General features: G+C 35.9%; 44 protein-coding genes and 1 rRNA gene (1 of these 45 running past the window's edge). 19 read left to right on the plus strand and 26 right to left on the minus strand.

Annotated features, from left to right (window positions below):
• Nucleotides 1-79: ribosomal RNA gene (rrf, locus tag DZ858_RS15415) — 5S ribosomal RNA — on the plus strand; the annotation flags it as partial.
• A gap of 185 nt (nt 80-264) precedes the next feature.
• Here rrf and DZ858_RS10310 read toward each other — a convergent pair.
• The 10 genes from DZ858_RS10310 to DZ858_RS10355 form a co-directional block, all read right to left on the minus strand.
• Nucleotides 265-711 carry a hypothetical protein gene (locus tag DZ858_RS10310; protein ID WP_117159586.1) on the minus strand — a complete coding sequence of 149 codons (447 nt, stop codon included), beginning with the start codon at nt 709-711 and terminating at the stop codon, nt 265-267.
• A gap of 244 nt (nt 712-955) precedes the next feature.
• Nucleotides 956-4,879: a hybrid sensor histidine kinase/response regulator transcription factor gene (locus DZ858_RS10315; protein ID WP_117159587.1), complete on the minus strand. Its 3,924-nt coding sequence runs from the start codon at nt 4,877-4,879 to the stop codon at nt 956-958.
• 94 nt (nt 4,880-4,973) lie between these two features.
• Nucleotides 4,974-5,219: a DUF6095 family protein gene (locus DZ858_RS10320; protein ID WP_117159588.1), complete on the minus strand. Its 246-nt coding sequence runs from the start codon at nt 5,217-5,219 to the stop codon at nt 4,974-4,976.
• Nucleotides 5,216-6,028, minus strand: coding sequence for an N-acetylmuramic acid 6-phosphate etherase (gene murQ / locus DZ858_RS10325; protein WP_117159589.1), 813 nt, complete (start codon nt 6,026-6,028; stop codon nt 5,216-5,218). Before murQ ends, DZ858_RS10320 begins: the two co-directional genes overlap by 4 nt.
• 37 nt (nt 6,029-6,065) lie before the next feature.
• Nucleotides 6,066-6,872, minus strand: a complete 807-nt coding sequence (locus DZ858_RS10330) for a DUF4249 domain-containing protein (RefSeq protein WP_117159590.1) — start codon at nt 6,870-6,872, stop codon at nt 6,066-6,068.
• A gap of 3 nt (nt 6,873-6,875) precedes the next feature.
• Nucleotides 6,876-9,236: a TonB-dependent receptor gene (locus DZ858_RS10335; protein ID WP_117159591.1), complete on the minus strand. Its 2,361-nt coding sequence runs from the start codon at nt 9,234-9,236 to the stop codon at nt 6,876-6,878.
• A 76-nt stretch (nt 9,237-9,312) separates the two neighbouring features.
• Nucleotides 9,313-11,541 (minus strand): NADP-dependent isocitrate dehydrogenase, encoded by a 2,229-nt coding sequence (locus tag DZ858_RS10340; protein ID WP_117159592.1) that lies wholly within the window; start codon nt 11,539-11,541, stop codon nt 9,313-9,315.
• A 154-nt stretch (nt 11,542-11,695) separates the two neighbouring features.
• Nucleotides 11,696-12,049 (minus strand): carboxymuconolactone decarboxylase family protein, encoded by a 354-nt coding sequence (locus DZ858_RS10345; RefSeq protein ID WP_117159593.1) that lies wholly within the window; start codon nt 12,047-12,049, stop codon nt 11,696-11,698.
• Nucleotides 12,039-12,878 (minus strand): twin-arginine translocase subunit TatC, encoded by an 840-nt coding sequence (gene tatC, locus DZ858_RS10350; protein WP_117159594.1) that lies wholly within the window; start codon nt 12,876-12,878, stop codon nt 12,039-12,041. The genes DZ858_RS10345 and tatC overlap by 11 nt, the downstream gene beginning before the upstream one ends.
• Nucleotides 12,878-13,843 (minus strand): KpsF/GutQ family sugar-phosphate isomerase, encoded by a 966-nt coding sequence (locus tag DZ858_RS10355; RefSeq protein WP_117159595.1) that lies wholly within the window; start codon nt 13,841-13,843, stop codon nt 12,878-12,880. The genes tatC and DZ858_RS10355 overlap by 1 nt, the downstream gene beginning before the upstream one ends.
• Before the next feature lie 192 nt (nt 13,844-14,035).
• Between DZ858_RS10355 and recQ the strand changes: the two genes are divergently transcribed.
• Both recQ and DZ858_RS10365 read left to right on the plus strand, forming a co-directional pair.
• Nucleotides 14,036-16,228, plus strand: a complete 2,193-nt coding sequence (recQ, locus tag DZ858_RS10360; RefSeq protein WP_117159596.1) for a DNA helicase RecQ — start codon at nt 14,036-14,038, stop codon at nt 16,226-16,228.
• 16 nt (nt 16,229-16,244) lie between these two features.
• Nucleotides 16,245-16,688, plus strand: a complete 444-nt coding sequence (locus DZ858_RS10365; protein WP_117159597.1) for a GNAT family N-acetyltransferase — start codon at nt 16,245-16,247, stop codon at nt 16,686-16,688.
• A 10-nt stretch (nt 16,689-16,698) separates the two neighbouring features.
• On the opposite strand, the gene DZ858_RS10370 is transcribed toward DZ858_RS10365, so the two are convergent.
• Complete coding sequence (locus DZ858_RS10370; protein WP_117159598.1) at nt 16,699-17,139, minus strand: type I restriction enzyme HsdR N-terminal domain-containing protein; 441 nt, start codon at nt 17,137-17,139, stop codon at nt 16,699-16,701.
• Nucleotides 17,140-17,230: 91 nt separating this feature from the next.
• Here DZ858_RS10370 and holA point away from each other — a divergent pair, with 91 nt between their 5' ends.
• On the plus strand, nt 17,231-18,235 hold the full coding sequence (gene holA / locus DZ858_RS10375) for a DNA polymerase III subunit delta (RefSeq protein WP_117160417.1): 1,005 nt from the start codon (nt 17,231-17,233) through the stop codon (nt 18,233-18,235).
• An 18-nt stretch (nt 18,236-18,253) separates the two neighbouring features.
• Here holA and DZ858_RS10380 read toward each other — a convergent pair whose 3' ends face one another.
• Nucleotides 18,254-18,625, minus strand: a complete 372-nt coding sequence (locus tag DZ858_RS10380) for a DoxX family protein (protein ID WP_117159599.1) — start codon at nt 18,623-18,625, stop codon at nt 18,254-18,256.
• A 204-nt stretch (nt 18,626-18,829) separates the two neighbouring features.
• On the opposite strand from DZ858_RS10380, the gene DZ858_RS10385 reads away from it, so the two are divergent.
• From DZ858_RS10385 to DZ858_RS10420, 8 genes are all read left to right on the plus strand, one after another.
• Nucleotides 18,830-21,586 (plus strand): choice-of-anchor I family protein, encoded by a 2,757-nt coding sequence (locus tag DZ858_RS10385; protein ID WP_117159600.1) that lies wholly within the window; start codon nt 18,830-18,832, stop codon nt 21,584-21,586.
• A gap of 95 nt (nt 21,587-21,681) precedes the next feature.
• Complete coding sequence (gene menA, locus DZ858_RS10390) at nt 21,682-22,584, plus strand: 1,4-dihydroxy-2-naphthoate octaprenyltransferase (protein ID WP_117159601.1); 903 nt, start codon at nt 21,682-21,684, stop codon at nt 22,582-22,584.
• Between the two features lie 68 nt (nt 22,585-22,652).
• A complete protein-coding gene (locus DZ858_RS10395; protein WP_117159602.1) occupies nt 22,653-23,333 on the plus strand; it encodes a metal-dependent hydrolase in 681 nt (226 codons plus the stop codon).
• A 42-nt stretch (nt 23,334-23,375) separates the two neighbouring features.
• The gene (locus tag DZ858_RS10400; RefSeq protein WP_117159603.1) at nt 23,376-23,726 is read left to right on the plus strand and encodes a four helix bundle protein; all 351 of its coding nucleotides are present in this window, start codon (nt 23,376-23,378) and stop codon (nt 23,724-23,726) included.
• A gap of 38 nt (nt 23,727-23,764) precedes the next feature.
• On the plus strand, nt 23,765-24,808 hold the full coding sequence (locus DZ858_RS10405; protein ID WP_117159604.1) for an o-succinylbenzoate synthase: 1,044 nt from the start codon (nt 23,765-23,767) through the stop codon (nt 24,806-24,808).
• 45 nt (nt 24,809-24,853) lie between these two features.
• Nucleotides 24,854-25,828 carry a CPBP family intramembrane glutamic endopeptidase gene (locus tag DZ858_RS10410; RefSeq protein WP_117159605.1) on the plus strand — a complete coding sequence of 325 codons (975 nt, stop codon included), beginning with the start codon at nt 24,854-24,856 and terminating at the stop codon, nt 25,826-25,828.
• A 12-nt stretch (nt 25,829-25,840) separates the two neighbouring features.
• The gene (locus tag DZ858_RS10415) at nt 25,841-26,908 is read left to right on the plus strand and encodes an AMP-binding protein (protein ID WP_117159606.1); all 1,068 of its coding nucleotides are present in this window, start codon (nt 25,841-25,843) and stop codon (nt 26,906-26,908) included.
• 101 nt (nt 26,909-27,009) lie between these two features.
• Nucleotides 27,010-28,806, plus strand: coding sequence for a vWA domain-containing protein (locus DZ858_RS10420; RefSeq protein WP_117159607.1), 1,797 nt, complete (start codon nt 27,010-27,012; stop codon nt 28,804-28,806).
• 79 nt (nt 28,807-28,885) lie between these two features.
• On the opposite strand, the gene DZ858_RS10425 is transcribed toward DZ858_RS10420, so the two are convergent.
• Nucleotides 28,886-30,529, minus strand: coding sequence for an acyl-CoA carboxylase subunit beta (locus tag DZ858_RS10425; RefSeq protein ID WP_117159608.1), 1,644 nt, complete (start codon nt 30,527-30,529; stop codon nt 28,886-28,888).
• A 177-nt stretch (nt 30,530-30,706) separates the two neighbouring features.
• Between DZ858_RS10425 and DZ858_RS15130 the strand changes: the two genes are divergently transcribed.
• The 3 genes from DZ858_RS15130 to ettA all read left to right on the plus strand — a co-directional run bounded on the left by DZ858_RS15130 (nt 30,707) and on the right by ettA (nt 33,196).
• Nucleotides 30,707-30,883, plus strand: a complete 177-nt coding sequence (locus DZ858_RS15130; RefSeq protein WP_239990798.1) for a CAL67264 family membrane protein — start codon at nt 30,707-30,709, stop codon at nt 30,881-30,883.
• 15 nt (nt 30,884-30,898) lie between these two features.
• Nucleotides 30,899-31,369, plus strand: coding sequence for a DinB family protein (locus tag DZ858_RS10430; RefSeq protein WP_117159609.1), 471 nt, complete (start codon nt 30,899-30,901; stop codon nt 31,367-31,369).
• A 135-nt stretch (nt 31,370-31,504) separates the two neighbouring features.
• On the plus strand, nt 31,505-33,196 hold the full coding sequence (gene ettA, locus DZ858_RS10435) for an energy-dependent translational throttle protein EttA (RefSeq protein ID WP_117159610.1): 1,692 nt from the start codon (nt 31,505-31,507) through the stop codon (nt 33,194-33,196).
• A 219-nt stretch (nt 33,197-33,415) separates the two neighbouring features.
• Here ettA and DZ858_RS10440 read toward each other — a convergent pair whose 3' ends face one another.
• A complete protein-coding gene (locus DZ858_RS10440; protein WP_117159611.1) occupies nt 33,416-35,959 on the minus strand; it encodes a T9SS type A sorting domain-containing protein in 2,544 nt (847 codons plus the stop codon).
• A gap of 124 nt (nt 35,960-36,083) precedes the next feature.
• On the opposite strand from DZ858_RS10440, the gene DZ858_RS10445 reads away from it, so the two are divergent.
• Nucleotides 36,084-36,509, plus strand: a complete 426-nt coding sequence (locus DZ858_RS10445) for a hypothetical protein (protein ID WP_117159612.1) — start codon at nt 36,084-36,086, stop codon at nt 36,507-36,509.
• A gap of 278 nt (nt 36,510-36,787) precedes the next feature.
• Nucleotides 36,788-38,347 (plus strand): NAD(P)/FAD-dependent oxidoreductase, encoded by a 1,560-nt coding sequence (locus tag DZ858_RS10450; protein ID WP_117159613.1) that lies wholly within the window; start codon nt 36,788-36,790, stop codon nt 38,345-38,347.
• A gap of 6 nt (nt 38,348-38,353) precedes the next feature.
• On the opposite strand, the gene DZ858_RS10455 is transcribed toward DZ858_RS10450, so the two are convergent.
• From DZ858_RS10455 to DZ858_RS10505, 11 genes are all read right to left on the minus strand, one after another.
• Nucleotides 38,354-38,719 (minus strand): DUF2200 domain-containing protein, encoded by a 366-nt coding sequence (locus tag DZ858_RS10455; RefSeq protein WP_117159614.1) that lies wholly within the window; start codon nt 38,717-38,719, stop codon nt 38,354-38,356.
• A gap of 1 nt (nt 38,720) precedes the next feature.
• Complete coding sequence (locus DZ858_RS10460; RefSeq protein WP_117159615.1) at nt 38,721-39,113, minus strand: DUF1801 domain-containing protein; 393 nt, start codon at nt 39,111-39,113, stop codon at nt 38,721-38,723.
• Between the two features lie 36 nt (nt 39,114-39,149).
• Nucleotides 39,150-39,740 (minus strand): HD domain-containing protein, encoded by a 591-nt coding sequence (locus DZ858_RS10465; protein ID WP_117159616.1) that lies wholly within the window; start codon nt 39,738-39,740, stop codon nt 39,150-39,152.
• Between the two features lie 41 nt (nt 39,741-39,781).
• Nucleotides 39,782-40,000, minus strand: coding sequence for a hypothetical protein (locus DZ858_RS10470; RefSeq protein ID WP_117159617.1), 219 nt, complete (start codon nt 39,998-40,000; stop codon nt 39,782-39,784).
• A gap of 163 nt (nt 40,001-40,163) precedes the next feature.
• Nucleotides 40,164-41,672: a S41 family peptidase gene (locus DZ858_RS10475; protein ID WP_239990770.1), complete on the minus strand. Its 1,509-nt coding sequence runs from the start codon at nt 41,670-41,672 to the stop codon at nt 40,164-40,166.
• Nucleotides 41,673-41,839: 167 nt separating this feature from the next.
• Nucleotides 41,840-45,526, minus strand: coding sequence for a YobI family P-loop NTPase (locus DZ858_RS10480; RefSeq protein WP_117159618.1), 3,687 nt, complete (start codon nt 45,524-45,526; stop codon nt 41,840-41,842).
• A 231-nt stretch (nt 45,527-45,757) separates the two neighbouring features.
• Nucleotides 45,758-46,390 carry a hypothetical protein gene (locus tag DZ858_RS10485; protein WP_117159619.1) on the minus strand — a complete coding sequence of 211 codons (633 nt, stop codon included), beginning with the start codon at nt 46,388-46,390 and terminating at the stop codon, nt 45,758-45,760.
• Nucleotides 46,391-46,998: 608 nt separating this feature from the next.
• The gene (locus tag DZ858_RS10490) at nt 46,999-47,547 is read right to left on the minus strand and encodes a hypothetical protein (protein ID WP_117159620.1); all 549 of its coding nucleotides are present in this window, start codon (nt 47,545-47,547) and stop codon (nt 46,999-47,001) included.
• 116 nt (nt 47,548-47,663) lie between these two features.
• The gene (locus DZ858_RS10495; protein ID WP_117159621.1) at nt 47,664-48,203 is read right to left on the minus strand and encodes a helix-turn-helix domain-containing protein; all 540 of its coding nucleotides are present in this window, start codon (nt 48,201-48,203) and stop codon (nt 47,664-47,666) included.
• A gap of 60 nt (nt 48,204-48,263) precedes the next feature.
• Complete coding sequence (locus DZ858_RS10500; RefSeq protein ID WP_117159622.1) at nt 48,264-49,067, minus strand: MBL fold metallo-hydrolase; 804 nt, start codon at nt 49,065-49,067, stop codon at nt 48,264-48,266.
• A gap of 437 nt (nt 49,068-49,504) precedes the next feature.
• A complete protein-coding gene (locus DZ858_RS10505) occupies nt 49,505-51,994 on the minus strand; it encodes a M14 family zinc carboxypeptidase (protein ID WP_117159623.1) in 2,490 nt (829 codons plus the stop codon).
• Nucleotides 51,995-52,471: 477 nt separating this feature from the next.
• On the opposite strand from DZ858_RS10505, the gene DZ858_RS10515 reads away from it, so the two are divergent.
• The gene (locus tag DZ858_RS10515) at nt 52,472-53,113 is read left to right on the plus strand and encodes a protein-L-isoaspartate(D-aspartate) O-methyltransferase (protein ID WP_117159625.1); all 642 of its coding nucleotides are present in this window, start codon (nt 52,472-52,474) and stop codon (nt 53,111-53,113) included.
• 117 nt (nt 53,114-53,230) lie between these two features.
• Nucleotides 53,231-56,173 (plus strand): T9SS type A sorting domain-containing protein, encoded by a 2,943-nt coding sequence (locus tag DZ858_RS10520; protein ID WP_117159626.1) that lies wholly within the window; start codon nt 53,231-53,233, stop codon nt 56,171-56,173.
• 82 nt (nt 56,174-56,255) lie between these two features.
• On the opposite strand, the gene DZ858_RS10525 is transcribed toward DZ858_RS10520, so the two are convergent.
• Nucleotides 56,256-57,671, minus strand: partial view of a DUF5686 and carboxypeptidase regulatory-like domain-containing protein gene (locus tag DZ858_RS10525; protein ID WP_117159627.1) — the 3' portion only. Its footprint extends 1,062 nt past the window's final position; 1,416 of the gene's 2,478 nt are visible here — the last part of the coding sequence; its start codon lies beyond the right edge, outside the window; its stop codon occupies nt 56,256-56,258.

The raw sequence follows: 57,671 nt of genomic DNA on the forward strand, positions 1-57,671 counted from the left end.
TCTTACCATTCCGAACAGAGTAGTTAAGCCCGTTTGCGCCGATGGTACTACACCGTGGGAGAGTAGGTCGCCGCCTTCTTATAAACCCCCTCATCATACCGATGAGGGGGTTTTTTTATGCATAAAATTTAAACAATCATAGCTAATTAGTTTTATAATTCAAAGTGAAACGTAGTAACTAGCATTTTCGTACCCCAATAAATATCGTTTCTTCATGTGCATTATAGATTCTTTAGTCATATCTACAACGGAATAATCCATAAATTAATTTGTAAATGTTCCTTTTGTAATCAAACCAATGAGCGGTACAATGCTATTTGGTGGGTCGGGACCTTCAAATTTTATTGAAATGGTATCTTTTTCAGAAATTATCTGTAACGAACCTATAGATCCATCATCACAGCCCGGACAGCCATTTATTTTAGGTAAAACCCTTATAGAATCTAATATAAATGACTGGTTTATCTGTTGCCAATCGGTTTTTGTAAGCTTGATGGTATCTTTTTTTATCTTTAGCTCGGGACTAGGAATCGCTTTTCCTGGTGTTTGGATAACTTTCTTGAAATTTTTATTTATAATAAACGTGTAGTCACAATATCCCTTGCACATCGCTGAGCTGTATTGTAATTTAATTTTGGTAATTGCTTCTTGTTTCTGTTGGCAAGAAGTGCTCCCATAAACCAATACAAAAAGGATTAATAGTGCTTTCATACTCTTCAAATTTAAATAGGTTCGTTTATTAGTAGCTTCTTTAATTTTTTTAATTACTAGTTACTTTCTTATGAAAATTTCAGCAAATACATACCCGATGCAATTCACCTTACATCAATTTTATTACTTTCAATATTCAAGTATTTTAAAACGTGTTATAAAATTAATGTATTAGTGTACTTTGAGGTTGTAGATATGTGCCAAAGGCTACTACAAATGTTCCAAGAACGAGGGATTAATTTAGTTATGAGTTTTTTGAAATATAATCAGTTGGTGTGCACCCATATACTTCTTTAAAGCACCGAGTAAAATAGGATGGAGAATTAAAACCGGTTTGATAGGCAATTTCCGAAGAACTATTATCCGATTCTTTTAACATACGGCAAGCTAGTTTCAACCGTTGTGAACGGATAAATGCTGTTGTGCTCATACCGACAATGGAGGTCAGTTTTCGATGCAGTTGGGTACGACTCATATGCATGAGTTTTGAAAATTTTTCGCTGGTAAGTTCAGGGTCTGTAATGTGCTCGTCCAAGACCACCTGCATGCGGTTTAAAAAGTCTGTTTCGGTAGAAGTAATGGCGAGCTCTGGGTTTAGCTCGAATGTTTTGCCGAAATGTTCTTTCAGTTTTTGCCTGCTTTCAATCAGTTTTTCAACTCTTATTTTTAATTTTTCAATACTGAAGGGCTTAGTTATGTAGGCATCGGCTCCCGTTTTAAAACCTTCAATTTCATTTTCTTCACCGACTTTTGCGGTTAATAAGATGATGGGAATATGACTGGTCAGTTTGTCATTTTTCAGGGTGTGACACAGCTCTATTCCGTTGGTTAAGGGCATCATTATATCGCTGATAATCAAATCAGGTAGTTTTTTTTTGGCTTTGTTAATTCCTTTTTCTCCGTTTTCCGCAGTAAAAACTTTATAAACTTTACTTAGGTTGGAAGCAATATAATCTTGAATTTCAAGGTTATCTTCAACGACCAATACAGAATAAGTAGGAGTGTCTTTTTTAAGTGTTTTAATCTGAGTTGCTTCGGTTTCGATACTGCTTTTATCTTTTTTGTAGATTTCACTTTCCGTAAAAGCATTTTTGGTTATGGGTAAGGTGACGCTAAAAGTTATCTCATTAACATCATTTTCAGCAACCGATATAGTGCCTCTATGTAGAGCAACTAACTCTTTTACAAGTGCAAGTCCAACTCCCATCCCTTCTGAAGATGAGTCATTTTGATGAAAACGTTCAAACAGTTGTTTTAAATCGGTTTTTTTAGAATCACTTTTCACGTTACTAACTGAAAGCCATACATTCCCTCCCTTTTCAAAAGCATTAAACTGAATATTCGTATTAGCAGGAGCATACTTTATGGCATTAGACAAAAGGTTTGAAACCGTTTTTTCTATTATATCAGCATCAAACCAAGCTTCTTTTATTTCTTGAATATTAATTTCTATACTTTTTTCTTTACTATTTGCTGTATATTGAAATGCTGCTGTTATTTGATGTAAAAGAACTGAAAGGTCTGCTTTTTTAACGGTTAATTTTACTTCGCCTGAATCGATCAACGATAAATCCAACATTTGGTTTACCAAGCGCATCAACCGGTTGGAATTTTGTTGTATTAAATCAAGATCTTTTTTGTCCTCTGGTCTCAATTTTTGTTTCTTCAATTGGTTTTCCACTGGACCAGAAATCAAGGTTAATGGTGTTCGTATTTCGTGCGAAATATTGGTGTATAGTTTTGTTTTAAACTCGTCCAATTTTTTAAGCCGTTTGGTTTCTTCATGCTCCAACCGTAATTGAGCCTGTACATGCCAACGCCATTTTAAATAAGCATACAGAGCGTACATAAGCAATAAGGCTAAAAGAAAATATATCACCTTGGCAAGGTTTGTAGCATACCAAGGCTTTAAAATAGTAAAGGAATAGGAGGCCGGGTTGTTATTCCAGACTCCATCGTAATTACTTGATATTACTTGAAAAGTATAATCTTCTGGTGGTAGATTGGTGTAATGCGCAGTATTGTTGTTGCCAGATGCAATCCAATCTTCATCATTATTAATAAGTCTGTATTTATATTGATTGCGTTCGGGTTGTGAATAATGCAACGAAGAAAAGTTAAAGGTTAAGGTGTTTTTATTATAAGGTAGTTTTTGGTTAGGAATCATTTTTCTTTCCTCATTAAAAACCTCTAAACCAGTAATAACAGTTTTTGGTTTTTTGGGATTAAAGGTCAACTGGCTGGGTTGAAACCAATTAATGCCTTCCAATCCGCCAAAATAAAGTGTGCCTTTTTCATCTCTGTAATAGGCTCCTGTATTATATTCTAAAGCCTGCAACCCATCATAATTACTGTAGTTTTCAATCGTGGGTCGGTAATTTGCATCGGTATTTATTTTTGTTAATCCTTGGTTGGTGCTCAGCCAAAGATTGTTTTGACCATCTGGCAAAATACCATAGATAACATTATTAGGGAGCCCATCTTTTTTGGTATACGTTTGGACGTTTTTTTCGGCTATGTTATACAATTTCAGACCGTTTCCATTGGTGCCCACCCAAAGCAAGTTTTTGGAATAGTACAAACATTTAATGTTATCTGGGACCGAATTAATTTTAGAAATGGAGTCTTTTGAAATATTCAACCTGTACAATCCATCGTTTTCTGTACCAATCCAGAGTGTGTTGTTGTCACCTTGAGCTACAGTACGAATATTGTTGGTCTGTAAACTTGAATTGGTTACATCATATTTTTTTACAACTCCTTCCGTTTTATCATAAACAACAAGGCCTTGATTGCGGGTGCAAAGCCAAAAGGTGGCTTTATCGCGTTTCAGTATTTTCCAAATGGTAAGATTTTCAGTGCCTTTACAGGTTGTAATTGTATCATCTTCATGTAAGGTTTGTAAACCATTATTTTGATGACCAATTAAAACATTACCGTCGTTCATATAAAGACTCATAACCCTATCGCCGGCTAAATTTGAGTTCTCTTGTGTAAAGGTTTTAAATTTTTTACCGGATAAAGATGCTTTGGTCAAACCTTTTCCTGATGTACCCATCCATATTGTGTTGTTATCCACAACAATCGAACGAATTACATCCACGTGAATATTAGGAGGAGTTTGGTTGTTAGTGAGTACATTGAACTTGACCAAATTTTCATCATAAAAACTTAAGCCTGCTCCGTCTGTACCCAGCCAAACGGTTTGAGTAAAATCTTTATAGAGGCATAGCACATCATTGTAATGAAGTGCGTAAGGGTCGGTTTTGTTTGCTATAAAATGTTGAATATATTTCTTTTTAAAGTCAATTAAATAGGCGCCATATCCGTAGGTTGCTACCCAAAGACGTTGTTGATTATCTAATAATAAATCTTGAATGTTTAAGTCTATGGGGAAGGAATAATTCTCAAACCCAGAGAAGTGTGAAAATGTTTTTTCCTTTATTTTTTTGATAAATAGGCCTTTCCCATAGCTTCCAGTAAATAATGTAGTTTTATCATCTATTGACAAGGCACTGAGAGCTGTATTCTGAAATAATTCCCTTTCAAGAAAACCATAGTTATCATCTTTAATTTGCAACAGCCCTTTTGAAGTAGAAACAAGGATGGTTCCTTGCCATTCTATAATATCATAGCTGTTAAGTGAAAGATGCTCCTTTTTAAGAAGTTGTATCGTGTCTTTTGTAGCTGGATTAATTTTATACAAACCATTTCCGTAGGTACCTAAATAATATTCTTTTTTATCATCCTGAAAAAATACACTTGCACTTTTAATGCCTGAAGCAACTTTAAACGAGTCTTCTTCTTCTAGATAAACTTCCAAAATCCCTGTATTGGAGATAATCCATAGTTCTCCTTCTTTGTCCACATAAATTTTACCCAGTTTACTAAAATTAGGTCTTGTAATATCTTCAAACTGTCTGTCGTAATGCGTAAACTTTTTACCGTTGTACTTATTAAGCCCATCCTGCGTAGCAAACCACATAAATCCGGTGCTATCTTGAGCAATACTCACTACACTGTTTTGTGATAAGCCTTGTTTTACTGTCAATTCACGAAAAGAAACTTGCTTTTGGACCACTTCATTTTGTTGCGATAAAGTTTCTTTTACACAAAATAGAGTCAATATAAGACTAAGAATATATGTATATGTGAGATTACTTTTCATACCTAACTGATATATAAAGGTATAAAAGTATTTTTATAACATACGAAATTGAAGCTTTTCAGTTTTGTTTAGCAACTGAAGAAAATTCTCTCTATTATTTATTTTCACCGAAAAGAGCCTTAAGCATCCACTTTATTCCGTTAAAAAGAAGGTAGATGGTAGCGGCCATGCCAAGAATAGCGAGGGGTAAAAGATAGTATAATGGGATTGTCTCTTTATTTAAAAACGCAAACGTAAAAAGATAGGTAGTTAAGACCAATAATGGTAACGCAATGGCCAATCGTTTTAGGCCTTTAACAAGAAACTGTTTGTTGGTATATTTTTGGTTGGTGTCTTTCAATTTTTGTAATTGTTTACTGCCTTACGTACATTTCCGTGTTGTTGTAGTAGTTTTAATGCTTCTTCTGAAGAAATATTCAATTCGCTCATAATCATTCTAGTGCCGCGATCAACTAATTTATTATTGCTCAATTGCATATCGACCATTTTATTGCCCTTTACACGGCCTAATTGAACCATCGCAGCGGTGGAAATCATGTTGAGTACTAATTTTTGAGCCGTTCCAGCTTTCATTCTCGAACTTCCTGTTACAAACTCAGGGCCGACGGTCACCACAACAGGAAATTGGGCTGTAGTAGCCAACGGACTTCCTTCATTACAGGTAATGCAACCAGTGGCAATATTAGTTTCATTACATTTTTTTAAAGCTCCAATTACATAAGGGGTAGTCCCTGAAGCAGCAATACCGATAACGATATCTTTTTCTGAAATATCGTAACTTTTAAGATCGTCCCAACCTTGGTTTTCGGAATCTTCGGCAAACTCCACTGCATCCCGAATGGCTTTATCACCACCGGCAATCAGGCCGATTACCATTCCGTGGGGCACACCAAAAGTAGGTGGGCATTCACTAGCGTCTACTATTCCTAATCGGCCACTAGTACCAGCACCAATATAAAATAAGCGACCTCCATTTTTTAATTTTTCTGAAACTATTTCAGAAAGAAGGGTGATCTCAGGAAGTGCTTTCTCAACAGCTAGGGGGACGGTTTTATCTTCTTTATTAATGTTATGTAGCAGTTCAGAAACACTCATCTTTTCTAGATGATCGTAATGAGAATCTGCTTCGGTTGTTTTTTTGAAAGCCATACTGCAAATTTACAATACTTAAGAGAACTAATGTTTTTTATTGCACTGTATAATTTAAAATAGATGTTTCAGAAATGCGAAAATAACCTAACGGAAAATTATCAGGGTTTGTTTCATTTACAAGATTACCACGAACGGTAGCCGGTTGGGTCTCAAATGGACCGCCGCTACTATCACTTCCTTGTTGCAGTAGAATAAACATAAAATTATAAAATTGCTCATTTGCCCCATGTAAGTAAAAAGCTACTTCGTCTCCAGTTTCTAAATCGTCAACTACATAGAAACCGAAAATGGAATTCCCATCAAAAAACTCATCATCAAAAACATCATACACGTCTCCTCTTTGAGAGAGACCTTCAAAAAAGTAATAATTTTCTGTGTTAGCAGGATCGGTAAAGAAGGCTTTTAGTTCAATGCTTTCTCCGTCAAAACCGCCATCGTTTCGTTGTTCTACAAATTCTAATGGAACAACCGTTTGCAATTGTTCAGTAGCGGAATAGACTTCATCATTATAAACTACTTCAAGTGTGTAATCAGTATTCGATTGCGGATTAAAATCTTGATACTCATATAACCCATCCGATGTGTTTTCAATAGTATAAATAGTTCCATTTTCAGCTGTGATGGTTACCGTTGCATTATTTACAGTATTAATTTCATTGTCGAAAAAAGGAATGGTCGTACTTAATTTAACACGTGCAACTGAAGAATCATTCTGGATGTTTTTGGTAATTTCAGCATCAATAACTAGCTTCGGTTTTCCTTCGTTTAAATCTATATCGACCACTTCTTCACACGAAGCGAATATTCCGAAGCAAATAATACTTATTAAAAATTTCTTCATCACCTAAAATTTAAAATTATATGTTACAGCGGGAATAATACCAAAAATTGACAATCGCACTGCTTCGTTGCGTCCAATATCAGTATTTTCACTAAACGAAATAGAAGCGGCATTCATTCTATTGTACACATTATAAATACTAAAAACCCATTCGCCTTTCCATCTTTTTTGTGAATTAGGCTTCGGTGTCCATGTTGCCGAGAGATCTAAATGATGGAAACTACTTAAACGACTGCTATTTCTAGCTTCATAAACAGGTATTGTTAAATTATTAAATTCGTACTGTCCGTTAGGAAATGTAGTAGGTTGCCCTGTTTGAAAGATAAAATTAGCCCCAAAAGACCATTTATTAGATAGCTCGTATTGTGCGGTAATGGAAATATCGTGCGTTTTATCCCAAGGCGAATTGTACCATTGGCCGTTGTTAATGCCAATTTCTGCAGGTGTTCTTCCGGGTGTACGTTGTTCACTTTTTGATAACGTATAAGCAATCCAACCTTGTAATTTTCCTTCGTTTTTTCTAAATAAAACCTCTAATCCATACGCTCTGGCTTCTCCGTTCAACAAAATTTGTTCTACGGCATTATTGGCAATCAAATCGGCCCCGTCTACATAATCTAACCGATTGTCAACGGTTTTGTAAAAGCTTTCAATTTCAAATGAATAGTTGTTGAACTTCTTAAAATAACCTACAGCAACTTGATCGGCCAATTGCGGCTCAATGTATTTTCCGCTTGGAGCATAAATATCAAAAGGAGTAGGAGCGGTGGTGTTACTTATTAAATGAATATATTGTGCCGTCCTGTTATAACTAGCTTTTACAGAAGATGTTTCGTTTAACTGATACGCAACGGAAAAGCGCGGTTCTAAATTGGCAAAGCTTTCAATGGTTTTACTTCTACTGAAGGAAACTGTATCAATAGGCGTTGCTTTTTGATAGATATCTAAATTCTCATCGTAGGCAACGGGATTATCGTTTGCATAAACATTTAATTCATCTTGGCCCAATCTATTAAAGGTTGAAAGTCGCAAACCGGCTTGTATGGCAAGTTTATCGGTTAATTCGATTTCGGCTTCTGCGTAGAGAGCATTTTCAAAAGCGTATTTATCTGTTAATTTAAAAGGGTTAATTCCTGAACTTTCGGTAGTAGGTTTTATATCTCCGGGATTGAATTTATAATAGATACTATTTAATCCATAACGTAATTCGACGTTATTTGAAAGAAAATGTGTGAAATCGTATTTTAGATTGAAATTTCGAATACCGCTGTCAAAATCAAACTCTACAAAGCTTAACTCTAGCCCGTAATAATAGTCTGAATAGATTAAGCAGAGGTTAGAGAATAACTTTTCAGAAAAAAGATGATTCCACCGTAAATTTAAAGTCGTATTTCCGAAGCTATTTGAGAAGCTATCGGCTATATCAAAAACATCTCTCCCAAAATATCCTGAGAGGAAAAGTTTGTTGTTTTCATTCAGGTTATAGCTGATTTTTGTGTTTAAATCGTAGAAATACGCCACGTTATCATTATCAAACAAGGGTAGAAAAAGATGTGCATAGCTACTACGGCCACCCACTAAAAAGGAGGCGGTGTCTTTTTTAATCGGGCCCTCTAACAACAAGCGGCTCGCTACTAATCCAATTCCTCCAGTCGCACCAAATTTACGTTTACTTCCATCTTTTTGATAAATATCTAATACGGAAGAAACACGTCCGCCATACCGTGCCGGAATTCCACCTTTATACAGCGTTAAGTCTTTAATCGCATCTGGATTGAAAACTGAAAAGAAACCGAATAAGTGATCACTGTTGTAAAGTGTCGCTTCGTCTAACAAAATAAGATTTTGATCGGCCGCCCCACCGCGAACGTTAAAGCCACTGGAACCTTCGCCAGCTCCCGTAACGCCGGGAAGTAATTTGATAGATTTAATAACATCTTTCTCACCTAAAACCACCGGAATTTTTTTGATGGTATTAGCAGAAAGCCTATTAATACTCATTTCTGGCTTTCTAATATTGAGCGCTTCGACATCCGATTTTATCAAAACTTCATCTAATGATTCAGTGTTGTTTTCTAGATAAATATTGTTTTGAATATTTTCTGAAAGCGATATCGTCTTTTGCTGAGTGGCAAAGCCAAGGCTACTGTAAAAGATTTCATATTCTCCTTCTGGTAATGTTATTGAATAATATCCATATTCATTAGTTGTGGTTCCTGTTTGTTGAGAAGGAATAAGAATATTTACTCCAATAAGCGTTTCGCCACTTTCTATTGCAGAAACTGTCCCGCTGAGAGTGAACTTTTCTTGAGCAAACGAAGAAATGCTAGCAAGAAAAAAGTAGAATAAAAATAATTTTTTCAAGTTTAATGATGCGTTTATGATTGATGAAAAAAAAAGAGTCTTCAAAATATTTTGAAGACTCTTTTTTTAAAACGGATTATTTAATTTCCGAAAGAATGCTGTTTAGCGTTTTGCTGGCGCGCATTTCTTCAAAAACTCTATCTCCATTTGGTTTGTAATAGCCATTTATATCAACTGGGCTGCCTTGAGCAGCGTTTAACTCACTCACTATCTTTTCTTCGTTTTCAGAGAGTTTTTTGGCAATAGGAGTAAAGCGATTTTTAAGTACGTCGTCCTTATCTTGATTTGCCAATTGTTTTGCCCAATACATCGCTAGATAAAAGTGACTGCCACGATTATCTAATTCGTTCACCTTTCTAGAAGGCGACTTCTTATTGTCTAAGTACATTTCAGTAGCTTCATCTAAAGCTTCGGCTAATACTTTTGCTTTTTCATTGTTGTATGTATCGCCTAAATGATCTAATGAAACAGCTAAGGCTAAAAATTCACCTAATGAATCCCAACGAAGGTGTCCTTCTTCTATAAACTGCTGAATGTGCTTTGGTGCAGAACCACCAGCACCGGTTTCAAATAATCCTCCGCCATTCATTAATGGAACAATAGAAAGCATTTTTGCACTAGTTCCCAATTCTAAAATAGGGAAAAGATCGGTTAGATAATCACGTAAAACATTTCCGGTTACCGAAATAGTATTTTCACCTGCTTTAACACGCTTTAACGTATATTCGGTTGCTTTTTCAGTGGAAAGAATTTTTATATCTAAACCTTCAGTGTTATGCTCTAGGAGGTATTTGTTTACTTTCTTAATTAATTCGGCATCGTGAGCTCTATCTTCATCTAACCAAAAAATTGCAGGCCATCCAGTTGCACGAGCTCTGCTTACAGCTAATTTTACCCAATCTTGAACAGGTAAATCTTTTACTTGACACATTCTCCAAATATCACCTTCAGAAACGGTATGTTCCATTAGAGTGTTTCCGTTTGTATCTACGATGCTTACTTTTCCTTCCGAAGAAATTTCAAACGTTTTATCGTGCGAACCATATTCTTCAGCTTTTTGAGCCATTAACCCAACATTGTTTACTGTTCCCATTGTGGTAGGATCGAATGCGCCGTGTTTTTTACAGAAATCGATGGTCGCTTGGTATAAAGGTGCATAACTGCTATCTGGAATAATCGCTTTAGTATCTTTAGTGTCTCCATTTTTATCCCACATTTGTCCCGAAGTACGAATCATCGCTGGCATAGAGGCATCGATAATAACATCACTCGGTACGTGTAAGTTGGTAATGCCTTTATCGCTGTCTACCATAGCCATATCTGGATTTTCATCCATAATACGGTCAATGTGCATTAAAATTTCATTGCGTTTTGTTTCAGGAAGATTTCCAATTTCACTAAGTAAATCTCCAAAACCATTTTTAACGTCAATGCCTAATTCTTTAAAGGTATCACCATATGTGTCAAACAATTCTGCAAAATAAACGCGTACTGCGTGTCCAAAAATAATAGGGTCGCTAACCTTCATCATCGTTGCTTTCATATGTAATGAAAACAAGACATCTTTTTCTTTAGCGTCTTTTACTTGTTCTTCTAAGAAGGACAACAACGCTTTTCTACTCATAAATGTACCGTCAACAACTTCGCCTTTTAAAACAGGAATAGAAGATTTTAAAACGGTTTCTTTGCCATTAGTGTCGGTATGCACAATGTTTACACTACCTTCAGTATTGATAGTAACCGACTTTTCATTATGGAAAAAATCGCCTTTGCTCATAGTAGCCACATGGCTTTTAGAGTCGCTGCTCCATTTACCCATTCGGTGTGGGTTTTTCTTAGCGTAATTTTTAACTGCTTTTGGTGCTCTACGGTCACTGTTTCCTTCCCGTAGCACTGGATTTACAGCACTACCTTTTACTTTATTGTAGAGAGATTTTATCTTTTTTTCCTCTTCAGTTTTTGCTTCATCTGGATAATTGGGTAAGTTGTAACCCTTAGATTGTAATTCGGAAATAGCTGCGTTTAACTGTGGAACGGAAGCACTGATATTAGGAAGCTTTATAATATTAGCTTCTGGTTGTTTAGCAAGTTCGCCCAATTCTGCCAATGCATCGTTTACGCGTTGGTCTTCCTCTAAATAGTCGGAAAACTGAGCTAAAATTCTGCCAGCTAGCGATATATCGCGCATTTCAATTTTAATATCTGAAGGAGCGGTATAGGCTTCAATAATAGGTAGTAAGGAATGAGTTGCTAAATAAGGAGCTTCGTCCGTTTTTGTGTATATAATTTTTGCAGCTTTTGTCATTGCGATTGTTCGGTTTTTGGAGGTTAATCTTACATTTTCAGAATTGCAAATATAGCGAATTGACAAGGCTTTTAAAAGGTTGGCTATCTTATTGTTTTGTTAACTATTTATATCGATGCCAACCTTTTAAGCTGTTTTTCTGAAAATGGATTGGTTATTTTGATGCGTTTTCTAAAGCGTCCCAATACTCATATGCTCTTCGTAAGTGTGGAATTACAATAGTGCCACCTATAAGAAGTGATACACTTAAGGCTTCTACAACTTCTTCTTTTGAAACATCAAGCTTATAGCAGGCTTCCAAGTGATACCGTACGCAATCATCACATCGTAATACCATAGAATTACCCAAACCAATTAGCTCTTTGGTTTTTTTAGGTAGTGCTCCTTCGGTAAAGGCATTGGTATCCAGATTAAAAATACGTTTGATAATCTTATTATTATCTTTTAATATCGCATCGTTCATTTTTGACCGATAAGCATTGAATTCTTCTACAATATTATTTTCCATTTTTCTTAGCTTCTTTTGCTTGTTTGCGGAGTACCGCTTTTGATATGTAAATACTTATTTCGTATAAAATAACCACAGGAACTGCAACTATAACTTGACTAGCAATATCTGGCGGCGTTATCACTGCAGAAATAATCAATACGATTACTAATGCAAATTTTCTATATTTCCGGAGTATTTCGGGGGTTACTAAACCTACTTTGGTTAAAAAATAAATAACAATAGGCAGTTGGAAAATTAGTCCGCTTGCTAATACAGAGGCCCGCACCAACGAAATATAACTACTTAAATCGAAATCGTTAAAAACTTCTTCACTTACGCGGTAACTTCCTAGAAAGTTGATAGAAAGTGGCGTTATAACGTAGTACCCGAATAAAACACCAATAAAAAACAAAAAGGAAGCTATAAAAATAAACCCTCTACTGTTTTTTCGTTCATTAGGCATAAGCCCTGGACTAATAAACTTCCAAAACTCAAAGACAATGTAGGGGAAAGCTACGATAATTCCTGCGGTAATGGAAGTCCAGATATGGGCTGAGAACTGCCCAGACATGGTTCTACTCTGAATACGAAACGGTAACTCATCAAAACAGAAACTGTCCATACCTATGAATTGAGCAGCTTTACAGAGTAATTTATAGGTAGGGAAATTTGCGCTTTTCGGGCCAAATAATAAGACATCAAAAATAAAATCTTTAGCAATAAAGGCTAGCGTAGCAACGATGACTACGGCAATAGTTGAGCGTATTAAATGCCAGCGAAGTTCTTCCAGATGGTCCAAGAAGGACATTTCCTTTCCAGAGTTTGGGTTTTCAAGTTGTTTTGCCATTAAATAATGCCTTCTTTAGTAAGGTTGTGGATATGGACAATACCCGCATATTTTCCATTTTTTTCGGCTAATAACTGCGTAATACCAAAATCGTCCATCGTTTTAATAGCCTCAACAGCCATTGCATCATTTTCAATTTTCTTCGGATTTTTGGTCATAATATCTTTTGCAGTTATCCCTTTTAGGTTGTCCATTTTGCTTAACATTCTACGCAAATCGCCGTCGGTAATAATCCCGATAATTGTTCCGTTTTCAATAACAGCAGCAACACCAAGCATTTTTTCTGAAATTTCAACAATAACATCTTTAAGTTCGGTGTCAGGATGTACTTGTGGTTTTTCATTTAACGAAGTAAGGTCGCTTACCCGCAGGTATAATTTTTTTCCTAAAGATCCTCCTGGATGGAATTTTGCAAAATCCTTACTAGAAAAACCGCGTAAATCTAATAATGCCATTGCCAAAGCATCGCCAATTACTAATTGTGCTGTAGTACTTGTTGTAGGGGCAAGATTGTTAGGGCAAGCTTCTTTTTCAACATAAGCGTGCATAACATAGTCTGCTTTTTGACCTAAAAACGAATCTTTATTAGAGGTTATGGCTATGAGTTTGTTATCACTGGCTTTAATTAACGGAACGAGGACTTTTATTTCAGGTGTATTCCCACTCTTAGAAATACAGATAACAGTATCGTTTTTTAGTATAGTACCTAAATCACCGTGAATAGCATCTGCTGCATGCATGAATATGGCAGGCGTTCCAGTAGAGTTTAAAGTGGCAACTATTTTGGTGGCAATATTTGCACTTTTGCCTATTCCTGTAATAATAACCCTACCTTGCGAGTTAAATATATAGTCTACTGCAGCAGCAAATTCAGCATCAACTAAAGGTGCTAAATTTGCAATAGCTTCACTTTCAGTCTCTATAGTTTTTCTTGCTACAGAAATAATTTGTTGTTCTTTGTTCAAATTTTAATCTTTTGAATGTTTGAAACTGTTTCAGAATTTAGTATATTGAAAATGCAAAATGCACTAACTGGCTTAAACTTCTGTTTAAAGATACGTTTTACATTGTTGGTTGCAAAATTACAATTGTTCCTGTGTTATGGCAATTTAATTTTACTTCCTTTTTATATTAATAATTAAAATTTATATAGCAGCGTGACCGATACCGAATTATACGCAGCACTCAAACAACATTTTGGATTTAGTGCTTTTAAAGGACTTCAAGAAGAAGTAGTTAAAAGTATTCTTGGTGGTAATAATACCTTTGTTATTATGCCAACAGGAGGAGGAAAATCCCTTTGTTATCAACTTCCTGCTCTTATCGAAGAAGGTACGGCCATTGTGGTTTCACCTTTAATAGCCTTAATGAAAAATCAAGTAGATGCATTGCGCTCTCTTTCTTCGGAAGAAGGAATAGCACACGTATTAAATTCTTCATTAAATAAAACTGAAGTAAGAAAGGTGAAAAGTGATATTGAAAACGGTGTCACCAAATTGCTTTACGTCGCTCCGGAATCCCTTACCAAAGATGAATATGTCCAATTTTTACAAGGACAAACTATTTCATTTATGGCCATAGATGAAGCACATTGCATCAGCGAATGGGGCCACGATTTTAGACCTGAATACCGAAATTTACGAAAAATTATTGAGCGCATAGGGGATAATATTCCTATTATAGGACTGACAGCAACGGCAACCCCGAAAGTGCAAGAAGATATTTTAAAAAACTTAAGCATTCAAGATGCTAATACGTTTAAAGCTTCTTTTAACAGACCTAATTTATATTACGAAATACGGCCAAAAACCAAAAATGTAGATGCAGATATTATTCGCTTTGTTAAAAAGAATGAAGGCAAGAGCGGGATTATTTATTGTCTTAGCCGAAAGCGGGTAGAAGAACTTGCTCAAACTTTACAGGTAAACGGTTTAAAGGCCGTGCCGTACCATGCAGGTTTAGATGCTAAGAGGAGAGTGAAGCATCAAGATATGTTTTTAAAGGAAGACACCGATATTGTGGTGGCTACTATTGCTTTTGGTATGGGTATAGATAAACCCGATGTGCGATTTGTAATACATAACGATATTCCTAAAAGCATTGAAAGTTATTACCAAGAAACAGGTAGGGCAGGTCGTGATGGAGGAGAAGGACATTGTTTAGCTTTTTACAGTTATAAAGACATTGAAAAACTTGAAAAATTTATGAGTGGAAAACCAGTTGCCGAACAGGAAATTGGTCACGCCCTCTTACAAGAAGTTGTAGCGTTTGCCGAAACCTCCATTTCCCGTAGAAAATTTATTCTTCATTATTTTGGTGAAAAGTTTGACAATAAAACTGGTGAAGGTGGGAATATGGATGATAATATGCGCTATCCCAAAAAGAAACACGAGGCTAAAGAAGACGTATCATTATTATTGAGTATTGTAGAAAAAACCAAACAACAATATAAAGCAAAAGAAGTAGTAAATGTGCTGGCAGGTAAAGCCAACGCGATGATTAAATCGCACCGAACAGACACACAACCTTTTTTCGGAGCAGGAAAAGAAAAAGAAGCTTCTTACTGGATGGCTCTTTTACGTCAGTTGTTAGTGGCTAGATATATACGGAAAGACATAGAAACCTATGGTGTTGTTAAGTTAACCGAAAAAGGAAGAGATTTTATGCAATCTCCTTCTAGCTTTATGATGACCGAAGATCATAGTTTTAAAGAGGCTAATGATGATACCATTATTACCAATCAAAAAGCAGGAGAAGCAGCCGATAAAAACCTTTTTAAACTATTAAAGGATGAACGTAAAAAAGTGGCAGACAAAAAAGATTTGCCGCCATTTGTTATTTTTCAAGACCCTTCGCTAGAAGATATGGCGTTAAAATACCCTATAACCATGGACGAATTATCCAATGTTCATGGGGTAGGAGAAAGCAAAGCCAAAAAATTTGGGAAGAGCTTTATTGCTCTTATTGAACGATATGTTGAAGAAAATGATATTCTACGTCCAGATGATTTTGTGGTAAAATCTACAGGAAGCAACAGTGCCTTAAAGTTGTATATTATTCAAAACGTAGACAAAAAACTACCCTTAGACACCATTGCCAACGGTAAAGGATTAGCAATGAACGATTTTATAAGAGAGATGGAAGCCATAGTTTTCAGTGGCACCAAACTCAATATCGATTATTGGCTCGAAGATATTTTAGATGAAGATCAACAAGAAGAAATACATGAATATTTTCTAGAAGCTGAAAATGATAAGATAGATGAAGCCATGGAAGAGTTTGATGGTGATTATGACGAAGAAGAACTACGCTTCTACCGTATTAAGTTTATAAGTGATGTGGCTAATTAAAGATTATTAAAAAAAAATGATTAGAGCATATTCATGTAAGGATAAACCAAAAGTACTAGAGCTTTTACAATTGAACATTCCTGAGTTTTTTGACGCTTCTGAAGAAAAAGATCTTGATCATTACCTTGAGAACGAAATAGAAGACTATTATGTAGTAGTAGAAGATAATAGAATAATTGGCTCTGGCGGAATTAATTACCTTACCACAGAAAAAATTGCCCGAATTTCGTGGGATATAATTAATCCTAATTCACAAGGAAAAGGGATAGGTAAGAAGTTACTACAACATCGCATTGATCATTTAAAAGGGAATCAAAAGGTAGAATTAATCGAAGTGAGAACGAGCCAACTTGTGTATCAGTTCTATGAAAAAATGGGTTTTACATTAGAAAATATTGAAAAGAACTTTTGGGCAAAGGGTTTTGATTTATATCAAATGAAATTAAAGAATAAAGATTGATTCCAATCTCCTACTTAACAGGAAGATCCCTTAAAAAAATATACTTTTCATTTTCATAATCCATTTGGCAATAATAATGTTCTAGACCATTAGTGACCATTAAATACGTCGCGTTGGCTACCAAGTTGTAACGTGCAATTTGATCAAAAGTTTGTTGTGTTATAGCAATAGAAGGCGCTTTGCATTCTACAATTAAAAAGATGCTTCCATCTCGATTATAAATTACTACATCATATCTTTTTATCGTATCCTTGACCTTAAGTTGCTTTTCAACATTAATTAATGATTTTGGATACTTTTTTTCTGAAATTAAAAACTGAATTACATGTTGCCGAACCCATTCTTCAGGAGTGAGGATTATAAATTTTTTCCTAATTTCGTCAAAGATCAATGTTTTGTTTTCGCTACTTTTGAAACGAAACTGATATTTTGGAAAGTTTAACTGATGCATAGAGCAAAGTAACAGTTTCCTTTAGTAGGTTCAAAATTTGCCCGAAGCGTTTTTTCAAATAAATTATAAATCAAAAGCCTCACGTTTAAGCATGCCCTTAGATAAAGCCAAAATCATCATAAACGATATAAAAAGCGGAAACATAAAACCCATTTATTTTTTAATGGGCGAAGAACCTTATTATATTGATGGTATCGCAAATTATATTGAGGATAAAATTCTTTCAGAAGAAGAAAAAGGGTTTAACCAAATGGTTTTATACGGTCGGGATGTTACCATTGACGAGATTGTAAGTAATGCCAAACGATACCCCATGATGGCCGAAAGACAAGTGGTTATTGTAAAGGAGGCACAGGATCTTTCCCGAACTATTGAAAATCTGGTAGCCTATGTTAAAGATCCACAGCCTACCACCGTATTGGTTATTTGCTATAAATACAAAAAACTAGATGCTCGTAAAAAACTTGCCAAGGAAATTAAAAAAACCGGTGTTCTTTTTGAAAGTAAAAAACTATATGAAAATCAAGTTCCCGATTGGATTAAACGTGTTTTAGCAGGCAAAGGGTATACTATTACGCCTAAAGCAGCGCAGATGCTTACCGAGTTTTTAGGAAATGATTTAAATAAAGTAAACAACGAACTGCAGAAACTGCAACTTATTATACAACCTGGTGAGCAAATAACGCCACAACTAATTGAGCGTAACATTGGCATAAGTAAGGATTTTAATAACTTCGAACTTCAAAACGCTATCGGTGCACGTGATATTAAAAAGGCGTATTCCATTGTTCAGTACTTTGGGCAAAACCCAAAAAATAACCCTATGGTTATGACGGTGGCACTTATGTATTCATTTTTTTCAAAATTACTGAAATACCACGCATTAAGTGATAAAAACCAAGCTGCAAGAGCATTAGGAGTAAGCCCTTATTTTATTAAAGATTACCAACTTGCCGCTCGCAATTATCCTATGAAAAAAGTAAGCGCTATTATTAGTAGTATTCGTGAAGTTGATATGAAAAGCAAAGGAGTAGGCGCTGCCAATATTGAACAAGGCGATTTATTAAAAGAAATGTTAGTCAAGATTTTCAACTAACCATCTTTACTTTATCGATTACCTTCTATCCAACGAAAACCGTCCCGAACCTAATAATGCGATTGCTGTAAAGCCAAATAAATAAAGCAAAGCCATTTCTTTAGTGCCAAGCGGGTCACTTCCATGAACAATAAAAGCAGCAACTGCCATAGTAATTATAGTAGGAATAGCTGCAATTCGTGTTTTTAACCCTAGAATGATAAGTAAAGGGCAAATAGCCTCGCCAATTACAGCTAAAATTAAAGAAACGGTAGGTCCTAACCCAATAGGATCGCCAAACTGAATATCACCTTGAATAAGGTTCAGTAACTTCGGGATACCATGGGTGAGCATCATCCCTGAAAAAGTTAAACGTAAAAAAAGTAAACCTAAGTGGTAGGAAGCAGTCATAAGTTGGGGTTTGATTAGTTATTGAGTATAAAAATAGAAATTTTCAGATTAAAAATGCACCTAACTATTTTTTTACCTAAAATTAATATACTTCCAATATTACTTCATTTTAATTAAAATTCTTCACATTAATTTAAATTTCAGCTAATACTGCTAATACACCTCACTACTACTTTAGCTTCAAATTTAAAACCAACTATAATAATGAAAAAAATTACTTTTTTGGCAGCTTTATTTATGAGTGCTGTCGCATTTTCACAAACTGAAACTAATCACGTAGAAAATATTAAATTTGAAGACAAACCAGCAGCCCAATTTGAGCTTTCTATCACAGAAATCTTTTCAGGACAAAGTGGAACCGATTTAACAGCAGATTGGTTCGAAATCACAAATAACGGAACAGTAGCTTGGGAAAGTGGTGTAAGTGCAGATTTATATTACGATGATGAGTCTGCTGAACCAGCCGATGCTGATATCATTCAAGGAATTAGTGAAATTCAGCCAGGCGCTAAGGTAATTGTTTTAATTACAGACAACACGGCAGATATTACCACATTTACAGATGTTTGGAACCCCGTAATAGATTTAACAAGTGTTCAAGTAGGGTATACAGACGGTGCCGGTTTAGGTGCTGGTGGGGATGCTGTAACACTATGGGCAGGCGATCCTGTGAGCACTTCTCCAATTGATAATGCTACATACCCAGATACCGATGCTAACGACGGTCAGTCATACGATGTTGAGTTAGCCGCTTTTAGTGTAGTTGGTAATGCAAACGGTGCTGTAGAAACTATTGCTCAAGGTGGTGACGCTAATGATGTGCCTAATATTGCTTCCCCAGGTGATGGCTTAGCTGTTTCACAAACTGTTGTAGCTTTTGATGAAGCATATACTTCAGTTTCTGAAGACGCAACAGAAGTAACAATCACAGTAACCCCTTCAGAAGCTGTAGCTGTTGAAGCTACCGTAGATGTAATATTGAATGGAGGCGGAACAGCAGTTGAAGGAACCGATTTTACCTTTACTGCTTCCGAGACGGTAACTTTTCCAGCCGGAAGTGATGCTCCACAAACGATTACAATTCCTATTCTAGACAATACAGACGATAACAGCGATGTGTTTTTTGTAATTGAATTAGAAAATGCGATCAATGCAATTGTTTCGGGGAATGATGTTCACTCAGTATATATTTTAGATAATGATACCGTGGTTCCAGAAACGGATGCTTCTGTATTAGACGTTAATTACCTCGCTAGTTATTTGGTAGATGCAGATGGTACTGCTGAAATCACTGCTTACGATGCTAGTACACAACGATTGTATGTAACCAATTCAGCTTCAATTGAAGTAGTAGATTTTTCAGATCCTGAAAATATTCAACCGTTAGCTACTGTAAATGTATCAGATTTTGGCGGAGTAAGTGTACAGAGTGTGGCTACTAAAAATGGTATCGTAGCAGCTGCTGTTTCAGTAGATCCCGTAACAGATAATGGTTTGGTCTTACTTTCAGACCTTGATGGAAATAACCCAGTTGCTGTTGAGGTTGGTGTTTTGCCTGATATGATTACATTTTCACCCGATGGAAACCTATTATTATCAGCAAACGAAGGTCAACCAAGTGATGATTATTCAATCGATCCTGAAGGAACCATTTCAGTAATTGATGTAAGTGGAGGTTTAGCTTCTATTACACAAGCAAGTGTGACAACACTTAATTTTAATGCTTTCGATGCTTCTATAACAGACTTAATTGATGCTGGTGTTCGTATTTTTGGTCCGGGAGCTTCCGTTTCTCAAGATTTGGAGCCTGAATATATTGCAGTATCTAACGATTCTCAAAAAGCATATGTAACCCTTCAGGAAAACAACGCTTACGCAATTGTAGATCTTGTAGCTATGGAAATTACAGATGTTATTTCTTTCGGACTAAAAGATCATAGCCTTCCTGAAAATTCATTAGACCTTTCAGACGAAACAGATTTTATCTTCAATGCTTCTTGGCCAGTAAAAGGGATGTATATGCCTGATGCTATTTCTTTTTACGAAGTGAACGGAACAAGTTATATTGTTACTGCAAATGAAGGTGATGCTCGTGAGTATGATACATTTGAAGAAGAGCGAAAAATTGCGGATAGCGATTATACATTAGACCCTGCAGTTTTTAGTAATATTGACATTTTAGAATTAGACTCAAACCTCTCTCAAATAGCTGTAACAAATAGTTCTGGAGACGCTAATGGAGATGGGTTGTTTGAAGAGATTCACATTTTTGGAGGTCGTTCCTTCAGTATTTTTGAAGCGGAAACGGGAAACCTAGTTTTTGATAGTGGTAACGATTTTGAAGTTATTACAGCGGCCGATCCTGTTTACGGAGCAATTTTTAATGCAAGTAATGAAAATAACAACCTGAAAAATCGAAGTGATAACAAAGGTCCTGAGCCAGAAGGTGTATTGGTTCAAGAAATTAATGATGAATATTACGCTTTTATATTATTGGAACGTATAGGTGGTGTTATGGTTTATAATATTACAGATCCTACTAATCCAGTATTCTTACAATATGTAAACAGTAGAGATGCTGTAGAAGGTGGGGACGAAGCAGGCGATTTAGGTCCAGAAGGAATTGCCTATGTAACTGCTGAAGAAAGCCCCAATGGAAAAGCAATGCTTATTGTTTCAAATGAAGTAAGTGCTACGCTAAGTATGTATACTTTAGATAATGTGATACTTTCAACACCGGAGTTTGGAGTTACTTCAGGAGCGGCGTTTGTATTATACCCCAACCCAGCTAATAATCAAGTATTTGTTAGCAAACCAGGAAGTTATAGTATTTTTGATATAAGCGGACGTTTAGTTGTTGAAGCGATTAATGTGGCTTCTATTAATATATCAAGCTTATCAAGTGGAACATATATAGTGAAAAACGAAGGAGGAGTTTCACAAAAACTTATTATTGAGTAGTTTTAAGTTTACTATTTGAATGAAAAGCCATCTCTATTTTTAGAGGTGGTTTTTTTATTTAACTGTATTTTTGCAGTATTAAAACCATTGATTGCATGACAAAATTACGTGCCTGGGTTTCTGCAGCCCGACTTAGAACGCTTCCATTATCCATTTCAGGAATTCTTACAGCGAGTGCTGTGGCTATTTCCGAAGAAAATTTTAACCTAACTATTTGTATACTAGCAATTATAACAACATTGGGGTTTCAAATACTATCTAATTTCGCGAATGATTATGGCGATGGCGTAAAAGGTACCGATAATGCAGATAGAGTTGGGCCTATGCGGGCGATGCAAAGCGGGATTTTAAAAGCGAAAGACTTAAAAATAGGGATGATAGTTACTGGGGCATTAACACTTTTAATTGCTACTATATTGATTTTTAGCGCTTTTGGTAATGAAAACTTTTTGCTTTCTTTTATATTTTTCAACCTAGGTATTGCTGCTATTATAGCTGCTGTTACCTATACGGTTGGTAAAAAGGCCTACGGATATAGAGGAATGGGGGATTTATTTGTATTTCTCTTTTTTGGGTTATTGGGAGTGATGGGGTGTTATTTTTTATTTAGTAAGAGTTTAGGAGATTTAATAGTACTTCCGGCAATAGTAATAGGATTGTTAAGTGCGGCAGTTTTAAATTTAAATAATATGCGAGACCGACTCTCGGATGCTAAAGTGAATAAAAACACCTTAGCAGTAGTTTTAGGCGGTGTAAGGGTTAAGCACTATCATACTTCGTTAATAATAGGGGGTTTTAGTATTGCGTCACTTTACCTATTACTGAAAGCAGAAACGATATTTGAATTCATTCCGTTACTAGCATTTATACCTTTGTTTCTAAATATTATAAAAGTCTATAAAAACGACTCGCCAACACTGTTAGATCCAGAATTGAAGAAAGTTGCTTTAAGTACGTTCTTATTTTCTATACTTTTTTTAATTACAGTGAGCTTATAGCTTTTTTTGAAAAACTTTAACGGTTTTCTTTACTGTGCTTAGTATATTTAAAGAAAAAACCAACACTCATGAAAATTACATTCTACGGTCAAAACAGTCTTGCCATTGAAGTTGGCGGAAAACATTTAATTATAGATCCTTTTATTACGGGAAATGACCTTTCAAAAGATAAAGTTGATATCAAAAACTTAAAAGCTGATTACATTTTACTAACACACGCACATCAAGATCACATTCTCGATGCGGAAGCTATTGCTAAAAATACAGGTGCAACTATTGTTAGTAATTTTGAAATTGCTAATCATTATGAAGCAAAAGGCTTTGACGTTCATCCCATGAATCACGGTGGAGGTTGGCAATTTGATTTTGGTTATGTAAAATATGTAAATGCTATTCATACAAGCTCTTTTCCAGATGGAAGTTATGGCGGACAACCTGGTGGATTTGTAATTGAAGGCGAACATAAAAATATTTACATTGCTGGCGATACAGCACTGACTATGGACATGAAACTTATCCCAATGCAAACCAAATTGGATCTTGCTATTTTACCCATTGGCGATAACTTCACGATGGGCGTAGACGATGCAATTATCGCGTGTGATTTTATAGAATGTGACAAAGTATTGGGCGTACATTATGATACCTTTGGCTACATAGAAATCGATCACGAAGAAGCGAAAAAGAAGTTTTACGATGCCGATAAAGACTTGATGTTGTTAGATATTGGCGAATCTATTGAGTTATGAGTTTTTAGTATTTTAGATAGCTCGATTTTTAGATAAATAAACATGCATAGATTTAAACAATTAGAGGTTTGGAAAAAAAGTAGAGCTTTTTGTAAACACATATATAAAATAACAATACTATTTCCAGAGTCTGAAAAGTTTGGCTTAGTGAATCAGTTGCGAAGAGCCAGTGTGTCAGTTCCTTCCAATATAGCCGAAGGAGCTTCAAGAAAATCAAACAAAGATTTTGCTAGATTTTTAGAAATTGCGATAGGTTCTTGCTATGAAATGGAAACGCAAATAATACTATCAAATGATTTAGGATTTATAGATAAAAAAACATGTAAACTAGTATTGGAAGATTTAGAAACAATTATTAAAATGACCTCAAAGTTCAAATCAACTTTAAAATAATCCAACAATCTAATAATCCAATATACTAACAAGCTATCTTGAAAGCACATTACAAAAAACACATTCTAAATTTTAAACGTCCCAGCGGAACTTCCCGGGGCGTTTTGCGTACTAAAGAAACCTGGTTTTTAATTCTTGAAGAAGGGAATAGATGGGGTGTAGGCGAATGTGGAATTCTACGAAGCTTGAGTATTGACGACCGTCCTGATTATGAAGAAAAGCTGAGGTGGGTTTGTGATAATATTGAAAAAGGAAAAGATTATTTATATAATAATTTAACCGAATTCCCATCTATTCAAATAGGGGTGGAGACTGCTTTTAAATCACTTCAGGCAACAAATCCTTTTCAAATTTTTCCTTCTGAATTCTCTCAAGGCTCCAAAACCATTCCTATAAACGGACTTATCTGGATGGGGGATAAAAGTTTTATGAAAGAGCAAATTTCAGCAAAACTCAAAGAGGGGTTTCAATGTATAAAAATGAAAATTGGCGCTATTGATTTTGCTACTGAAATTGAACTCTTGAAAAGCATCAGACAAGAATTTTCCGCTTCAGAAATTGAATTACGGGTCGATGCCAACGGAGCTTTTGCCCCTTCCGAAGCATTGGAAAAGCTGAAAGTTTTATCAGAATTAGAATTACACAGTATCGAGCAGCCCATTAAACAAGGGCAATGGCAAGAAATGGCACGGTTGTGTGAAGAATCACCGCTTCCTATTGCGTTAGATGAAGAATTAATAGGCGTATTTGCTTCCGAAGAAAAAGAAAAGCTGCTACAAACTGTACAACCACAATACATTATTTTAAAACCAAGCCTTGTTGGCGGATTTGCAGGAAGTGACGAGTGGATTAATATAGCTGAAAATCTGAACATAGATTGGTGGATCACTTCAGCTTTGGAAAGCAACGTAGGTTTGAATGCTATTTCACAATATACTTTCACAAAAAATGCTACATTGCCGCAAGGTTTAGGAACAGGTAGTTTATACACTAATAATATAGAATCGCCACTAAAAGTATGTAACGGAAGTATACAATATGATACTAACGAGCAGTGGGATCTTACCTTATTAAAAAGATAAAAAGTATACCTACATCCATACTTATAACTATAAAACGAAAACTTAATGTTCATAAAACAAGCTTTTAACTATTTACACGATTCGTGGCGTTACGTGGTTGGCGCTATTGTAATTTTTTTAGTCTCGCAATTAGGGGCAATACCTTTTGCTTTAATTGCTGCTTTTAAATTAATGGAAGAAGGAGGAGACTTAACCGATTTAGACAATCCAGCTACTTTAATGACGGTTTTAGACTCTAACTTGACGCTGTTTTTAATGCTATTGAGTTTTGTTTTTGGGTTAATAGCTGTGGTATTGGTGGTTAAATACCTTCACAAACAACCCTTAGTAGCTGCAACAACATCTAGAAAAAAAGTGGATTGGGGTCGTATTTGGTTTGGCTTTTTGTTGATTGCTATAACTACCATTGTATTGACAGGAATTGATTATTACAGTAATCCCGACGATTATATATTACAATTTGAAGCGGTACCATTTATAATTTTAGCCGTTATAGCTATTCTTATGATTCCGTTGCAAACCAGTTTTGAAGAATATCTATTCCGTGGCTATTTAATGCAAGGTATTGGCGTAATGGCAAAAAATAAGTGGTTGCCTTTAATCGTTACTTCGGTAATTTTTGGCGGACTTCACTTTTTTAACCCAGAAGTGGATAAAATTGGTAACATTATCATGGTTTATTACATTGGTACCGGTTTCTTTTTAGGGATTATGACGTTGATGGATGAAGGGATGGAACTCGCTCTTGGTTTTCATGCTGGTAATAACTTAATCGCTGCTTTGTTGGTAACAGCAGATTGGACGGTATTCCAGACCAATTCTATTTTAAAAGATGTTTCCGATCCCACAGCAGGGTTTGATATTTTAGTACCAGTACTGGTTATGTACCCTGTTTTCTTGGGTATTATGGCTTGGAAATATAAATGGACTAATTGGGGTGAAAAGCTCTTCGGAAAAGTAACACCACCTGCACAACCCGTTCCTCAAATAGACCAGGCAGAAGAACAAATAGAAAAATAATAACCGTTTATAATGGAACTCCCTTTTCATAAAGCATTTACGTTTAACGGGCTTCAATATGAAAGCAAGGAAGAGTTATATGCCTTTGCTGAAAGCTTGCAGAACGAAGGGGATGAATACGAAATTCATATAGGCGATTTTATAATAGCTTGGTTAGATGGTACCGACTTTGTAAAAGTAAAAACCTCAGGTTCTACAGGAAAGCCAAAAAAGATTCAACTGCCTAAAAAAGCAATGGTCAATAGTGCTAAAGCTACGGCTGCCTATTTTAAATTAGGTGAAGGCACTTCGGCATTATTATGTCTACCGGCTAATTATATTGCCGGTAAAATGATGCTAGTACGTGCGATGGTTATGGGTTGGAACCTTCACGTAGTGGCTCCAGAAAAAGATGCATTAACGCAGTATGATAATGATTATGATTTTGTGGCAATGGTACCATATCAAGTGCATTACTCGTTAAAAGATTTAAATAAAGTAAAAAAAGTAATCATTGGTGGCGGACCTGTTTCAAAAGAGTTAGAAGAAGCTTTACAATCTGTTTCTACAGAAGCTTTTGGTACGTATGGAATGACCGAAACTATTACACACGTGGCGGTACGGCGAATTAATGGTCCTGCACGTAGCGAAACATTTTCGGCCTTACCTAATGCGAAATTTTCACAAGACGAGCGGGATTGTTTGGTTATTTTGGCACCAGATATTTCCGAAGAAAAAGTGATTACGAATGACGTGATTAACTTAGAATCGCCAACTTCCTTTATATGGTTAGGACGCTATGATAATGTTATTAACAGCGGTGGCGTTAAAATATTTCCTGAAAAAGTAGAAGAAAAACTTTCCGAAAAAATAATGGAACCTTTTATCATTGCTTCTGAAAAAAATAATGAATTAGGAGAGCGCGTTATTTTGATTATTGAAACAAAATCTAATTCCATTCCCGATTACTCTGATGTGTTCAAAATACTTTCAAAATACGAACGACCTAAAAAAATTATTAGTCTTTCTAAATTTCCGTATACTGAAACCGGTAAAATCAAGCGTGGAGCCGTTTTAGAGTTACTTAAGAAATATAAATAACTCTTTCTTTTTAGCTTTAAAACTAATCTAGTTTTAACTTTGGTTTCATTTTTGATATTTCTTAACTAAGAATAACAAATCACTCTTAAAACCAATTCATTATGAAAATATTTGCTACCCTTATTTTTGCTTTTTTTGCTACAATTGCACTAGAAGCTCAAGAAATCACCGTAACCGGAACAGTAACTGATGAGAGTAAACTTCCATTAGTAGGAGTAAACGTATTGATAATGGGATCTAGTAACGGAACACAAACAGATTTTAATGGAAAGTATGAATTAAAAGCTAAAATAGGACAGAAATTGAAGTTTAGCTATGTGGGGTACGAAACCGTAGAACGAAAGGTAAAAGACAAAAAACCTATTAATGTGCAGATGAACACTGGAGCACAACTAGAGTCAGTTGTTGTGACTGCTTATGACGCAAGTCAAGTTATGAGATCAAAAGTGTCTGGTGTCTCAATTCCACGAGCTTCATACCCTGTAAACAATCAAGTTTCCAACAATGAATCATACGATAAGATTGAAGAGAACATTTTTAAAATGGTGACAACTTCACCACTATCTACTTTTTCAATTGATGTGGATAAAGCTGGGTATAGTAACATTCGCCGGATGATAAACAACGGTCAAAAAATACCAAAGGATGCTGTTAAGATTGAAGAAATGATTAATTACTTTAGCTACGATTATCCGCAACCTAAACGTAACGAACCTTTTTCCATTATCACCGAAGTAGCCAACTCCCCTTGGAATAAAGGAACTAAATTGGTAAAAATTGGTTTAAAAGGAAAAGATATTGCGACTGAAAATACACCAGCGAGCAACTTAGTGTTTTTACTGGATGTATCGGGTTCTATGAATTCTGAAAACAAATTGGGGTTGTTAAAATCAGCCTTGGGCGTACTAGTTGATAATCTTCGAGAAGAAGACAAAGTGAGCATCGTTGTGTATGCAGGAGCTGCAGGAACGGTCTTGGAACCTACAGCTGGTAATAACAAGGAAAAAATAATGCAAGCTATTGACAAGTTAAGTGCTGGAGGTTCTACAGCTGGAGGACAAGGTATTAAATTAGCGTATAAAATAGCGGAAGAGAATTTTATAAAAGACGGCAATAACCGTGTGATTCTTGCTACCGATGGTGATTTTAATGTAGGTGCATCGAGTGACAGAGCAATGGAAGATTTAATTGCAGAAAAGCGAGAAAGTGGAGTGTTTTTAACATGTCTCGGTTTTGGTATGGGAAATTATAAAGATTCCAAAATGGAAACCTTAGCCGATAAAGGCAACGGAAACCACGCCTATATCGATACCATGCAGGAAGCCAAGAAAGTGTTGGGGACAGAATTCTTCGGAACCATTTACACCATAGCAAAAGATGTAAAACTGCAAGTAGAGTTCAACCCTAAAAAAGTACAAGCGTATCGATTGATAGGATATGAAAATAGACTCTTAAACGATGAAGATTTTAATGACGATACCAAAGATGCCGGCGAATTAGGTAGCGGTCATACCGTAACCGCTTTATATGAACTGATTCCAGTAGGAGTGAAAAGTGACTATTTAAAAAATATTGACGAGTTAAAGTATACCAATAACAAGAATGCTTCTAAAACAGATGAGTTGCTTACAGTAAAGTTTAGATATAAAGAACCAGATGGAGAAAAAAGTAAACTGATTGTCAAAACGTTGAAAGATAGTAATACTGATATTAAAAGAACCTCAAGTGATTTTCAATTTTCTGCAGCCGTAGCCTTATTTGGACAACAGCTTCGTGATTCTGAGTTTATTTCAACTAAAAGTAGAGAAGAGGTTATTCGTTTAGCTGAAGCTGGTAGAGGAAAAGACAAAGAAGGATACCGAGCTGAGTTTATTAGATTGGTAAAAAGTTATAAATAATTCTTTTGAAATAAATAGTGTTTAAAACAAAAGGAGCAGTTAACTGCTCCTTTTGTTCTTTAATTTTATCAAGATTACCTTACACCTGCAAAACCCCCATATTAAATTTCTTTTCAATAGGAGCATGGTTTGCAGCTTCAATTCCCATACTAATCCATTTTCGGGTATCAAGTGGGTCGATTACAGCATCAGTCCAAATTCTTGAAGCAGCGTAATATGGAGAAATCTGCTCGTCGTAACTTTTTTTAATCTTATCGAAGAGTTCTTTTTCTACTTCTGGAGTAATTTTCTCTCCTTTCTTTTTCAAAGAAGCAGTTTCAATCTGTAATAATACTTTAGCCGCACTATTTCCACTCATTACGGCTAGTTCTGCACTAGGCCAAGCAGCAATTAATCGAGGGTCATATGCTTTCCCGCACATAGCATAATTACCAGCACCATAACTGTTTCCAATAACAATGGTGAATTTTGGTACGACACTATTACTAACGGCATTTACCATTTTGGCGCCATCCTTAATAATACCGCCGTGCTCACTTTTACTGCCGACCATAAACCCGGTAACATCTTGTAAAAACACCAATGGGATTTTTTTCTGGTTACAGTTCGCTATAAAGCGCGTGGCTTTATCGGCACTATCACTATAGATTACACCGCCAAATTGCATTTCGCTAGGCTTGGTTTTAGCTTTCGTAGTTTTTACTAGTTTTCGTTGATTGGCAACAATACCAACTGCCCAACCGTCAATACGAGCGTACCCAGTTAAAATAGTTTGACCGTAGCCTTTTTTGTATTCCTCGAAATCACTATCATCCACCAAGCGATGTATTATTTCACGCATATCATATTGTTCGGCACGTGATTTTGGTAGTATTCCATAGATTTCTTTTGGGTCTTCTTTTGGTTTCGCCGCTTTATCTCTATTAAACCCAGCTTTGTCAAAATCGCCTATTTTTGAAACAATATTCTGTATTTTGTTTAACGCATCTTTATCGTCTTCAGCTTTATAATCAGTTACACCGCTAACTTCAGAATGCGTGGTCGCACCTCCTAAATCTTCATTCTCAATGCTTTCACCAATGGCAGCTTTTACCAAATAACTTCCGGCGAGAAAAATACTTCCTGTTTTGTCAACTATTATTGCTTCATCGCTCATAATTGGTAAATAGGCACCTCCGGCAACACAGCTTCCCATTACCGCAGCTATTTGAGTAATCCCCATACTGCTCATCACAGCATTGTTTCTAAAAATTCTTCCGAAGTGCTCCTTATCAGGAAAAATTTCATCTTGCATCGGCAAATACACACCGGCACTGTCCACTAAATAAATAATAGGCAGTTTGTTTTCAATGGAAATTTCCTGCGCTCGTAGATTCTTTTTAGCAGTAATAGGAAACCAAGCCCCTGCTTTTACCGTCGCATCGTTTGCAACAACAATACACTGTTTGCCTTTTACATAGCCAATTTTGACAACAACGCCGCCACTTGGGCAACCGCCGTGCTCTTCGTACATTCCGTCGCCGGCAAAAGCACCGATTTCAATACTAGGTTTTTTTGAATCAAGTAGATAATCAACACGTTCGCGAGCTGTCATTTTACCTTTGGCGTGGTGTTTTTCTATTCGTTTTTCACCACCGCCCAATTTAACTTTGGCAAGTTTCTTTTTAAGATCAGAAACTGATAGTTTGTTGTGGTCTTCGTTTTTATTAAAGGTCATATCCATAGTTGTCGTTGCAATTTCCCCAAAAATACGAAACTATGACATTTTGGTACGGCAAATCTCTATTTTATTCCCGATATTTGTCTCTGCTAATAAGTTAAGGCAAACCCGTGTCTAATTGTATTTAATATTTTTATTAAATTTAGTACGAAGACGCATTTTAAGAATGAAAATTTTATGATGAATAAGAATACCGTATTGGCGTGGGCCACTTTTATAATGATTGTAGTAGGCGTTGCTTTAATAGCAATGGGTGCTTTTAGATATGACGATGTAGCCGGATGGGGCTTTGCTTCTGTAGGGATTGGCTTTTTTGCGATTGCTTGGGTATTTAATGCCCTAAAAGGAAGGGTATAACCACTCAATAAATATATGATTTCAGAAAATACCATTCGTACTGTACTGCAAAATCACCTTGCCGGTGGGAAGGCTTTTATGCCCTTAACGGATATGTTTTCAGAAATTCCTTTTGAAGAAGTAGGAGCGCGGCCCTATAATCTGCCGTATTCTTTTTATGAGCTGTTTTACCACATTACCTATGCACAGAAGGATATTTTAAATTTTTGTGTTTCTGAAGCATACACAACACCAAATTGGCCAGATGATTATTGGCCGAAACAACAAGCGCCAAAAAGTAAAACCGATTGGCAACAATTGCAAGAAGACTATCTACAGGATAGAAAAGAACTAGAACAGCTAGTAGAAAATAAATACCTTACGGAAATAGTTCCCACTGGGGAAAACCAAACCCTATTTCGGGAAATCCTTTTGGTCATAGAGCATGCCGCTTACCATACAGGACAACTCGTGATAATATTACGATTATTAGGCCTACACAAATAGTAGTGCCATTACATTAATAACAAACCAAAGGTGACTGAGTGTTTCGAGGAACAAGAAACGTATCGAAGCCTCCGACATCAAATAATAATAGAAACTAAGATTTTCGCCCTTGCGGAAATAAAAAATAAATTTTTTATGTCTGACGATAAAAAAGTAATTTTCTCCATGTCTGGTGTAACCAAGACGTTTCCAAGCGCTCAAACACCGGTGCTTAAAAACATTTATTTAAGCTTTTTCTACGGCGCCAAGATTGGTATTTTGGGATTAAACGGAAGTGGTAAATCTACCTTATTAAAGATTATCGCTGGGAAAGACCAGAATTATCAAGGTGATGTTGTTTTCGCTCCTAATTATAGTGTAGGGATGCTAGAACAAGAACCTGAACTGGACGAAGAGAAAACCGTGATGGAAGTAGTGAAAGAAGGTGTAAAGGAAGTGGTTGATGTCTTAGATGAGTATAACAAGATCAACGATATGTTCGGTTTACCGGAAGTCTATGAAGATGCAGATAAAATGCAGGAGCTAATGGATAAACAAGCCAAGCTACAAGATAAAATTGATGCCACGAACGCTTGGGAGTTGGACACTAAATTAGAAATAGCGATGGATGCCTTGCGTACGCCTGAGAAAGATAAAAAGATAAGTGTTCTTTCTGGTGGGGAGCGTCGTCGAGTTGCGTTATGCCGTCTGTTGTTACAACAGCCCGACGTTCTATTGCTCGATGAGCCTACCAACCACTTAGATGCAGAAAGTGTACACTGGTTAGAACACCACTTAGCACAATATAAAGGGACGGTAATTGCCGTAACACACGATAGATATTTCTTGGATAACGTAGCCGGTTGGATATTAGAATTAGACCGTGGTGAAGGTATTCCATGGAAAGGAAACTATTCGTCTTGGTTAGATCAGAAGTCCAAGCGGATGGCGCAAGAACAAAAACAAGCTAGCAAACGCCAAAAAACACTAGAACGCGAGCTAGAATGGGTAAAGATGGCTCCGAAAGGACGTCAGTCTAAACAAAAAGCCCGTTTGAACAACTATGATAAGTTGATGAGCCAAGATCAAAGTAAACTCGAAGATAAGTTAGAGATTTACATTCCTAACGGTCCTCGTTTAGGAACGAATGTGATTGAAGCCAAAGGCGTTTCAAAAGCATTTGATGATAAATTATTATACGACAATCTTAACTTCAAATTACCACAAGCTGGTATTGTAGGGATTATCGGACCTAACGGTGCTGGTAAAACGACCATCTTTAAAATGATTATGGACGAAATAGAGCCCGATAAAGGTTCTTTTGAAGTAGGGGAGACAGCAAAAATCGCTTATGTAGACCAGTCGCATTCCAATATTAATCCTGAGAAGAGCATCTGGCAAAACTTTAGTGATGGACAAGAATTGGTGATGATGGGTGGAAAGCAAGTGAATAGCCGTGCGTACTTAAGTCGTTTTAACTTTAGCGGTAGCGAACAGAACAAAACTGTTTCCAAACTATCCGGTGGGGAGCGTAACCGTTTGCATTTAGCCATGACCCTAAAAGAAGAAGGGAACGTACTCTTGCTCGATGAGCCAACAAACGACTTAGATGTAAATACCTTACGAGCTTTAGAAGAAGGTTTGGAAAATTTTGCCGGCTGTGCGGTAGTAATCTCTCACGACCGTTGGTTCTTAGATCGTGTTTGTACGCATATCTTGGCGTTTGAAGGGAACAGTGAAGTGTACTTCTTTGAAGGTGGCTTTAGTGATTATGAAGAAAACAAAAAGAAACGTTTGGGTGGCGATGTAATGCCAAAACGAATCAAATACAAGAAGTTAATTCGATAATCTGGATAGTTTTTCTGTATACAAAAGGGTTCAAACAAATTATTTTTATAGTTTGTTTGAACCCTTCTTTTTTCTGCTAAATGTTACCAATAGGCAAGTAGCTATGTAAGATGAACTATAGTCAAGAACTCCATATTGATTTTTTAATAGGTTTCGACTGCTAGCCCGAAAGTGTTTTCCATTCTGGTGGGCGTTCAACCAGACATCTGTAACTTTGTTTTACTTCACCACAAATTGTTTTGAAATAGTATTTCCTTTTGAAACAATTCGAATAAAATAAATTCCAGAAGGTAAATCAGCAATTGAAAAGGATTGTTGGCTTGATGCTTCTAAAGAACCTGAAAACAGATTTTTCACGCTTCGACCTGTGTTATCATACACCGTTATAGTTCCCTCGCTGGTTAACGAATGACGTATATTCAGTTCTGTAGTAGCAGGAACAGGGTAGAGTGTTACTTCTTCTTCCGTAGTAGTGAAATTTTCAGTTCCTAATACAATGGTGCTAATATCATAACTGTGAATAGACCGCCCATACGTTCCTGCGTATAAAGTTTGGGTGGGTTCGTGCATTTTTAAGTCACGGGTAAGTGTCATAGGCAATTCGTTTCCTAATACCGTCCAATTAGCGCCATTGTTTTCAGAATACCAAACATTGACGTCGGTCGCTACAAACAAGAGGCTTTCATCTGCTGTTATTATAAGATCATTAACAGGTATTTCGGGTAAATTTCCTGAAATATCAACCCAATTTTGTCCGCCGTCTTCCGTTTTAAATACGTGTGGTGTATAATCCAAACGATTATAACCTGAAAAGGTTACATACGCTACCATATCATCACTAGGCGAAATAGCTACTGAAGTCACATACCGGTCTGGAAGGCTAGCACTTATATTTTCCCACGTGTCGCCCCCATCAAACGTTACGTTCACGTTTCCATCATCGCTACCTGTATAAATTGTTTCTAGATTTAAATATGAAGGAGCAATTGCAGTCAGGGTTCCGTAGGTAAGCGAACCACTCGGGTGCTGTCCATTAGTAAGGTCTGGACTTATTGGTGACCAAAATTCTGCGTGTGTTGATGAATATAAACGTTGGGTTCCGTAGTACACCATTTCCGTATTAAAAGGCGAAATTACTACTGGCGTGTTCCAATTGTTTCGGTCGCTGCCACTAATACCACTAGTTGCCCCTGAAAAGGTGGCGCCACCATTAGTAGAACGTCCTAAATTTCCGTATTGCGATTCTACATAAATATAATTATTGTCTACAGGGTCAATCCCTACGTGAAAACCATCACCTCCCCAAACTGCTTCCCAGTCATCAGTGCTCGCAGTTGTGGTTCTAATAGTATTGTTATCTTGAGTACCACCATATAGATTTTGTGGTGCTAAATTATCTACTTCGATATTGTAAAACTGCGTAATGGGTAGGTTTTCAAATTTCGTCCAATTATTTCCACCATTCTGTGAAATATAAGCCCCACCATCGTTTCCTGCTAAGAGAAAATCATTGTTATTGGTAGAATATTCTAAGGCGTGGTGATCTACGTGCATCCCACTTATGTTACTCCAACTATCACCGCTGTTATTACTTCTGGCTAACTGAAAACCGATCACCCAAACTGTTTCGGGATCGGTAGGGTCTATACGAACGTTTCCAAAGTACCATCCAAAACTGGAATCAATACCTGTTAAAGCACCTAAAGTAACTAGGTTCCACGTATCTCCATTGTCGGTAGATTTATACAAACCATTAAACTCGTTGGTTATTTCATCGGTAGTAAAACGAGCATATAAGGTTGATGGGTCTGAAGCCGATACAGCCAAGCCAATACGCCCAGTTTGTGTAGAGGCAGCAGGTAAACCATTGCTAGCTCCCAGTTCTTCCCAAGTATCACCTCCATCCATAGAACGGTGGATAACTGAGGTAACTCCTGCATAATCCCGTTGCCACGGTTGGCGAGTACGTTCCCACATAGCGGCATACAGTATATCGGTATTTTGGGGGTTCATCGCTACATCAATAGCAGCAGTAGAATCCGTTACGTGTAATACTTGCTCCCAATCTGTCCCGCCATTGGTAGTACGGTAGACACCGCGTTCTGGATTATGACCGTATAATGTTCCGGTAGCAGCTACAAAAAGACGATCAGGATTGGTAGGGTCCACAGCGATACGTCCAATATGCTGACTCTCCGCAAGACCAATGTTACTCCAAGTGGCACCCGCATCATTAGAGCGATAGATACCGTCTCCAAAAAACGCACCTGAGTTGGAGCTTCCGTTTGCTTCTCCGGTTCCTACATATATAATATCAGCATTAGAAGGGGCGATGGCAAGATCACCAATGGACATAGGGCCTACTTCATCAAAAATAGGTGTCCAATTAGCACCTTGATCAGTTGTTTTAAAAATGCCTCCAGTGGCTGCGGCAACATAAAGTACATCGTCACTATCTGGTGAAATAGCTACATCGGTTATTCTACCGCCAGTATTTAAAGGGCCTGCCAATGTCCAATCACTTCCGTTTTGATTTCTATTATTTACAATAGACTTTACACGTGTTTTAGCTTTTTGTAAGGCCGAAACATCTATATAATTATCAGGATAGGCACGTTGGTAATACATCCAGTCGCTGGGGTATTCTTCAAAATAAGCTTCCGTTTCGTTTACACGGGCTTCTGGTTCTGTTTCTGAAAAGACCAAAATATAAGTAAGTATAGAGCTAATAGCAACTAGTAATAGGAAGTAAAAAGTTTTCATAAGTAGTAGGTAAAATTCTAAATTCTTTTAAAAATACTATAAATTAGCCTATTATATTGTTAAACCCGATATGTGACTTTTAGTTTAATATGTAAAATGAAGTATCTATCAACAAACCGACCTTATGTTTAAAAAGTATTTGCTAGTAATAATCGTACTATCCCTTTTTACAGCTTGTGGCAGTAAAAAACAAATTGCTGAGGTGACCCTAGGTACCGAGCAGACTGTTGCCTATAAAAGTTTAGGAAATGGCGTAGCAGCTATTTCGTTGCTATTTTTTAAAAATAATACCTTCCAGCTGAATTTTAAAAGTATCCCTCAACCGGAAACTGATGACAAACCAGTAGTACGTTCCGAGAAAGGAACCTACACTGCGGAGGGAAATTGGAAAACATTACAGTTTTTAAGCAATGGTTTTGATGCCACCGCTCTATTTGACGCCCAATACAACAACCCTAATGAGGTGGAAGTACTTAGTGAGAATACCGTGAAAGTAAATACTGATGAGCAGGCGATTACTATTTGGGGTATTTTATGTGAGCGGGAGTAGAAGAGAAGTCTTTTCTCATATCTTTTCTTCTTAATCCATTTATTATGCATCTCGATGCTAAGTTTAATATGTTTTCTTTTCTAGGAATCAGTACATCTAATAACTAGAAATTAGGCTATAGCAGATTTTGTTGTAGCTGCTTATTGCGCATAGTCTATTCTAAGAGGTGATTGAATAAATAAACACCGAAAAACGGAAATGGATACTCTTTTTTTAATTGAAGCACCTATTTAAATAAATCTCTTGAATTTCAGGTTTTAAAGTATCTTTGACAGCACATGAGCATATTGGTACAAATAAGAGTTTTGCCGCGGCAACAAGAAGATGAAGCTTACCTGCTAGAGTTAGCGTTGGAAAAAGCAAAGCTTCGGAAAAATGAAATTAAAGATTGGCGCATACGAAAACGTTCAATAGATGCCAGAAATAAAACGGTAAAGCTTAATCTGCAAATTGAATTATGGCAACATTCAGATACGCGCGAAATAATCCCTGCTTTTATACCCCAAGAAATTTCCAAAAAAAGAGAAATTGCTATTATTGGTGCAGGTCCAGCAGGTCTGTATGCTGCTTTGCGAGCTCTTGAAGCCGGAATAAAACCTATTGTTTTTGAACGTGGAAAAGATGTGCGTTCCAGACGTCGCGATTTGGCAAAAATAAATAAGGAACAAACGGTAAATCCAGAGTCTAATTATTGCTTTGGCGAAGGAGGAGCCGGTACGTACTCTGATGGGAAATTATATACGCGCTCTAAAAAAAAGGGTAATGTTTTAAAAGCGATGGAATGGTTTGTTCATTTTGGAGCAGATCCTGATATTCTGGTAGATGCGCATCCGCATATTGGTACTAATAAATTACCTCAAATTATAACCTCCATGCGAGAAGCTATTCTGGAATATGGAGGAGAGGTTCATTTTAACTCCAAGCTAACCGATTTAAAACTAAAAGAAAATCGAATAACCGGACTTCAAATTAATGAAACAAATTGGCATTCTTTTAATGATGTTGTGCTTTCTACAGGGCATTCTGCTCGAGATATTTTTCATCTTTTGCATAACAAACAGATTAAAATTGAAGCCAAGCCTTTTGCTTTGGGCGTTCGTGTAGAGCATCCGCAAGAGTTAATAGATCACATTCAATATCATGGAGATAACGATAATCCGTATTTACCACCGGCTTCCTACGCGCTTGTAGAGCAGGTAGATGGTTTAGGGGTGTATTCGTTTTGTATGTGTCCGGGCGGGATTATTGCCCCTTGTGCAACCCAGCAGGATGAGGTGGTTACAAACGGTTGGAGCCCCAGTAAACGCAATAATCCGTATGCCAATTCAGGTATTGTGGTTAGCATAGCGCCTCAAGATCTCCCAAATTATACTCCAGATGATCCTTTTGTTTGTTTGAACTTTCAAAAATCTGTTGAAAAATCTTGTTGGGAAGCTGCTGGAAAAACGCAGCAAGTTCCCGCGCAACGTATGATTGATTTTGTGGAAGGACGATTGTCTACCGATTTTCCGAAGACATCTTACTTACCCGGAATTGTAGGAGCAGACCTCAATCTTGTTTTACCACCTTTAATTTCTAAAAGATTACGAAAAGCCTTTGTGTCTTTTGGTAGAAAAATGAAAGGGTATTATACCAATGAAGCTGTGTTACATGCTCCAGAAAGCCGAACGTCTTCTCCCGTTTCTATTCCGCGCAACCCAGAGACGTTAGAACATGTTGAAATAAAAGGGCTTTATCCTTGTGGGGAAGGAGCCGGTTATGCAGGTGGCATTATCTCGGCCGCTATCGATGGGATTAATTGTGTGGATGCGATTGCTAAGAAATATGCTGAGAAATAAGCTTTGTTATCCTTCTCGCAAAATCTTGTCCATCTTTTTACCTTTTGCTAATTCGTCAACCAATTTGTCTAGGTACCGCACCTGTTTGGTGAGTGGGTTTTCAATTTCTTCTATTCTATAGCCGCAAATAACACCGGTTATTTTAGGAGCATTTGGGTTTAGAGTTGCTTTTTCAAAGAAGGTTTTAAAGCTCACTTTTTCATCAATCAATTTTTGCAGATCCTGTTCGTTAAAACCCGTCAACCACGCTATTACTTGGTGTAGCTCTTTTTTTGTTCTGCCTTTACGTTCCACTTTGGTGATGTAGTGTGGATAAACCGAGGCAAAAGTCATAGTTGCTATTCGTTCGTTGTGTTTGGGTGTTGTTTTCATGTTATTTCAATCGTATTAATTCGCCTTTTCTTTTTACAACGTTTTTATAGTCCCATTGTATCGCTCTAGACTTTTTTAACCATCTTTTTATATCGGTCAGCTTTATCTGATCTATTGCCGTGTATCGAATAGAGGCATCTTTAAATTTACCCGTACCGGTTTTAAGCTTTTCTTCTTCAAAACCTGCCCCGCTCCAAAACATCAATCGAACACAGTCCTTTAATTTGCTATATCCCACAATAGGGTTGTCATTTAAAAACCAAACCGGGTGGGCGTGCCATATTTTGCTTTCAGCTTCAGCTAATTTACTATTAATGGTTGTAGCGAGTAGGTCACAAATCTCTTTGTCAGTTGGTGTTTGCTGGTTGTTATAAGATTGAATGTCTGGCTTCATAGGTAGCTTGTTTTCTCCATATTGTCGGTAATTATTCTATTTTTCTAAAATCCCTTTGTCAACACTGTCCTCTATAAGGTCTTTAGCATAACCCCATAGTGTTGTTGAACCTTTTTTAATTGTCTTTTGTTTCCCGTAAACGGTCTCATACTTCACTCCAAACTCTTTCCATGTTCCGCCGTTGTTGGAAGCGTTTTGCAACAAAGGTTCCAATCTATCCATTGATTTTGCAAACTTAGCTTCATTAGAAATACCGTCTTCAAATTCCATCCAAATTTGTAGATATTCCTCCGCTTGTTTTTCGGGTAGCATTCCAAAAATACGTTCCGCACATTTTTTTTCTTCTGTGGTGTTCTCGTGATTTTTAGTTTGGTCATATATAAAAGTGTCGCCAGCATCAATCTCAACAATATCGTGGATTAAAACCATTTTAATAACCTTTAACAAGTCAATATCATCATTGGAATGTTCACTTAAAACAATCGCTATCATTGCCAAATGCCAACTGTGTTCCGCATCGTTTTCACGTCTGTCGCTATTAAACAGTTTTGTGCGTCTTTGAATGTATTTTATCTTATCTATTTCCTTAATGAAGGTTATTTGTTTTACTAAGTTTTCTGAGATCATTTTCAGATTTTTTTAATTATTGCCAGCGGTTTTTTGGTTTTTTAAAAAGTCAACACATGGGTCCATTTTAAAAGGTATAGTATAAAAAATGTGCCTCCTACACCCACGAATATAGCACCTTGCCAATAAAAGGTTCTCGTTCCCCATTGGTTCCACGTTTTATTACCCGATTCTTTTCTGAAATGAGCCCTTGTCGTCCTCCAAAAAAGAAAAGTGATTCCTAAAAAAAGCGCTATTGCTAGTATCCAAATATTTTCCATGCGTTCGGGTTTTTAGTGTATCTATTTTTAAGTGTTGCTATACGTATAGCATTAGTTATGGGTTAAATATAAACAAACCTTCTCGCTTCAATGGAGAAATATAAAGTCTGTGTGAGTTTCAATAATGAATACAGCAGTTATTTTAGTGAGTTATGTGTAATTTTTAATCTTCAGTACGTATCAAACTTTTTAATTTTTTAAGTTGTGTGTCAGACTTCCATAAAATTTGATTCATATCTCTTTCAATCTTTATGTCGGGTTCTGTTCCATATCCGTCAAAAATTTTTCCGTTTTTTTGAAACGAAACCATGGTGCTTATTTTTCCAAATAACTCTGAATTTGGCAAATCAAACCATTCGCTATTTCCACTGGAGCCATCTGTTGTTACGCCAACAATTTGTATGTTAGGAATTCCCTTGAAAACAGAAACAAAAACTGACGCTGCACTGAACGTTTTTTCGTTGGCTAAAATGTAAACAGGCTTGTTGTAGTAGAAAGATTGTTCAGATAATTTTTGTCCGTTAAATAAACCAAAATAATACTCGCTGAATTTTTTATCGTCCAACTCGTACATTGGTTTAAATGTTTTCAAAAATGTATCTACGCTTGCTTGCTCTCGTTTCGTTAATTCAGAATAGGAAAACAAAAACCTGCCGTGTAAACGCTCTATATATTCTTCTAGTAATGGAACTGTTGCTCTTTGTTTTGTAGCGTTTACAACATATACAGAATCGGGATGCACTAAATAGTTGGCGAATTCATATATTAAATCTCTAGTTCCGCCACTGTTGCTTCTTACATCAATAATTAGGGCTTTGCTGTCATTGCGGATAGATTTCATAAAAGAATTAAGCTCATCAAAAAGAAGAGGAGCTTCACCTTTACTAGACATAGCAGGAATCTTGATGTATGCAATGCTATCTTTAATCTTAAAAAGTTGTTTTATTATCTCGGGCTTATTGTATTCTTCGTCGTCTACAAGAACGTATTTACTTTCAAACTTTTCATCCCAAGGGCGTAACCTATTTGACCTATCAACAGGTGATACCAAAATTGTTGTATCTTTTTTAAATGCAACATCCGAAAGCGTTAATTTAACTTGTTTGGGCAATGGTTTGTTGAGAATCGTATAATTTTTCTGAATATCCCGAATATCTCTAACAGCCATGGTAAAGTACGTTTCTTCAGGTGCCTCTATATCTTCGGGTCGTGTTTTTTGTAAGAAATCCTTAATTTCCATCCCATCGATTTTTTTGAGATAAGGAAATTTGGGGTTTAGTATTTTAAATTCTTTGTTCTGGTTTAAATTTAAAACGACTACTTTTCCATTGTGTGGTGCGTACATATAGGGTAGAAAAAGAGATTCATTTAAACTATACCCTCTTATAGTAGTTAATGAAGAATGTCTATCGCCAATTTTGGCCAAGGTTTTTGTAATAAACAGACCAAAATCTTCAAGTTTTGTAGTGTCACCTATTGTTTTTAGATAGTTTTCAAAATCGGTATTAAAATTATACCCGTTTAAGTAGGTATAAGACGATTTATCATTTAGGGTGCTTGTCAGAAATTCAATGTCTTCGTTTATCTGTTTTTTGGTCAGGAAATTATGCTGTGCTTGTAAAGCGATAGCCCATAGGCTGAATAGAACTGTAATCAAGATTTTCAACTTCATCAGCTAAATTTTTTTAGAGTTTGCACAAGAGTTGCTGAATAAATATACACAATCCTTTCTGCTTTTATGGAGAAATATAAAGTCGGTGTGAGTTTGATTTCAAAAATAAAATACTAATTTTAAAAAACTGAACTAGTGCTTTTCATAGGATACGTTGTTAGGCACAGTTATTTTCTTTTATGATTAACTCTTAAACCAAATATTCCAACAGAAAAACTTGAAATGTAATCTTTTCGTTTCAAATTTGTCAATAGTTCTCTGTTGTCAGGATTGTCTTTAATTTTTGCCTTTTTATTTTTATTTGTAATTTTTTCATAATTACTAGCTAAGTTAATTAAGAATTTTTCTATGAAAGTTTCGTCAACGCTAAAAAGATTCTTGTTGAATAATTTAATTCTATTTACAATCGATACACTTTGGTCTATGATTAAAGCTTTGAAAAGTAACTCATTTACACGAAATGAACTGTCATTTAATATAAGTTGACTTATTGACTTCAAATTTTCGGATTTTGATAAAATAGTATCATTAGAACAAGATTCTAAAAACTTAAGTTTTTCTATATTGTTTAATTTTTTTGATTTTAAAATTAGTTCTACATCATTTGCATCTAAAATTAGTTCCTCAATTTTTTCAATAAATTTAGCTTTGTGCTTTTCTAATAATTTAATATTTAACTTTTCATAGTTTTCCTTTAAGCTTTCAAAACTTTTAATCGTTGGACTAATTACTCTATTATTTATTAATGAATGAACTTTTTCTTCATCAAGATTTGCAATGTCTAAGTCGCTATACCAGAAAGGTATTGAATTTGTAATTAAATCAAATGACTCATTATTAATTTTGTTTGATTGCATTAATGCTTTGCAGAATACACCAAAAATGTTTTCATCATTAAATTTAGTTGCCATTTTTACTTTTGCTAATTCGTTCGCGTTTTCAATATTATTAATAAAGCCAATAGATGATTCTAATATTTTATTTTCGGATTCTTTGAAAAAGAACAATAAGTTTTCCCATTTAGGTTCTATCTTATTATTTTCGATAATATATGGCAACAAATTAGCTTCCTCAATAATTGAAATATCAGATATTTTTGTTGCTACTTTTTTAATGACTTCTTTTTTTAGTTTTAAACTTAAATCAGAGTGGTTTAATAGTTCTAAATACGATTTTTGTTCCTCATTAATATTCGTATCAAGCTTTAAGTAAATATTCGTTATGTAGTCATTTATGTAGTCTTCTATGTAGTTAATAAGGCTATTCGAATTTGAGTTTTTAATTGAAGAATAATTAGAATTATCAAAGCTTACTTGTTCGAATTCACCATATTTTTTTATAATTTCACTAACCATTTTTTCGTTTATCTCATAATGATTATTCTCGTAAATAAACTCTAAAATGTTCTCTGGGGAATTCTTAAAGTCTAAGTCAATAAATTTTAGTTCTAAATCAGAGATGATATTTATTAGTTTATCATTGTTAGATGTGATGTTTAAAATTTCAGAATCTTTTGTTAGATAATTTTTGAGATTAGATTGTTTTTCTATTTTAATAATAGATTCAATTTCTGCATATTCTATGATGTATTTTAATATAGTATTTAATTGTTCATCAGAAAACGCAACATCATTCACATAATATTCCCAAATACCAATCCAATACTCGCATAGCGTTTTAATAAATAGATTTAAATTCTCTGTTATATCAACAAAGCCGTTTATAAATAGAGTAGAAGTAGAGGATTCATCTTTTAACTTTGTAAAAACATAGTCTAAAGGAACCTTATTATTTCTATGGTTTTTAAGTAAGAAGTCTAACAAGTCATAATTCAAGATAAATTCAGAGTTAAAATCAATTGGACTTATTTTTGGAATTACTTTGTCAATTTTTGAAAGTTTATAGTCAAATTCTAATTTTTGTTTATTTCTTACATTGATAATGAATTTATGATCATTTCTTGTAATACTACCTTCGTGAAATAAAGAAATGTAATCAATATAATCTTCCGAGATATATCCATTTCTAATTATAGTTGTAATGAAATCTGCATCTAAATTTTCATTTATATTTAAATCAATTTTTTCATTTGATTGTAATAATTCAGAGATTTTTAAATTTCTAATCTTAATTTTTTGCCTCTCCAGTTCTTGTATTTCTTTTCTTGTAGAATTTGATTTAATTGATTTAAAATCAATAATCTCTTGTTCCTTAACATTATAAGATTTTTTCGAATCAACCTTTTTTTCAATTTCAGAAAATAAAATTTCTACTTTTTTAATTGGATAATCAGTTCTATTGTAACTTCTATTATGGAAAGATGATTTATAAAATAAATCATTACTTTTTAAGTATTCAAAGTTTTCATCTTTTAATAAATCATTAAGTGTAATAGGTTCTTTGTTAATGATAAAATTATTAAAGTTGTCTAATGTTTCCATAACTCGAATGATATATAATTGTCGAAGTTCATTTGTGTTTTTAAAATTAATTAAATCCAGGTTTTTAATTTCATCTTTTAAAGTAGTTATATCTTTTTCTATTCGTTTTATTTCTTGATTTATATATTTTGATTTTGAGTTTAGAATACTGTATAAACTACCTTCATTTTTGCTTAATGAAACAAAGTCATTCGGGTATTTATTTTTATAAGTAATAATTGCGAATAATTTATCTTGATTTAAGGGTGTCTCACCTTGTTTCGTTTTGTATAAATAAAATTCATTAGTGATATTATGAAGTAAGCGCATATCATCAATAAAAAAAGATATGTCTTCTATAAAAGCATCTGTTAAATCATAAATATATTTTTTCTTTTTTTGTCTTAAAATTTCACTCGAATTTGATGAATTAATTACTGGAATAACGGGAATTATGAAATCAAAAAATTTAATTCTCTCATTGTCTGAAAACATATCGTCTCTTACAGCATAAATAAATGTGATATTTTTCTTTTTAGTTTTTTCAGAGTTGTTGAGTAGAAGGTTAATCTCCCTAAGCTTTGTGAAAATTTCGGTTTCTTCAAAACGGTCAAGGTCTTCAATGATTACTACATTATAAGGTCTTATTGTAAAGAAATAAAGGATTTCATCTAAGTGATGGTTCAATATAGACTTGTTTATACTTTCTCCAATTCCTATTTCAGCATTATGAAACTTAAGTTTATTAATTGTTATAGAACTAATAATTCTAATTGATTTATATGTGATAAAGAATATACCAATTAAAATTATTGCTATACTACCATAATGTAAAGCATCACAAGTAAAATCACTTAAAGGATTATCTTTAAAAACACTTTGGATGAGATAAGGGTAAAAATAATTTAGTAAGGCTATTATAAATATTAAAATACCAAGGGAGGTTAAAAACAATTTTTTAGCACCATAACTTTTAATTTTTTTAAATCTTGAATCAGGTATATTTTTATCTTCTTCGTGATAAAAAATTTGTTGTAAAATGCTTGTTTCTATAAGCCGTAAAAGTTCTTCTTTATCTTTTTCAATAAGGTGTCCTTGTTCATTATATTTTGGTTTTTCCTCTTTAAATGTTGCTAAAGAAATATTTAGAAATTCTAATTCAGTTCCTTTGTAGTTTTTTTGGAAAGTCTTCAGAATTGTACTTTTACCAGAGCCATAAGACCCTGTAAGGGCAATGTTTTTTATATCCTCTTTTTCACGATTTTCAAGTGCCCATTGTAGAGCTTTTGAGTAATGACCTTCTTTGTCTCCATTAGAAATTGGAGAAAGAGATGAATAATCTAATTCTTCTGTATTTTTTTCAGATAATTTAAAATGTAATTTTTCAATTTTTTTTGAAGCAATTAATAAGAAATCAAGTAGTTTTTTTTTCATAATTGAATTTTTCTCATAATTGTGCCTAACGGCTCCGTATATGAAAAGTAGCGCTGAAAATAAGCTGTTACTTTTCGGTTGAGCCACAAGCCAGATTTTTACATTTTACTATTTATCTTTTTTATTGGAAATCGTCAAATTTAAAAATTTGGCGACTTTCCAAAAATGCCAAAACCATAGTGCTAGCTATGACTTGCGCTATTTTTTATATACATTGTTACCACACGTTTTTTACAGTTTTTTCATTTCTCCAAATCCATATGTTCTGTCCGATAAATTTGAATAATAGACGTAATTTCCATTTTCGAGAACGTCAATTATTTTTACATCTATTTTTTGTCCAATAAGGTATTCATATTCTGGTTTAGAAACTCTTAAATAAGTCAGAACGTAATTACAAGGTGAAATCCACTCAATTTCGTAAACCGATTTAGAGTCTTTTGTCTTCTCAATTTGTTTTCTTTTACGTCTTTTTATTTTCACGTCTTGATATTCAGGATTTATATACCTGTATTTTCCTTTTCCAAAATCAGCAACGCAATCTGTATTGAGCATTTCCATTGACTGATATTTTGAATTCACGATTGTGAATGGATAGTCAAAACATTTATTACTGTATTTACTTCCTTTTAAAAAATCAATTTCTTTTCGGTAATCTATAATTTGTTGGATTACTTCTTTGTTTTTATATGTCGTTCTTTCTGGAATTTCAGTTACAGAAGTTGTTTCTCCGTTTTCTCCAATACAAATTTTCACATATAGATATTCAACAACTTCCGCGTCATCAACGAAAAAGTATTGCTGTATTTGAGAATAAGTCAGTGAGGATTGTAAAATCAAAATCAGAAATATAATTTTTCGCATAGTTTTTCTCAAATGTGTGGTAACTTGTTTATATAAACACCTTTTATACTCTTATCAAGCATATTTGGCATGCTATGAGTAGGTTTTGTGCTTTTTATATATTCTTATTTAATAAATCAAAAAGGGGAGTACCCTTCAAATATACTCAAAAAACCCAAACCATAAAATCATACCCTTGTGCCCTGACTCTTGGGTCTTGCTTCTTGTCTCTTGGTTCTTGTCATCCCAAAACACCTCATTTATTAATCATCCGATAACCCAATGTTCCAACAATCTAATTGCCAAACCCTAGTAACCCACACTACCAAAGCTACAACAACCCATTAAAACTTTTAATATCCTATAACTAATTGACACCAAATGACGGCGTTTGACGACCCTTAACCAAGTCTGCTATCTGTTGCAGTCGTATAATAGTAAATGACGGCCGTTGCATTCATTTGCATTTAGTTGACAACGGTTGCAGACTTCACCCCAAATTTTAGGGGTTTTGTTCGGGCTTCCTTCGGGGATCCTTCGGGAATGGGTATGGGTTATTTTCCAAAAAACGACGTTTTACGAACAAATCCCGAAGCAAACTAATATAAAGGCAGGAAAACACTCGGCTTTTACAGCAATTGAATACCCAAAAATTGATCAAGAAGGATAAGAAGAGAGCTAAAAGCCATAATAAGTAAGAGCGTGGTGGCTTGAAACTTCCAAGAAAGGGAGTATTGCTTGGTAATGTGGTACAGCAAATACAATAAAAAGACACTAACCAATACAGGTATGGTATAGGTGCCCCATCCTAAAAACTGACCGATGCGACCTTCATCATTTGGATTGATGGCATTCATACCACCGGCCAACAGCCGCATATAAAACGCAGTAAATAACAAGGGGTAGAGGTAGCCATTCCAGCGGTTATATTTCAAAAAGAGAAAAACCACTACGGCTTGTAATAAAGTAATAATAGGCCCGGCAGCTGAAATAAGGGTGTGATGCAGATCTGTTAGGTTTTCATGGGTAGCAAATGAAGTGCCGTTAAGGCTCATAAAAGCGGTATAGCCTAATGCTTCAGCAGTGCACCAGTGCGCAAACTCATGCAACAGCCATGTAAATAAGACAGCAACAAACGTAGCTAGCACGTATTTAAAAGTAATGTCGGTCTTGCCCATAGAATAAAAATGATCCGCTTGGGGGTTATGATTAAACTAAAGAACAATAATCATTAAAATTTCAGAAAAACAATTGAAAAGCGACCCGACAATAACCCGACACTATCCTGACAGGGCTATAAAAAACTGAAGGGTAACTTACAATAGAGCTTGTTGCGGCTATGGATTTCCCTTGCATTTAGAAGGATAATGATAAGATTAACGACCATCGCTCCCAGCAGTATAAAAATAATAGCTTGTTTGGGTAGCGAAAGCCAGTCGATAAGAAACGGACTCGCAATCATCAATAAGCATACTACAACCGTCCATAGGATTTGAATAGAAACAAGTTGCTTGGTAAGTGTGTTCACTTCTTTTTTAAGGTACATTATAACGAGTGGTACAATAATATTTCCAAACGGAAGAATAAGAAACGACAAGGACGATAGGTTGATGATTTTAACCATATGTGGGGTAGGGAAGTTTTCTGCTGGGGTATCTTCCCGTAAGGATGATTCGGGTATTCTCAATACCGAAGCGAGTGTTTTTAAGGTATAACCTTTGGGGGTGGCACCAGCCTCTATGCGTTGAATGGTACGTACCGAAACTCCAGCTTTTTCAGCCAATTCTTCTTGGGTCAAGTTTTGCTGTTCTCGGTATTGGGTTAGTTTGGCCATTGTTTAAAATATCAAAACCATCACGAAAGTAATGGTTTTGATATAAAACTAGTCTATTTTTTATTGTTTAGGGTACCAATCTAATTGATTTACAGTAATGGAGGTGTCTCCTTTGTTTACCAAATCTTTAAACTTACTTACATCGCTTAAACCTTCTGTACCTCTAAAGTGATAAGGGTATACAACATTGGGTTTAAAAGCTAACACGGCTTCAGCGGCCTTGTCAACCGGCATGGTGTAGGGTAAATTCATACATACAAAGGCAATATCAATATCGGTTAGGTTGCGCATTTCTGGGATGTCTTCCGTATCGCCAGAAATATAAACACGCTGATTATCTTTTTCAAGTATATACCCATTACCGCGTCCTTTTTCATGAAATTTTAGGGCTTCTTCGCGCAGGTTGTACATCGGCATCGCTTCAATAGCAATATCGCTATGGATGGCACTCTCTCCATTATTCATTACTTGCACGTTATCTTGTAATGTTTTTGGTAGTTTATCATGCACGGCTTGTGGTGCGATAAGTATGGTGTTTTCGGTTGCTACTGCTTGTAGGGTTTCAATATTTAAATGGTCGCCATGGATATCGGTTACCAAAATCATATTAGGTTCTGGCTGGCCTTTAAATGCTTCGGCACCACCAACTGGGTCTACATAGAGTACGGTATCATCCCATTGCAATACCATCGTGGCGTGCTCAATAGGGGTGATGTCTATAAAATCTTCAGAAGCCGGTTCATCCATCGTTTCTGGTTGTTCCACTTCCGCAGTCAAGGAAGCTTCTTTCGTTTTCTTTTTTTCTGAATTGTTACAGCCTGTAAAAAACAGCACCGTTAGGGTAAGTAAAAATATACGTTTCATAATGTCTCTTTTTTCCGAAGGTACTATAAAACGTCTACTTTTAAAGACTGTTTTACACTATTTTAAGAGTTTGGTGAATGGCGTTTTAAATACTTTTAATTTTTTCTTAGGAAGCCCTATACTTATTGAATATTCAATTTTTTAAAATTATAGAGGATTGGTTTTAAAACTTTCCTTTTTGGCCTATCGAAACTTTATCGTAAAATTTGAAATGAGTGCACCGTTAAAAATTTTAGGCTGTTTGAGCGGGTAGAATTATTAATGCTAGCGATTTCTTTAAAGCGAGTTCCTAAAATTTAGGGGCCGAGTGATGAATTTAGATAAAGTTTCGTCAACCTAGACTTTTTTGTTTCTTTTTTGGGCAATGCAAAAAAGATAGACAAAACATATTTATACGATGAACTGAAAATTATGCTAAGATAGTACTGGAGCTTAGTTTACAGTGTAAAAGCATTATTATTGACAAAAAGCAAGCTGTTTACAAACAACAATTTCCCATTCTGCCAAAACGAACGGAACAGCACATCGTCTACCAAATAGATTACCGAACCTTGCCCTAAACGGTCTTCACCAAACACCAAAGAGTTGGTTAAACCTTTTTTGGCATCATCACCAGCAAAGCCAGAAACATTTATCGCTTCGTCTTTCAAGTAACCAACGTTATAACCAGAATCTAAAAAGCTATAAGAGGTGTTGCCTAATTTTAAACTGAAATAGGTGTCGCCATATCCAAAAGCCATCGGGTGGGAGGGATCCATGGTGACTTTAAAAATACTTCCTGTAATCATGTTTTTTGTGCTTTCCTGCTCCCGTTGGTCATATGGAGTAAGATTATCGCTTTTGATTGCATCGATACTTTCTTGTTCTGTTTTCTCTTTGTTTAGCTTTAAGGCAAAATCTTCCTTTCCTTCAAAGCTGTCTACTGCGTCACCTATAGCAATAACTTTACCGCCACTACGAATCCAATCTTTTAAATTTTTAAAAGTGCTATTATTTAAAATACTACCATACCAACCATCGGGCATTACGAGTACATCATAATTGCGTAGGTTAATATCATCAAAATCATCGGTGTTAATTGAAGTGATTGGGTATTGCAATTGCTTTTCAAAAAAGTGCCAAATAGCACCATAGCTTAACGAAGATGTACCTTCTCCTCGTAAAACGGCTATACGTTGCTTGTTAATCAATTTTATGTCTGGCGAACCAAAATCGGTCATTGTATCGGCAAAACTAGTACTTGAAGCGTACAGTTCCCGTTTGTGTTTGTTGGCCAGTTCGGTAACGGCGGTATCAAAATCGGTATTGCTTTTATTGTCATTTCGGGTAATTACCAAACTTCCACGGTCAAAGGTATTTCCGTTGAAACTTAGTTTCTTTTCTGAAAAACGTACGCGGATGTCGTGTTTCAGCAAATCAGCTAAAAAAGTAGCATCGTCCATACTGTTCCACTTGGCAATATAACCGGCAGTTTTTGAAACCACAGTATTGGTTTTAAAAGTGGCAGGCGGGTTAGCGGTAGCCGACACCAACGAGGTGCTCGCCACGGCATCCAAACCATAGGCATACGGGAGACTCCACGCGGTAATATCATACGTTACAGGTGTGGAGAGTTTTGTTTTCGGTTCAAATAATACCTGTACCATTTTGCCTTTCGGTTGGTTAGTGCTTACTACTAATGCGTTTTCAGCCTTCATAGAGCCTGACTTGGCATCGGCGTAATTATACCCCGTAACAGAGCCATTATTAGTATATCCGTATTGTATTTGGTGCATGTCTAATAAATTAGTCAACGCACGGATATTATCAGCCTTTCCAGATAGTACGTAGCTTTTATATTTTGAATTGGTATTGGAAAAAAACTTTTTAAACTCTGAAGTCAATGTAGCTGCATTGTTAGAAGCTACTTCTATGGTAGAAAGTCCTGTAGTGGTATGGTGAGCCACACGGTCTTCTAGGGTAAGCTCAAAACCTTCATCGGTATTAATGCCCAAACCTGCAAATCCGTGACCGGCTTGTTCATAGGTCATACCAATTGCTCCCATATAAATAGGGTAGGTGTCTCCATAGCTAGGATATAATAAATCAAACCGTTCGCGGGTGAAGAATAACCAACCTTTTTCATCAAAATAGTTGGCATTATTTTTACCAATCTGTGTTTGAAAATCTCGCTGAAAGGGAGTGATAATTTCGTGAAACGGTTCGGCTGCTGGAGCAAAATAATACGGATTGTTAATACCTTGTTCGTGAAAATCTACGTGTATCTGGGGCATCCACTGATTGTATAGTTTAAGACGCTGACGGCTTTCTACCTGAGAAGCCCACGCCCAGTCACGGTTTAAATCGAAAAGATAATGATTGGGACGACCACCTGGCCAAGGTTCATGGTGTTCGGTTGCTTCTTGCGAGGCATTATATGGAGATGCCTTCACTTGGTTGTACCAATTCACATAGCGATCACGACCATCAGGGTTGACAGAAGGATCGATTATAACAACGGTGTTTTGTAACCAATCTTGTTTTTCGGTAATTAATTTGTAGAGGGTGTTTATTGCTGCTTCGGTACTGGAAGCTTCATTACCGTGAACATTGTAACTAAACCATACGATAGCGGTTTTAGGAGTGGCAGAACCAGTTGCTAACCCAATACTCTTTAAATTGTTAGTTCTAATGGTTTCAATATTCTTGATATTTTCTTCTGAAGAAACAATAGCGTAGGTAAGCGATCTCCGCTCATTGGTTTTACCATAGGTTTGGTAGGTAACCATATTGCTATTCTCGGCTACGTGTTCAAAGTAATTAACTACATCTGCGTGTCGCGAAAACTGAGTGCCGATTTTATAATCTAAAAACTCGTCAGGGGATTGAAGTTGTGCAAATGATATAACGGAAAGAAATAAAAAGAGGAGCGTAAAACGGGTTGTCATGAATTGGATATTTTTTAAGATTTTAAAGATAATTGAATTTATGGAAATATTTGCCTTCGATATACTTCAACAGGCTCAGCACAACGCACTCCTCCTATCGTCGGAGCACTCAGGCACCGAGGGTATCTGGAACTTAAGGTGTCTGAGTGAATTTGGGAGACCGGCAGGGATTACAAATTAGTATCGAAGATACCGTTGTGAGTTAATTGATAATGGCCTTCGATAAACCCCTCCTATCGTCGGGGCACTCAGGCGCCGAGACTGGTTGATATTTATTCATTTCTAATAGATGCTATAAGGCTAAAAAATAATAGGTGTCTGAGTGAATTTGGGAGACCAATAGGGATTACAAATTAGTACCGAAGACCCAATAGCCCAATATACCAACAACTTACAAACAACAAAAAAGATAAGCTCATTTTAGCCTATTGATATGTAAAAAGTTCTTTATTTTGTAAAAACAAAAACCGATAAAAAGTGAAAGATACCTACACCCATAAAGGCATGCGAAAACGTTTGGTTGAAACCTTAAAAGCCAAAGGAATAAAAAATAAAGCCGTATTGGAAGCCATCAATGCCATCCCAAGGCACTTGTTTATGGATTCGGGTTTTATTGAACATGCCTATGTGGATAAAGCATTTCCTATTGCTGCAGACCAAACAATCTCGCAACCTTATACCGTAGCCCGCCAAACGGAATTGTTGGAGGTTACAAAAGGTGATAAAGTATTAGAAATAGGCACTGGTAGTGGCTATCAAACCGCTGCATTGTTAGAGATGGGAATTATTGTGTTTTCTATAGAACGGCAAAATGAGTTGTTTAAAAAAACAAAACGCTTTTTACCAAAATTGGGATACCGCCCCAAACGTTTAATATTTGGCGATGGGTATAAAGGACTGCCAGAAGAAGCACCATACGATGGTATTGTTGTTACTGCCGGAGCACCTTTTGTGCCTAATCCATTATTGGCACAGTTAAAAGTAGGAGGTAGGTTGGTTATTCCAGTTGGGGAGGAAAATCAGATTATGACGGTTTTTACCCGTACTTCAGAAAAAGAATTTGAAAAAAACGAATACGGTGAGTTTCGCTTTGTACCGTTGTTAGAGGATAAAAATTAATTATTCCTGCCTTCTATTGTTAAGGTAAGGTTAAATGCCGATTATAAGAAAACCAAAGAACATCCTTCTTTCGTAAGTAATTGATAAGAAACTATAAGTTTAATTAAAAATTACTCTATGAAAAATTATTTTACTTCAATTATCGTCATTTTTTTGGCGGTATTTGTCACAAACACATCATCAGCCCAACTTGTAACGAGTGGAGACGATGATGGATCTGACGGAACTTTACGACAAGAAATAGCTGACACCCCCGCAGGTGGTGAAATCACCTTTGGTGTTTTAGTAACAAATGTTACTTTAAACAGTGAACTTGTTATAGATAAAGAGTTAACCATTACAGGAGGATTATTAGGTGTAACGATTGATGCTGACGAAAATGGTCGCGTCTTTAATATAACTGATGGTCTTGTTACTTTAAACGATTTAACCATTACTAATGGTTTAGAAGAAGATGGTGGAGCCATTTATATAATCGATGCCGATTTAATTATTAATGACTCCAATATTACAAATAGTGAGGCTAACGGACCATCAGGTTCAGGTGGTGGAATATTTGTTGATACTGGAGCAAGTTTAACGGTAAATGATTCTGAAATTTCAGGAAACCAAGCGAATCGTGCTGGTGGCGGAATCGAAGATAACTCTAACAATGGTTTAAACATCATTCTTAATAACGTAAATCTTGATAACAATAATGCTGGGGTAGATCCTGCAACAGGAAACCCTGGAAACGGTGGAGGACTTCATATTACAGGAGCTGGTGATGCCGAAATTACGGGTGGTACTGTAAATGGTAATAGTGCTGAACTTCAAGGTGGAGGCCTTTGGAACGGTACTGGAAACATGACTGTTGACGGTACAACCGTTGATGGGAATTCTGCTGAAGGAGACGAAGCTACCGATGGTGGTGGAGGTATTTATAATAGCGGTGGAACGCTAGAAGTTTTAAATGGAGCTACAATTACCAATAACATAGCAGATGGAACATCAGGTTCTGGTGGAGGAATTTTTAATGACGAAGGAACACTTACAGTAAATGATTCTGAAATCTCTAACAACGAATCTAGCCGAGCTGGTGGAGGGATAGAACATAATTCTGCCAATGGAGGTAGTATTATGTTAGATACCGTAACAATGGAGGGTAACAGCACTGCATCGAACCCAGGAAATGGAGGAGCATTGCATATTAGCGGTCCAGGAGACTCTATGATTATGGATAGTACTATATCTAATAACACTGCCGATTTAGAAGGTGGAGGTCTTTGGAATGGTAGTGGTACCATGACAGTAGACGGAACTACATTAGACGGAAATACCGCAAGTGGTAACATGGCCGATGAAGGTGGTGGCGGTATTTATAATAACGAAGGTACATTAAACGTACAAGGAGCTACCATTACAGGTAATATAGCTGACGGCACCTCTGGTTCTGGAGGTGGAATCCTTAATAACTTAGGTACTCTTACAGTAAGTAGTTCTACTATTTCCGGAAACACTGCAGTTAGAGCAGGTGGAGGAATTGAAGAGAATTCTGTTGCTGGAAATACAGTTACCTTAAATAATGTAGATCTTGATGGTAATGTTGCTGATAGTAATCCAGGAAATGGAGGAGCGTTACACATTAGCGGACCAGGAAATGTTGACATTACTGATGGTTCAGTAACAAATAATACAGCAAGCCGAGAAGGTGGAGGATTATGGAATAGTGTTGGTACTATGACGATTGATGGTGTTTTAATAGATGGAAATACTGCCGAAGGAAATGAAGCACACGATGGTGGTGCGGGAGTTTTCAATAATGGTGGTACGTTAACTATTATAAATGAAACTGAAATTACTAACAACCTAGCCACAGGTACTTCAGCTAGTGGTGGTGGAATATTAAGCACAGATGGTTCTGTAAATATTACAGAATCTATTTTAGATTCCAATTCTGCAAATCGTGCCGGTGGTGCTATCGAAATCATTGATGGAAATTTAATCATTGATGACTCTGAATTAACAGCTAACGATGTTAATGGAGGAGCCGGAACTGCCAATCCAGGTAATGGTGGAGCAATTCACGTAACAGGAATGAGCGGTATTATCAATATAGACGAAAGTGATATTTTAAATAATGAAGCTGCCAATGAGGGTGGTGGATTATGGAACCAAAGTGGAACAGCGATGAATGTAAATACAAGTACCGTAGCTAGTAATTCAGCTCCAGATGGAGGAGGAATATACAACAACGGAGGAATGCTTGAGTTTAGGGCTTCTACACTTTCAAACAATTCAGCTACTGCAAATAGTGGTGGAGGATTAAACAACGATTCAGGTTCTGCAACGATACTTAGAAGTACGGTTTCAGGAAATGATTCAGCTGCCGATGGTGGTGGAATTTATAATAATGATGAAATGGATGTCAACGCAGTAACGATAACTTTAAACACAGCCGTTGGAGAAGGTGGTGGAATTGAAGCAGAATCAGTTGTATCAATTAAGAACACAATTGTAGCTGATAATACAGCGGCAAATGGTCAAGATGTATCAGGCTCTTTTTCTTCAAATGGATATAACTTAATAGGTAACGATGATAATGATGAGTTTCCTGAAGCTTCAAATGATATTGAAGGAATTGCACCAAACTTAGGTCCTTTGCAAGATAACGGAGGTCTTACTTTCACTCACGAACTTTTATCGGGTAGTGAAGGAATAGACGATGGTGATCCAGCAGATACTTTTGTAGATCAAAGAAACTTCAGTTTAGTTGGAAATCGCGATATCGGTTCGTACGAACGTGGTGGAGTATTAGGAGTGAATAATGTTGAAGCAATTTCAACAAGTACTATTTATCCTAATCCAACAAATGGAATTTTTACTATAGAAGTGGCAGATAGTGTTTCAGGAAAAGTTTCGGTGACTATTGTAACGGTTACTGGGAAAGTAGTAAAACAAACTACTGTTGAAACTGGAGCGAATCAAATTAACCTTAGTGGAATGGCAGCAGGAATGTATATTGTAAATGTACAAACTGAAAATGCTTCCACTTCTCATAAATTACTTTTAAGTAAGTAATATTTGATTGTTAAGTAAATTAAAAGCCACTTGAAAAAGTGGCTTTTTTTATGCATTTTGTTTAAATATAACTTTTGAAAACCTAATCTAAAAACCCTAAAAACTTCAACCCAAAAATAAAAGCACCATCGCTTCTGCCATTATAATACGAACGAACGTAATCCAGTCGTAAGAAGCGGAAGTTTCCAACACCTAGATTGTCAATACCTACTGAAAATTCGCTGTATGGCTTGTTGTTTTCAATGCTCAAAAGATGCGCTCCGGCTACCAAATTAAAGTTTAACTGATTAATACCAGGTATTTTACCTAGAATCCATCCTTTAAAATCGTGTTCTACATGTCCTTCAAAATAGTTTTTGTTGGTACTTAATTGGTAATATGGAAGCAAGTTGAATACATTGGTGTAGTTTGAAGAAGTACCTATTCGTGTTTGGTTACCGTTAAAGTGCTGGTAATCTACAAAACTGATATTATCACCATTAAAAAACGTTCCTCCATTTAAGCGGTATGCAAACTCACCTTTGTTACCTGTATTGATAGATTGAGATAGACTCGCTCGCAGTTGGCTGTAATTATAGTCATCATTTGAAGCGCCTAAACCGTTTTCAAAAGTTACAGAAAGCGCGGGATATTTATCGTTGCCTAAATTGTATTTTCCATCGGGGTAGGTCATATATTTTTGACCAAAGGTGATATCGGCTCTAATACCCGTTTTAAAAATATGATGTTCGTCAATCGCCGCATTATCAAAGTCTGAAGGATTCAATGGATTGTTCGAGGTGTACGAAACATCTTTGTTTGGGATGGTTACATAATCAGTGGTATTAAATAGTGGTTTCCGTTGTTCGTACCCAAAGTTGGTAAAAAGGCGCAGTCCGTTAAACAGTTCTTGGCTATAGGCTGCTTTGGCGTAATTCAATTCGTACACCTTTATGTAATTTCGTTCAAAGAAAAGGGTAGAAACTGTGTTTACAATAGGCGAAATAGGTTCTTCAGCATTAAATTGTTGTACTTTGCTTCCGCCGAAAAGGGATAAACGCAATCTATTAGTACGATTAAAGTTCTTGGTAATGCCTCCAGTAAAACGTAACCTATCTTCTGAAATTCCATAGTTTGCATCACCGTAAATAGAAAGCCATTCGGTTTGGTTTTCATCGTACCACTTAAAATATCGAAGTCCCGCACTCGCATTCCACCCTTGAACCGTATTGAAGTTAATACCCGGGAAAATTCCGTCATAACTCATGCTCCATTTGTCATAGCTATTCTTATACGAATATCCGGTGATTATATCTAACGGCTTCACTTTATTGGAAACGGCATCAACCGAGTCTAAATACGTTTTAGATTTCCGAAGTTCTTGAATGCTATCTTTTCTTACATAGTCACGCAATTCTTCATCCGTTAATGGTACGGGGCGTGTTCCTTTCCAGAAAAGGCTGTCCTTTTTATTGGCTTCTTCAGCAAAAAGAAGGACTTCATTTGTAAATGATTTTTT

Source organism: Marixanthomonas ophiurae (assembly GCF_003413745.1).
Classification (GTDB): Bacteria; Bacteroidota; Bacteroidia; order Flavobacteriales; family Flavobacteriaceae; genus Marixanthomonas; species Marixanthomonas ophiurae.

Excerpts from the sequence above, each read along its gene's own strand:
- DZ858_RS10400 (WP_117159603.1), top strand. The coding sequence starts at position 23,376 with ATGCATAGATTTAAACAATTAGAGGTTTGGAAAAAAAGTAGAGCTTTT.
- DZ858_RS10480 (WP_117159618.1), bottom strand. The coding sequence starts at position 45,526 with ATGAAAAAAAAACTACTTGATTTCTTATTAATTGCTTCAAAAAAAATT.
- DZ858_RS10460 (WP_117159615.1), bottom strand. The coding sequence starts at position 39,113 with ATGAAGCCAGACATTCAATCTTATAACAACCAGCAAACACCAACTGAC.
- DZ858_RS10425 (WP_117159608.1), bottom strand. The coding sequence starts at position 30,529 with ATGGATATGACCTTTAATAAAAACGAAGACCACAACAAACTATCAGTT.
- DZ858_RS10315 (WP_117159587.1), bottom strand. The coding sequence starts at position 4,879 with ATGAAAAGTAATCTCACATATACATATATTCTTAGTCTTATATTGACT.
- DZ858_RS10310 (WP_117159586.1), bottom strand. The coding sequence starts at position 711 with ATGAAAGCACTATTAATCCTTTTTGTATTGGTTTATGGGAGCACTTCT.
- DZ858_RS10475 (WP_239990770.1), bottom strand. The coding sequence starts at position 41,672 with ATGAAGTTGAAAATCTTGATTACAGTTCTATTCAGCCTATGGGCTATC.
- DZ858_RS10430 (WP_117159609.1), top strand. The coding sequence starts at position 30,899 with ATGATTTCAGAAAATACCATTCGTACTGTACTGCAAAATCACCTTGCC.
- DZ858_RS10370 (WP_117159598.1), bottom strand. The coding sequence starts at position 17,139 with ATGCATCAGTTAAACTTTCCAAAATATCAGTTTCGTTTCAAAAGTAGC.
- DZ858_RS15130 (WP_239990798.1), top strand. The coding sequence starts at position 30,707 with ATGAATAAGAATACCGTATTGGCGTGGGCCACTTTTATAATGATTGTA.
- DZ858_RS10395 (WP_117159602.1), top strand. The coding sequence starts at position 22,653 with ATGAAAATTACATTCTACGGTCAAAACAGTCTTGCCATTGAAGTTGGC.
- DZ858_RS10330 (WP_117159590.1), bottom strand. The coding sequence starts at position 6,872 with ATGAAGAAATTTTTAATAAGTATTATTTGCTTCGGAATATTCGCTTCG.
- ettA (WP_117159610.1), top strand. The coding sequence starts at position 31,505 with ATGTCTGACGATAAAAAAGTAATTTTCTCCATGTCTGGTGTAACCAAG.
- DZ858_RS10520 (WP_117159626.1), top strand. The coding sequence starts at position 53,231 with ATGAAAAATTATTTTACTTCAATTATCGTCATTTTTTTGGCGGTATTT.
- DZ858_RS10495 (WP_117159621.1), bottom strand. The coding sequence starts at position 48,203 with ATGGCCAAACTAACCCAATACCGAGAACAGCAAAACTTGACCCAAGAA.
- DZ858_RS10440 (WP_117159611.1), bottom strand. The coding sequence starts at position 35,959 with ATGAAAACTTTTTACTTCCTATTACTAGTTGCTATTAGCTCTATACTT.
- DZ858_RS10465 (WP_117159616.1), bottom strand. The coding sequence starts at position 39,740 with ATGATCTCAGAAAACTTAGTAAAACAAATAACCTTCATTAAGGAAATA.
- DZ858_RS10345 (WP_117159593.1), bottom strand. The coding sequence starts at position 12,049 with ATGGAAAATAATATTGTAGAAGAATTCAATGCTTATCGGTCAAAAATG.
- DZ858_RS10490 (WP_117159620.1), bottom strand. The coding sequence starts at position 47,547 with ATGGGCAAGACCGACATTACTTTTAAATACGTGCTAGCTACGTTTGTT.
- holA (WP_117160417.1), top strand. The coding sequence starts at position 17,231 with ATGCCCTTAGATAAAGCCAAAATCATCATAAACGATATAAAAAGCGGA.
- DZ858_RS10505 (WP_117159623.1), bottom strand. The coding sequence starts at position 51,994 with ATGACAACCCGTTTTACGCTCCTCTTTTTATTTCTTTCCGTTATATCA.
- DZ858_RS10365 (WP_117159597.1), top strand. The coding sequence starts at position 16,245 with ATGATTAGAGCATATTCATGTAAGGATAAACCAAAAGTACTAGAGCTT.
- DZ858_RS10455 (WP_117159614.1), bottom strand. The coding sequence starts at position 38,719 with ATGAAAACAACACCCAAACACAACGAACGAATAGCAACTATGACTTTT.
- DZ858_RS10445 (WP_117159612.1), top strand. The coding sequence starts at position 36,084 with ATGTTTAAAAAGTATTTGCTAGTAATAATCGTACTATCCCTTTTTACA.
- DZ858_RS10500 (WP_117159622.1), bottom strand. The coding sequence starts at position 49,067 with ATGAAACGTATATTTTTACTTACCCTAACGGTGCTGTTTTTTACAGGC.
- DZ858_RS10415 (WP_117159606.1), top strand. The coding sequence starts at position 25,841 with ATGGAACTCCCTTTTCATAAAGCATTTACGTTTAACGGGCTTCAATAT.
- tatC (WP_117159594.1), bottom strand. The coding sequence starts at position 12,878 with ATGGCAAAACAACTTGAAAACCCAAACTCTGGAAAGGAAATGTCCTTC.
- DZ858_RS10340 (WP_117159592.1), bottom strand. The coding sequence starts at position 11,541 with ATGACAAAAGCTGCAAAAATTATATACACAAAAACGGACGAAGCTCCT.
- DZ858_RS10420 (WP_117159607.1), top strand. The coding sequence starts at position 27,010 with ATGAAAATATTTGCTACCCTTATTTTTGCTTTTTTTGCTACAATTGCA.
- murQ (WP_117159589.1), bottom strand. The coding sequence starts at position 6,028 with ATGGCTTTCAAAAAAACAACCGAAGCAGATTCTCATTACGATCATCTA.
- DZ858_RS10385 (WP_117159600.1), top strand. The coding sequence starts at position 18,830 with ATGAAAAAAATTACTTTTTTGGCAGCTTTATTTATGAGTGCTGTCGCA.
- DZ858_RS10470 (WP_117159617.1), bottom strand. The coding sequence starts at position 40,000 with ATGGAAAATATTTGGATACTAGCAATAGCGCTTTTTTTAGGAATCACT.
- DZ858_RS10485 (WP_117159619.1), bottom strand. The coding sequence starts at position 46,390 with ATGCGAAAAATTATATTTCTGATTTTGATTTTACAATCCTCACTGACT.
- DZ858_RS10380 (WP_117159599.1), bottom strand. The coding sequence starts at position 18,625 with ATGACTGCTTCCTACCACTTAGGTTTACTTTTTTTACGTTTAACTTTT.
- DZ858_RS10410 (WP_117159605.1), top strand. The coding sequence starts at position 24,854 with ATGTTCATAAAACAAGCTTTTAACTATTTACACGATTCGTGGCGTTAC.
- DZ858_RS10450 (WP_117159613.1), top strand. The coding sequence starts at position 36,788 with ATGAGCATATTGGTACAAATAAGAGTTTTGCCGCGGCAACAAGAAGAT.
- menA (WP_117159601.1), top strand. The coding sequence starts at position 21,682 with ATGACAAAATTACGTGCCTGGGTTTCTGCAGCCCGACTTAGAACGCTT.